The organism is Polymorphobacter sp. PAMC 29334 (assembly GCF_019431245.1).
Taxonomy (GTDB): Bacteria; Pseudomonadota; Alphaproteobacteria; order Sphingomonadales; family Sphingomonadaceae; genus Polymorphobacter_B; species Polymorphobacter_B megasporae.
This window is the reverse complement of the sequence record NZ_CP080243.1, coordinates 1,656,452-1,712,204: the sequence shown is the minus strand read 5'-3', so window position 1 is coordinate 1,712,204 and position 55,753 is coordinate 1,656,452. Positions and strand designations below refer to the sequence as shown.

Below are 55,753 nucleotides of genomic sequence, written 5' to 3'. Positions count from 1 at the left end.
ATCCCGCGACCGGCCACTTCACCACGCTCGCCGAGATGTTTGCGCGCGATGCCGGGACCGCCAAACCGCTCGAATATCGCTCGCCCGACGGCAGCCTCGCCCTCCCCGCTTTCCGCGTCTGGCAGCAAGGCTCCCCCGATCACGTCGGCTGGCGCTTCTCCGACACGCTCGACGCCTATGGCTTCGCGCGCGGACGCGTCGGTGACCGCGTCCTCGTCAGCAACGAATCCGAGGCGCGAACCTATTCCGCCGCGGTCGGCGCAGGCGGTGCGCTCAGCGACCTCAAGGTCTTCGCCGAACGCGGCGGCGAGAGCGTGACGACCGACGGCGCGGGCCGGGTGCTCATCGCGAACGGCCAGGTGTTCGCCTACGACGCCGTGGGCAAGCCGCTCGGCCGGATCGACGTGCCCGAACGCCCGCTCCAGCTTCTGCTCGGCGGCCCGGACAAGCGCACGCTGTTCATCCTGACGCATCACACACTCTACGCGGCACAACTGTAACAAAACAAACGGGGAGACTAAAATGGGCGGACTTCACACGGCACATCGGGCGCGGCTGCTGGCATCGGTCGGGGCGGCGTTCGCGGTCGGTCTCGCGCTTCCGGCGCAGGCGCAGCAGGCACCCGCGCCTGCCGCCGTCGCTCCGGCGACCCCCGATGACGCGACGACCAACGCCGGCGACATCGTCGTCACCGGCTCGCGCATCACCACCAGCGGCTTCACCGCACCGACCCCGACCACAGTCATCGGGGCGGCCGAAATCGCGCGCAATGCCGAGCCGAACATCTTCACGACGATCGCGCAATTGCCCTCGCTGCAGGGGTCGAGCGGCGTCACCACCGGGACCAACAGCACCTCGAGCGGCCAGCAGGGCCTCAGCTCGTTCTCGCTGCGCGGCCTTGGCACAATCCGCACGCTGACGCTGCTCGACGGCCAGCGCGTCGTCGGCGCGAACGTCACCGGAGTCCCCGACATCAGCCTGTTCCCGCAGCTTCTGATCAAGCGCGTCGACGTCGTCACCGGCGGTGCCTCGGCGTCGTACGGATCGGACGCGGTCGGCGGCGTCGTCAACTTCATCACCGACAAACATTTCGAAGGCTTCAAGGCCAACGTCCAGGGCGGCATCACGACCTATGGCGACAACAAGCAGGGGCTGATTCAGGCCGCCGCCGGGCGTTCGTTCTTCGACAATCGCCTCCATGTCGAGGTCAGCGGCGAGTACGACCATGAGGACGGCGTCGCGGCGGGGGGCTTTGGCGAACAGCTCGCGGCAGGCCGCACGTGGTATCGCACGACGACCTTCGTCAATCGCGGGATCACCAACGACGGCTCGCCGCAATATCTCGTCCGCGACCACGCGCAGGCGTATCAATACACCAAATTCGGCCTGATCAGTTCGGGGCCGCTGCAGGGCACCGCGTTCGACGTCAACGGAAAGCCTTTCACCTTCAACTACGGCTCGGGTGGCGTGCCGTCCCAGACCGGCCCCGTTTCGGGCTGCTACACCTCGGGCGGCTTCTGCGTCGGCGGCGACCTGTCGGGCAACGTCGGCATCGGTACGACGCTCCAGTCGCGGCTCGACCGCTACAATGGCTATGGCCGCGTCGGCTTCGACCTCGACCCCGACAACGAGGTCTATGCGACGGTCAACGTCGCGCAGGTCGACACGATGAACCAGCCCAACCCCGGCGCGACCAAGTCGGGGCTGACGCTGCAATGTTCGAACCCCTTCGTTCCCGCGTCGATCCTGGCGGCGTGCGCGACCGCAGGGATCACGCAGTTCCAGTTCGGCACCAGCAACGGTGAGCTGCCGAAGAACATCACCGTCTATCCGACCCGCAAGCAGTACCGCGGCGTGCTCGGTGCCGACGGCAAGGTGCAAGTCTTCGGCACGAGCTGGACCTACGACGCCTCGTTCGAGCACGGCGAGAATATCACCGACATCAACGTCAAGAACATCACGCTGACACCCCGCTACAACGCCGCGATCCAGGCGATCACGCTCAACGGCCAGATCGTCTGCGCCGACCCCGTCGCGCGGGCCAACGGCTGCGTCCCGATCGACATCATCGGCGGCACCGCCCCGAGCGCCGCAGCGCTCCAGTATATCGAGCCCGGCAACGGCCCGTTCCAGCACACCCGCCAGACGCAGGACGCGGCGAGCTTCAGCTTCAGCGGCTCTCCGCTCAGCCTCTGGGCGGGTCCGGTGTCGATTGCCGCCGGTGCCGAATACCGCAACGAATATTACAAGGTCATCGGCGATCCCTACGGCAACGGCGTCGCTCCGCAGAGCCAGTATAGCGCCAATTACCCCGCCGATCCGTTGCTCTCGACCAACGGTGCCAACTGGTATGCCGGCAATTACCACAACGGCACCGGCAGCTATCACGTCGCCGAGGGCTTCGTTGAGGTCAATTTGCCGTTCCTCAAGTCGGACAAGCTCGGCAGCGCCAACCTCGACGTCGCCGGTCGCGTGACGAACTACAGCACCTCCGGAACGGTCTATACGTGGAAGGTCGGCGGCACGTGGGACACGCCGATCGAGGGCATCCGCCTGCGCGCAGTCACCTCGCGCGACGTCCGCGCGCCGAACCTGTCGGAACTGTTCGCCGCCCCGATCACGACGACGCTGCCGAACTTCACCAACCCCGACCCCAACCGCCCCGCCGGCGTCCCCGCGACGCTAACGGTCCTGCAGAACGCGATCGGCAATACCGCGCTCAAGCCAGAAATCGCGCGTAACACGACCGCGGGCATCGTGCTGTCGCGGCCAAGCTGGCTGCCGGGGTTCAGCGCATCGTTCGATTACTACAGGATCAAGGTCAACGGCGTCATCTCGACCCTCGGCGCGCAGCAGGAGGTCAACCTCTGCTACAGCGGCATCACCTCGCTGTGCGGTGCCTTCAACCTCGCGCCGACGAGCGGCACGCCGTTCGTCAACCTCCAGGCGTTCAACCTCGCCTCGATCTTCACCGACGGCTTCGACATCGAGGCGAGCTACCAGTTCCACGCCGACAAAATCGGCGTACCGGGAGACTTCGTCCTGCGCGGGCTGGCGACCAACGTGAAGAACTTCATCACCGATCCGGGCGTGCCCGGGACGATCCCGATCCAGAGCGCCGGGGTCAACGCCGGCAACACGCCGTCGTGGAAGGTGCTGCTGACCGAAGGCTGGAGCACCGACCGCTTCAGCTTCAACCTCCAGCAGCGCTGGTTCAGCGACGGCGTCTATGCGCAGGAATATGTCGTGTGCAGCGCGGGCACCTGCCCGGTCGGCCGGACCGCGCTGCAGAACACGCAGCATCCGACGATCGACAACAACTTCATGCCCGGCGCTTTCTATCTCGACGTCGGCGGATCGTACAACCTGACCAAGAAGTTCACCGCCTACTTCAAGATCGACAACGTGCTCGACCGCGACCCGACGCCGTCGCCGCAGACCAACACCGGCATCGATATCAATCAGGCGCTCTACGACACGCTCGGGCGGCTGTTTCGCGTCGGGGTACGGTACAATTTCTAACGGCGTGCGCTTTGTGTGCGGGTACGCGTGCGGCGACTTTTTCCCTGAAGACTCCGTCCCGGCCGCAAGGCCGGGACGCCTTTTTTCCGGCCGTCGCCGCAAGGAACGCCCTGCATGATCAAGACCGCGCTTGTCCTCGCCCTCGCCGCCGCCCCGACAGCGGCGATCGCCGGGCCGTCGGTGTTCCAGACCGCCCCCGACGATGCGCGTGCGGTCACCGTCGCCGGTCGCGGGGACGGGCGTGCGGATGACGGCGCGGCGCTCCAGAGCGCGATCGACAGCGCCGCGGCGAAGGGCGGTGGCGGGATCGTCTTCGTGCCCTCGGGCCGGTATCGCATCACTCGCACGATCTTCCTGTGGCCCGGCGTTCGCGTGTTCGGCGTCGGCGCGACACGGCCGGTGATTGTCCTCGGAGACAAAACGCCGGGATTCCAGCGCGGTATCGCCAACATGCTATTCTTCGCCGGTGCGCGGCGCGGCGAGGTCAAGCGCGTCGCCTTCCCGCCCCCCGGCAGCGTCCCGTTCGATCCCGGCATCGCCGACGCGACCCCAAGCACCTTCTATTCGGCGCTGAGCAACGTCGATTTCGCGATCGGCAAGGGCAATACGGCGGCGACCGCGATCCGCTTCCACGCCGCACAGCACGCGTATCTCAGCCACATCGACTTCGATCTCGGCTCGGGCCTCGCCGGCATCTACCAGGTCGCCAACCTCGCCAGCGATCTCCATTTTCGCGGCGGGCGCTACGGCATCCTGACCGAGAACACCTCGCCCGCGTGGCAGTTCACCCTGCTCGACTCGACGTTCGATGGCCAGCGCGACGCGGCGATCCGCGAGCATCAGGCGGGGCTGACTTTGGTCAACGTCGCGATCCGCAACGTGCCGGTCGGGATCGACATCGACGCCGGCTACAACGACTGGCTGTGGGGCAAGAACGTCCGCTTCGACCGCATCGCCCGCGCCGGTGTCGTCATTTCGAACGAGGCGAGCGCGTACACCCAGATCGGCATCGAGAACGCCGTCGCCACCGCCACGCCGGTGTTCGCAAGCTTCCGCGACAGCGGCAAGACCGTGCCCGGGAAAGGCGCGAGCTACCGCGTCGCCGCGTTCAACCACGGTCTCGCGGTACCGAGCCTCGGGGAGATGGGCAAGATCGCGACGGTGATGACCGCCGACCCGCTGGCCTCAGCGCCGCCAGCGGTGCCCCCCGCCCTGCCCTCGCTACCGGCGACCGGCGAGTGGACCAACGTCCGCACGCTCGGGGCGAAGGGCGATAATGCGACCGACGACACCGCCGCGCTCCAGAAGGCGATCGACAGCCACCGCGTGCTGTATTTCCCGGCGGGCCGCTATGTCGTCAGCGAGACGCTGCGGCTCAAGCCCGACACCGTGCTGATCGGCCTTCATCCCAGCCTGACCCAGATCGTGCTGCCCGACCATACCCCGGCGTATCAGGGAGTCGGCGCGGCGAAAGCGGTGATCGCTTCGGCCGCTGGCGGCAACGCGATCGTCTCAGGGCTCGGCATCGCCACCGGGGGCATCAATGCGCGCGCGACCGGACTGCTCTGGACCGCAGGAGCGGGATCGCTGGTCGAGGACGTCAAGTTCCAGGGCGGCCACGGCACCGACCTGCCCGACGGCACCCGCGCCGATCCGTACAACGCCAACCACAGCGGCGACCCCGACCCCATGAAGCGCTGGGACGCGCAATATCCGAGCCTGTGGGTGACGCGCGGCGGCGGCGGGACCTTCTCGAACATCTGGTCGCCCAACACCTACGCGCAGTCGGGCATGTACGTGTCCGACACGACGACGCCGGGTCATGTCTACGAGCTGTCGAGCGAGCATCACGTCCGCACCGAGATCGTTCTCGACCGCGTCGCCAATTGGGAATTGCTCGCCCCGCAGACCGAGGAGGAGTCGGGCGAGGGGCAGGATACGGTATCGCTCGAGATCCAGGACTCGCACGATATCCTCGTCGCGAACTACCACGCCTATCGCGTCACGCGGACGGTCAAGCCCGCGGCGAGCGCGGTGAAGCTCTACAACTCCGCCGCCGTCCACTTCCGCAATGTCCATGTGAACGCCGAGAGCGGGATCGGCCTGTGCGACGACGAAGGCTGCGCGACCTATCTCCGCGCGAGCAAATTCCCGTACAGCGATGCGATTCAAGACGTGACCCACGGCCTTGGGGTGCGCGAGCGCGAGTTCGCCACTCTCGACGTCCCCGCCGCGCCAGCCGCGGTGACGCCGTCGATCTACCCGGCCGGCGCGAAGCTCGATAAGCTCGCCGATGGCTTCTACTCGATTTCGGGAGCCGCCGCCGCGCCCGACGGGACGCTCTACTTCGTCGATCACCGCCAGCAGCGCATCTACGGCTGGTCGGACGCGCGCAAGCTGACGATCGTCCAGCAGAGCCCGCTCGATCCGGTCAATCTTGCCGTCGCGCGCTCGGGCGACCTGCTGGTGCTGTCGTCGGACGGGCACGCGGGGAGCGTCTACAGCTTCAAGCCCGGCGGGCCGGACGGGGCGATCACGGTCATCGCAGCGAGCGACGCGACCGTTCCGGCGGGGGCGCGAACGCTGCTCCCGGTCAACACGTGGACCAACGGCGAGTTCAAGGACCAGATCGACCCGCAAACCCTGCGCTTCCCGACGCTCGCCGCGATGTTCACGCGCGACATGGCCGTGGCCAAGCTGCGCCACTACGTCTCGCCCGATGGCAGCCTGATGCTCCCGGCGTATCGCGCGATCCGTCAGGGACCCGACGATTTCCGCGGCTGGCGCTTCTCGGATTCGCTCGACACTTACGGCTTCGCCGCCGAGCCGGGGGCCCGTGTCTTCGTCACGAACGGATCGGAGGACCGGACCTATAGCGCCACGGTGGGGCAAAACGGGGTCGTGACCAACCTCCGCCCCTTCGCCGACCGGGGCGGCGAGAGCGTCGTCGCGGGCAAGGATGGGCGCGTCTACGTCGCCAACGGGCAGGTGTTCGTCTACGACAGCGACGGCCGCGAGATCGGGCGGATCGACGTCCCCGACCGCCCGCTCCAGCTCGTCTTCGGCGGCAAGGACAATGCGACGCTGTTCATCCTGACCCACCACGCGCTCTACGGCCTCCGCCCGGCAGCGCCGTGACCGGGGCGATTACCGAGCGGCCGTGCTCGCGGGCAGCGCGAAGCTCATCAGCGTGTTGCCCGCGGCGATCGCAACGAACTGCTCGCCACCGACCGCATAGCTGATCGGCGATGCGCTGATCGGGCCGCCGGTCTGCACCTTCCACAATGGCTTGCCAGTCGCGGCGTCGAGCGCGATGAACCAGTCCTCGGCGGTCGCCGCGAACACCAGGCCGCCGCGCGTGCCAAGAACCCCCGCCGACAGCGACGTGCGCGTCAGGGGAAAGGTCCAGCGCTTCTCACCGGTGACGGTATCGAGCGCCATGATGCCCTGCACCGGCTCGACGCGCGGTTCGGGCGAGGCGACCTTCCCGCCCGCCCGATACTGCTTGCCGGGCTCGTATTTCTCGTCGCCGTAGCTGGCGAAGCCCTCGGCATCCTGGAAGGCGAGGTAGAGCAGCCCGCTCGCGGCGTCGTACGACGGGGCCTGGAAATTGGTCCCGCCGACCGCCGGGAAAACGCGCTGGCCGCTCCGGGTGGCGACCGAGTCAGCGCGGACCTGCGGGCGGCCGTTGGCGTCGAAGCCGGCGTTCCACGTCTGCCTGACGAAATTCTTGCCCGAGACGAACGCGCCGTCGGTCCGGTCGAGGGTGTAGAAAAAGCCGTTGCGATCGGCGTGCAGCAGCAGCTTGCGCGGGCGGCCGTCGACGACACGGTCGGCGAGGACGAGGCCGGCGACAGCATCCCAGTCGTGACTATCGTTCGGCGTAAACTGGTAATGCCATTTGAGCCGCCCGGTCTTCGCGTCAAGCGCGATGACCGAGTCGGTGTATAAATTGTCGCCGCGGCGTACGACGGGGTTGAAGTCGGGCCCCGGGTTTCCGACCGTCCAGTAGACGAGGTCGAGGTCGGCGTCGTAGCTGCCGGTCAGCCACGTCGCGCCGCCGCCGGTCTTCCAGCTGTCGCCGGTCCAGGTTTCGTGACCGGGAACGCCCGGGCCGGGGATCGTGTCGAAGCGCCACAATTGCGCGCCGGTCGCCGGCTCGAACGCCGAGAGGAAGCCGCTGACCCCCTCCTCGCCCCCCGCCATGCCGACGACGATCCGGTCGCCGAGCGCGAGCGGTGCGCCGGTCATCGTGTAGCCGCGCATCGTGTCGGCGAGGCGATGCTCCCACAGTTCGCGCCCTGACCGCGCATCGAGCGCGATGAGGTTGTCGTCGAGCGTGTTGAAGAACACCCGCGATCCGAGCACGGCAACGCCGCGGTTCGACGGGTTGATCTGGTACGGATTGCGGACGTCCTGTGCCCGGCTGAACTTCCACAATTGCTGACCGGTCCGCGCATCGAGCGCATAGACATCGCCCGGAGGCCCGCTCGTATAGACGATGCCGTCGACGACCAGCGGAGTCGTTTGCAACGGGCTCTCACCGGGAAGCGATGCGGTCCAGCGCAGCTGCAGTGTCGCGACGTTGGCGGTCGAAACCTGCGTCAGCGGCGAGAAATGCTGGCCCCGGTAGTCCCCCCAATAGGTCAGCCAGTTGTGCGGTTCGTCCGCCGCGGCGATGCGCCTGGCGGGAAGGCCCGCGGGAAGCTTCGCCATGATCGTCTGCGTGAAATCGCGCCGCTTCTGCTGCGCCAGATACGCGACCAGCGCATCGACACCGCTGGCCCCGAGCCGTTCGCCGGTATCGCGCGGGCCGCCGGTCGCCGTCACCTTCACCGCGCGTACCCGCGCGTTGTCGAGCAGGATGAACGCGCCGTCGGACTGCTGCAGCTGCAGCGTGAAGGTGTCGCGGCGCTTGATCACGCCGTTCACGGTCGAGCCGTCCATCAGGGTCACGTCGGCGACGCTGAACGGATCGCGCGGCGGTCGTGACGGCGGCTCGTGCAGCACTTCGCTGCGGATCGCCGCAATCGGCTTGCGCCCGATGTCGGAGAGATCGCTGGCGACGACGGCGCCGCGGCCATTGATCTCGTGGCAGCCACCGCAGCCGCCCGCCGCGAAGAACAGCCGCGCACCGGCGGCGGCATCGCCCGCGGGTCGCGCCGCGACGGCGGCGGACGCGACGGGCTTCGACCCGAGGCTCTGGATGTAGGTGACGAGCTTCCAGATCTCGTTCGCCGGCAGCGCCGAAAAGCTTGGCATCGCCGCGCCGCGCACGCCGTCGTGGATCGTCCGGAAGATGTCGTACGCCTCGTCGCCGTGCGCGAGCGAGCCGTTCAGCGCCGGTGCCCGCGCACTCCGTGCCCCGCCTTCGCCATGACAGGCGGCACACGTTTGCGCGAACAGCGTGGCGCCGGCGGCGGCCATCGCGCGGTTGCCAGCGTAGGGGTTGGTCGGCGTATCGGCGCGTCCCTGCGCTCGTCCCGAATCCGGCACCACTGCGAGGCTCAACGCGACCAACCCGATCGCCGCCTTGCCGATGACCCGTCCGCGCAATCCCGAATCTGTCGCCTGCACTTCAGCCTCGCCGCACCGACCGACTGTATACAGATGCCCAAGACAGGCGATCGCATCAAGCCGTTTGCGCGACCATCGCGCGTCACACCCGCCCAAACCGGCAGGCGGTTATTGGTAATCCCCGACGCCCGGCCGTCTACCCCCGACCTTGCGCTGCCTTGACAAGCAAGAGGCGTCTCCTGAATACAGCGGTTCGACCAGACCGGGCTGCGAACCACCGCGGCGGGGACGGGGAGCAGTCGATGGTTCGGGTCCCAATTCTCGCAGCGGTCGTTGCCGTGCTTGCCGCCACGCCCGGATATGCCGTCTCGGCAAGCCGCGCGCCCTTCGGGACATCGGCGAACGGCGAGGCAGTCGAGGTCATCACGCTGCGCAACGATACCGGCACCACCGTCCGCGTCTCGACGCGCGGCGGCGCGATCCTGTCGATCGAAACACCCGACCGCACCGGCCGGATCGATAATGTCGTCCTTGGCCAACCCGACTTTGCCGCATGGGACGCGGCCGGGACGTTCAACAGCGTCGTCGGGCGTTACGCCAATCGCATCGCCCGCGGCGGCTTCACCCTCGACGGCAAATTCTACAAGATCGACGGCGCGGACGCGGTGACCAGGGTCGTGCTCCACAGCGGCCCTACTGGCTTCGCAAGCCGCCTGTGGCAGGCAACGACCTACGAACGCACAGGGGTTGCCGGGACCGAGCTGACCTATGTCGCCGCCGATGGCGAGGGCGGATTCCCCGGCGAGCTAACCGTCCACATAACCTACGCGCTCGACAACGACGGCGATTTGCGGATCGATTATCGCGCGACGACGACCAAGCCGACCGTCATCAACCTGACCAACCACAGCTATTTCAACATCGGTGGCGCGGCCTCCGGGCCGATCTACAACCAAATCCTGCAAGTTCACGCGAGCCGCTATACGCCGACCGATGCCACGCAGGTCCCGACCGGCGAACTTGCCCCGGTCGCGGGCACGCCGTTCGATTTCCGCAAGCCGGGGCGGATCGGCGAGCGAGTCTATTCGACGCATCCGCAGATGATGCTGGGGCGCGGCCTCGATCATAATTTCGTGCTCGATAGCGAGCCCGGTGCCGCGGTGCCGCTCGCTGTCAGGCTCTACGATCCGAAAAGCGGACGCCGCCTCGAGGTCCGCACCACCGAACCCGGCGTGCAAATCTACACCGCCAATCATTTCAGCGGCGGCACCCCCGGCGCGAATGGACGAACCCTGCGGCAGGGCGATGCGATCGCCTTTGAAACCCAGCACTTCCCCGACAGTCCGAACCGCCCCGAATTTCCGACGACCGTCCTCCGCCCCGGCGCAGTGTTCCATTCGGTCACCGACTATGTGTTCTCGACCGACAAGAAGGACCGATGATGAAGCATGCCATCCTGATCGGCGCGGCGGCATTGGCGCTCGGCGGCGCCGCGCCGCGCGACACGCTGCGGATGGTCCTCGTCGACGTCGAGGGCGGCTCGGCGACGCTTTATGTCACGCCCGAGGGACATTCTTTGCTCGTCGATACGGGTTGGCCGAAGGGCATGGGCGGCCCGGCGGTCGCTGCCGGTGCGATGCCGCCACCGGCGACGAGCAGCGCCGAGCGCATCGTCCGCGCGGCGAAGGCGCTCGGGCTCAGCCGGATCGATTATGTCCTCGTCACGCATTATCACGTCGACCATGTCGGCGGGGTGCAGGACCTTCTCGCGCTGATCCCAGTCGGGACATTCGTCGACCACGGTCCGAACCGCGAGGTGCCGCCATCGGGCGCGACGGCGGAGCAGCTGACGACGGCGACCGCGACCCTCTACCCAAAATATCTCGCCGCGATCGCTGGGCGGAAGCACATCGTCATGCAGCCGGGAGCAACGCTGAAAATCGACGGGCTTGTCCTGAATGCGGTCGATGCCGACGGGCAAGTAATCGCCCACCCGCTGGCGCAAGGCGGCAAGCCCGGCGTCGGCTGCGATCGGGCGACGGCCAAGGATGCCAACGGCGGCGAGGAGAACCCGCGCTCGATCGGCTTCCTCGCGACATGGGGCAAGGCGCGCATCCTGTCGCTCGGCGACACGACGTGGAATCTGGAAAACCGGCTCGTCTGCCCGGTCGACCTGATCGGGCCAATCGACCTGATGGTGGCAACCCACCACGGCAGCGATCTCAGCAACAGCCCGGCGCTGCTCGACACCGTCGCACCGCGCTTCATCGTCGTCGCCAACGGCCCGACCAAGGGTGGTGACGCCGCGACATTCGACACGGCGATGGCGTCGCCGCGTCTCAAGGAGCTTTGGCAACTCCATTATGCGACGCGGAGCGGGCCGGAGAAGAACGCGCCGCGCAACCGCATCGCCAACCTGCCCGGCGCACCGGATATGGCTAATGCGCTCGCCATAACGGTCGATCGGTCGGGTGCAGTCGCTGTTGCCGTTCAGCGAGGCGATATGCTGGCCGCTGGCGAGGCGCAGGCGCGGTAACGCCGCGCCGATTGCAGGCTGGGCGGAAGCCGCCGGGAACCTGCCATTTTCCCCTGTCCTACACCCCTCGAAGCGCGCTAGCGCTTCAGGTCGCCAACGGGGGGTGCGTGTTCTTTCTCATTGCTGGTTTTTCAGGCATTCTGTGGGGAAGGCGAAACGCAAAACACACGTTTAGTGTGAACTTATTTTGAACTTAGCCTGCGTGACGGTCGTCGGCACAGCGCGGAGACCAGGCATTGCGGATCGTCGAACTATTATTTTGTCTATTGCGATCAATTAGTTAGCGTCGGTTCTGCGTCATCGCGGGCACGGCAAACCGACAACCCACCGATGAAAGCGACCTCTCATGCCCCAGCCGCCGTATATCCTGGCGATCGACCAAGGCACGACGTCGACCCGCTGTATCCTGTTCGATTCGACCGCGACCCCGGTCGCGACCGCGCAACGCGAGTTCGCCCAGCATTACCCTCAAGGCGGCTGGGTCGAGCATGATCCGGAGGATATCTGGCACGATACGGTCTCGGTTCTGCGCCAAGCCGTCGCGAGCGCCGGGATCGACATCGCCGACATTGCCGCCATCGGCATCACCAACCAGCGCGAGACCGTCGTCGTCTGGGACCGCGCGACCGGGCGCCCGATCCACAATGCCATCGTCTGGCAGGATCGCCGGACCGCCGACGTCTGCGCGCAGCTCAAGGTCGACGGTGCAGAAGAACTGGTCTCGGCCAAGACCGGGCTCCTCCTGGACCCGTATTTCTCGGCGACCAAGCTGGCGTGGATCCTCGACAACGTATCGGGGGCGCGGGAGAGCGCGGCGCGGGGCGACATCGCCTTCGGCACGATCGACTGCTTCCTGCTGTCGCGGCTGACCCGCGGCAAGGTCCACGCGACCGATCCGACCAACGCCGGCCGCACCTTGTTGTTCGACATCGTCCGGCAGGAGTGGGACGACGAGCTCCTCCGTCTCTTCGACATTCCGGCGTCGATCCTGCCGAGCGTCGAGGATAACGCGCACATCTTCGGCCATAGCGACCCCGACATTCTCGGCCGCGCCATCCCGATCGCCGGGATGGCAGGCGACCAGCAGGCGGCGTTGTTCGGCCAGTGCTGCTTCCGCACCGGGATGACCAAGTCGACCTACGGCACCGGCTGCTTCCTGCTGATGAACGTCGGCGAAAAGCCGGTTCGATCCAACAATCGCATGCTCACCACCCCGGCCTACCGGCTGAAGGGCAAGACCACCTACGCGCTCGAGGGCTCGATCTTCGTCGCCGGTGCCGGGGTCAAGTGGTTGCGCGACGGGCTCAAGATCATCACCCGTGCCTCCGAAACGCACGATATGGCGACGCGCGTGCCGAACAGTCACGGCGTCTATATGGTACCCGCCTTCGTCGGTCTCGGCGCGCCGTACTGGAACCCTGGCGCGCGCGGATTGATCTGCGGCCTGACGCTCGATTCGACCGACGCGCACCTTGCCCGGGCAGCGCTCGAGTCGGTCGCATATCAGACGAAGGACTTGATCGACGCGATGGTGGCGGATGCCGGGCCGTCGGCCTCGGCGCTGCGCGTGGACGGCGGAATGGCGGTCAACGACTGGCTGTGCCAGTTCCTCGCAGACATTCTCGACGCGCCGGTCGAGCGGCCTTCGATCGTCGAGACGACGGCGATGGGTGCAGCCTTTCTGGCAGGGCTGGCGACCGGGGTATGGGAGGATCTCGCGTCGATCGAACGTATCTGGCACCGCGACCGGCGCTTCGATCCGGTGATGGAGCAGGACGAGCGCACGCGCCTGGTCGAAGGCTGGCGAAGCGCGGTTCGCCGGACCTTGCTCCCGGCTTGAGGAGCAGCGAACGCGAAACTAGTCGCCGATCAGCTTGAGCCAACGCAGCAACGGCGTCATCGTCAGCCCCTGGACGACGATCGAGAAGGCGACCACCGCGAACGCCACGGTGACGATCTGCCCGCGCCCCGGCAGATCGAGCGGCAGCCCGAAGACGAGCCCGAGGGCGAGGGCTCCGCGCAATCCGCCCCAGACGAGGACGTGCTGGTGACGAAGTTCGACGCGCTGGCGGCTCCACGCGAATAGCGCCGACAGGCCGTAAATCGCGACGGCGCGGCCGACGAGGACGACGACGATGGCGATCGCCGCCGGGCCGATGACGTCGGTGAACGGCTGGCGGGCTATTTGCGCGCCGATCAGCAGGAAGATCAGCGAGTTGGCGAGGAAGGCGACATACGCCCAGTAGTTGATCAACGAGGCGCGGCTGGTCGCCGAGATCGCGCCGAGAGTCCCCGAATTGCCGACGATGATCCCTGCGGACAGCGCCGCGAGCACACCCGACATGCCACCGGCGTCGGCGAGGAGAAACGAGCCGTACGCGATCAACGTCGTCAGCGTCAGTTCGACGAGGACGTCCTTGGTCCGCCCCGCGAGCAGCAGCAGGCCGAACGCGACCGCAACGCCGCACGCAATCCCGCCGGCGACCATCCGCAGCACGAGCCAGCCGATCGCATCCGGTTCAGCGTGCTGCCCGGCGACAACGGCGAGGACAACGGCGAAAGCGACCGCGGCGGTCCCGTCGTTGAGCAGGCTCTCGCCCTCGACGAGCAAATGGAGACGCGGATCGATCGTCACGTTCTTGAAGGTCGCGATCACCGACACCGGATCGGTCGCCGCGATCAACGCGCCGAACAACGCCGCCGCCGCCCAGCTCCAGTCGGCGAGGAAGTGCATCCCCGCCGCGACGACGATCGCCGCGACGATAACCCCGGCGCTCGCGAACACCGCGAGCAGCGGCGCGTTGCGACGAAGGTCGTGCCAGTGAAGGTTGAGCGCCGCCTCGAACACGATCGGCGGCAAGAAGATCGAGAAGATCAACTCCCGCGACAACTTGAGGTCGAGGCTGATCGGTGCCACCGCAAGCCCGATGCCCGCCGCGACGAGGCCGACACTGTACGGCAGGCGAAAGCGCTGGGTCGCGATCGCGACCACCGCCGCGACAAACAGCAACAGCCCGACTTGTTCGAGATCGTCGAGAACCATCATCGGCGACCTAAGCCCGGGCTATCTGGCGCAGGCAAGCACGATCGGCAATCTATACGCCGTTCTTATGCGCGGCCCGGCTTCCCGCATGGCAAACCAGTGCCCGACCGGCCCATATCGGTCTGGTCGCTGCGTGTTTGGCGACGGTCAACGGAGGCCTTCGCGTGGCCAAGCGGAAACCTACCCAACCTGTGGACGGCGCTCGCGACCGGCCATGCCTGATCGATCGATGCGCCGCCTCGGCGTCGCTGACGATCCTCGGCGCGGCGGCACTGATGGTCCCCGTTGTCGCCGTCATCGACGCGCTGCGCGGCTGACCCGAGCGCCCAAGGAGATTTGCCATGATCGATCCCGAACGCTCGTCGCCTTTCGCGATGCCGCGCGACGCGGTCTTCCGCAGCGACCTCGCCGATCGTGCCGGCTCGGCGGCGACGTTCATCAGCATCTATCTCGTCGTCATCGTCGGCTTCGGCACGGTCATGGCAGCGCTCATCCGCGCCGCCGGAGGCTGAGGGCTGGCGCGGCATCGCGCCCCGCAGCCTTAGGCAAAGCAGCGCGTTCTCCAGCCCGCACCATGCGACGGAGAGCGACATGATCTACATCGTCCAGAACGGCTGGCAGATTATCGTCGCGACGCTCATCGGCCTCGCGGTCGGCGCGGCGTATCACGCGGCGGCGGGGCGGCGCGGACGGATCGCACTCGGCCTGACGATTACCAACTTCATCGCCGAAGCTTGGCTGACCGCGATCTTCGCCGGGGCCCTGATCCTCGCGCCGCCCAAGGCCGGGGCGTGGGTCATGGCGATCGGCAGCGCGGTCGTCATCTGGATCGGCTTCGTCGTTCCCGCTGCCGTCGTCAGCCTCCACTCACGCGGCAGTGCGGCTGGGGCGGTCGCCGCGGAATGCGGCTATTGGCTGGCTGTGATGATCGCCGAAGCGGTCGTCCTCCACGCGGTCGGGCTGGTTGCGCCGTACTAGGCATCGAAGCCGCTGAGCTTGACGCGCAGCTTGTCGAGCGCTGCCTTCTTGATCTGGCAGACCCGCGCCGCGCCGACATCGAGCACCTGCCCGATCTCCTCGAGGTTCATTTCCTCGACGTAATAAAGCTGGAGAACCAGCGCCTCGCGCTCGGGGAGGTTGCCGACCGCGGTGCTGATCGCGCGCTTTAGATCGCCACGCGCCAACGCGTCGAACGCGCTCGGCGTATCGTCGGCGAACCACTCGCTGTGATCCGAATAGACGTCGTCGATCGATTCGTAGCGCACCGCATGCGTCGCGTTCGCCGCGGTCCGATACGCCTCGATCGTCATCTCGACGCGCTCGGCCATCTCCTCGTCGGTCGCGGGACGCCCGAGCAGCCCTTCGAGCGAGGCCCGCGCGATGCCGAACTCGCGCCGCCGCCGGATCGCCGAGCGGACCAAAGTCGCCGACTTGCGCAACTGGTCGATCATCGACCCGCGCACCCGGACGGTGGCGTAGGTGGCGAAGGCGGCGTGTCCCCGATCCTCGAACCCGCGCGCCGCTTCGATCAGCGCGATCATGCCGATCTGGATCAAGTCCTCGACCTCGATCGCGCTCGAAACCCGCGCATGCACGTGCCACGCGATCTTGCGGACGAGGCCGAGGTGGCTCTGCACCAGCCGTTCGGGGTCGGTGCGGACCAGCCGCGCGGGGCCGTAGACGCCAATTTCGAGCCCGAGGCGTGCGTCCATGTTCAGGCTCCTGTTGAGGGACCGCCAACGACGGCGGTGACGTCGACGGTCTTGGCGTCGGGGATTTCGTGGATCGACAGCACCGCGCAGCCTTCGGGGAGGTGCCCCTTGAGCAGGCCGTAGACCGGCCGACGGAGCAGTGGCGTGGTGACGACGGCGAAGCGCGCGGCGGTGGCGGCGAGCGGCGCGTCGGCATCGCGCACCGCCGCGACGACGCGCGCCGCAAGCGCCGGTTCGAACGGGTAGAGCGATCCCGGGCCGGCCCGCACCGCCGCCGCGAGCAGGTCCTCGAGCGCGGAATCGAAGGTGATCGCGAGCAACGGTTCGCGGAGACCGCAGAGGGTTTGGACAATCGCGCCGCCCAACCCGGTTCGAACAAGTTCAGCGAGTTCGCCGGGGTCGCTCGTCCGCGAAGCGACCGCGGCGAGGCTACCGATCGTCCGCCGCACATCGCGGATTGGGACCCCCTCCTCGAGCAACCGCTGCAACACCGCGGTCACCGTCGCGAGCGGCAGCAGCTTCGGCACCAGCCCGGCGACGAGCTGCGGGTGCGCCTCGCCGAGCGTGTCGAGCAGCTTCTGCGTCTCGTCCTGCCCGAGCAGCAGATGCGCCTGCACCGTCAGGATATGGTTGAGGTGCGTGCCGATGACGGTCGACGGATCGACGACGGTATAGCCCGCGCCGGTCGCGAGATCGCGCTCGGCGGGGTCGATCCAGCGCGCGTCGAGCCCGAAGCTCGGGTCCTTGCACACCCGCCCGGCGACGGGCACGTCGATCGGCCCGGCTTCGAGCGCGAGCAGGTCGTCGGGGAAGACCTCGTCCTCGGCCATGACGACGCCGTCGATCAGGATGCGGTAGGTGAACGGCCCGAGCGCGATGCTGTCGCGGACGCGGACCAGCGGCACGACGAAGCCGAGCGCCTTCGACAATTGGCGGCGGATGCCGGTGATCCGCGCCATCAGCGGCCCGGTCTTCTCGTCGACCATGCCGATCAGGCCGTAGCCGAGATCGAGCCCGATCGTCGCGGTGTCGGCGACGTCGCTCCAGTCGATCGCCGCGTCGGCGCTCCGCGGTGCCTCGACCGGCACGACGACCGGCTTTGGCCGCGACAATTTCCACGCCAGCGTCCCGGCGATCGCCGTCGCGGCGAGCAGGATCAGGTGCGGCATCCCCGGGAGCAGCGTCAGCAGCCCCATGATCCCCGCGATCGGGGTCCACGCGCGGGCGCTGGCGAACTGGCTAGTGACCTGACCGGCGAGATCGAGGCTCGACGAAACGCGCGTCACGATCATCGCCGCCGCGATCGATAGCAACAGCGCCGGGATTTGCGCGACCAGCCCGTCACCGATCGCGAGGAGCAGGTAGATCGATGCCGCATCGCCGATCGACAGACCGTGGCGGAACATGCCGAGGATCAGCCCGCCGGCGATGTTGATGCCGAGGATCAGCAACCCCGCGACGGCATCGCCCTTCACGAACTTCGACGCGCCGTCCATCGAGCCGTAGAAATCGGCCTCGGTCGCGACCTCGGCGCGGCGGGTGCGCGCCTCGTCGGCGGTGAGCAGCCCGGCGTTGAGGTCGGCGTCGATCGCCATCTGCTTGCCCGGCATCGCGTCGAGGGTGAAGCGCGCCGACACCTCCGACACCCGCCCCGCCCCCTTGGTGACGACGACGAGATTGATGATCAGCAGGATCGCGAAGACGAACAGCCCGACGACATAATCGCCGCCGATGAGGAACTTGCCGAACGCCTCGATGACCTGCCCTGCCGCCGCCGTACCCTTGTGGCCGTTGACGAGGACGACGCGGGTCGACGCGACGTTGAGCGCCAGCCGGAGCAAGGTCGCGAACAGCAACACACTGGGAAATGACGAGAAATCGAGCGGACGCTGGGCGTTGATCGCAACCATCAGCACCGCGAGCGCGACGATGAAGTTGGCGACGAAGAAGATGTCGAGCAGCACCGGCGGGATCGGCACGACCATCAGCATGACGAGCGACAGGATCGCGACCGGCAGCAGCGCGGCGCGGGGGTTGACGCTGCCGAGCGCTGGAAGAGCGAATGCCGCCATTATGCCGACAGCTCGGCGAGTTGAAGGTAGATCATGCGCGCGGCGTCGGGGGCGGCGGCAAACTGGACAGTGGGCTGGCGCGCGACCGGCAGAGCGGTGCCGGTCGGCGGCACCGGTCTGCCGAAGATCGCGGCGAAATGGTGGTAGACTTGGCTGACCGATCGCGCGCTGCCGTCGGCGGCGAAGAAGATGCGCGGATTGGTGCGGGCAGCGGCGGGGAGGATCGCCGACGCTGCTCCGGCGGGATCGGCCTTGAGGAAGCGCAGGGCTCCGGCGGCGCCGAGAAAATGGGCGAAGGAGAGGTCGGTGGCGGTCGCGGGTCGATCGAGCCCGGCGGATAGTTTTGTGGCGTTATCAGCAGCATAGGCTGCCGCCATGTCGGCTGACGCCAGCGGATCGCGGCGGAGATCGAGGATTGCAGTTCGCGTCGCCGGATCGATCGCGGCGCCGTCGTCGAGGACCGCCGCCGCCGCGCCGAGGCCGTGCTCGCGGCCGTGTTTGCGGATCGTTTCGAGCCACGTTCCGGCGGTGAACTGGAACAGGCCGCGGGCGCTGCTTGTCGGCGCGGCGGCATTGGGGTCGAGGCCGCTTTCGGTTTTCGCCTGAGTAAACAGGTAGTTGAAGTCGATCCCCTGCCGCGCGCTGGCAAGGCGGATGGCGGCGATGGCCGTGCTGGCGGAGGAGACGGCTTGCGGGGTCATGCTTTCGGTGGAGCAAGGACCGTGCCAGTCACCGCGCGGCGCTCGTTCGCCCGTCGCGGCCGTAGCAGATCGCGCCGCCGCGCCCGGCGGCGGCGGTCAGCGCGGCGAGGCGGCGATCGACCCCGGCGAGGAGCATGTTGTTCCGGGTGGCGGCCAAGGCATTGAGCGCGCGGGCTTCGTGGAGGCGGGCAACCGGGATCGCGCCTCCTGACCGGGCGGCGCTAAGGGCGTTAAGCTTGGCCGCGGTGGCGCTTTCGATCTCGCTCGCGTCGCCGGTGTCGAGGGCGGCGAGTTCGTCGCGCATTGCCGTGAGCAGGTCGCCGAACGCGTCAGGCACGGAGGTCGGTCGCGATCATCCGCTCGGCGATCGCTTCGGGGGCGACCTTGTAACTCCCTGCGGCGATTGCGTTTTTAACGCGGTCGACCTTGGCGGTATCGACCGGCGGCGCCGAGGCCATGTCGCGAACGGCGGAGGCGAGCGCCGAGATGTCGGGCGCTGCCGATGTTACTTTCGTCGTCGCAGCGACCGGGTTCGTCGTTGGCGCCGAGCGCGCTGCGATCGGCGGCAGGCGCCCGCCAAGTCCTTGAATCATCGTGTCTCTCCAACGCGTTACCCCCGCAAGCTGCGGGCCTTGGAGACAATAACGGCCGGGTTACGGAAGGTTATAGCCGGCTGCGGTGAGGCTGCCATCGGGGCGGACGACGGCGCTCAGGTGCCCGCCGCTGCGGTCCCTGACGCGGATCGAGGTGCCGGGGGCGGCGTCGGCTTCGGCGATGCCGTCGATGGTGACGTCGAAATGCGCACCGCTGGCGGTCACCGAGACGGGATCGCCGCGGTGGATGATCGGCGCAACCATTTGTAACGGCACGACTATCCGCCAGATGGGGAGCGAACAGGCGATGCCAAGGCCACCCCTCACCGGGGTCATCGCCGGAGGCGCGTTGCACTGCGCGAGGTGGATGCGCCGGTCGATCGCGACCGTGCCCCCCGCGACGGCGCTTGCCTCGACCTCAAGTGCTGCGAGGTCCTGCAGGGCAACGATCGCAACGGCATAGAGCAACATCTTCGGTCTCCCTCGGCGGAGGTCCAGCAAGGATCGCGCCAGTTCGCCGGGCCGAGGAACCCGCCTCGTCGACCGGCAATCCGGTGCCGGTCGACGGCGCGAAGCTGCCGGGCGCACCCGGTCCGCACATGCCCGCACACCGCCGGCACATGCGTGATCCCCGGTTGGCACAATCGTTGCACCGGCGAGACCGGTAGCAACACGGAACCCCGCGATGGACCTGATCGACCGAAGCTTCGGCATCCACGGCAAGGCGCTCGAAGTCCGTGGACAGCGGCTCGACCTGCTCGCGTCGAACATCGCCAACGCGGCGACCCCCGGCTACAAGGCGCGCGACCTCGACTTCCGCGCCGCGCTCGACGGGCAGGCCGCGGTCAAGTTCCGCGTGCCGCTGACGAGCAGCCTCGACGGCAACACCGTCGAACTCAGCGTCGAGCAGACCCAGTTCGCGCAGAACGCCGTCCAGTACCGGACGACGCTCGGCTTCCTCAACGGCCGCATCGCCGGCGTCATGCAGGCGCTCAAGGGCGAATGATCGGCACCGCCCAGCCGCTGTCGGTCTTCGACATCGCCGGCCGCGCGATGGCGGCGCAGCTCGTGCGGCTCAACACCACCGCGTCGAACCTCGCCAACGCCGGCAGCATCGCCGGGTCGGCGGCGGAGGCGTACCAGCCGCGCAAGCCGGTCTTCGCCACGACCTTCGACGGGGCCAGCCGCGCGACGGTCGACGTTGCCGAAATCGCCACCGGCACCGCGCAACCCGAACGCCGCCACGACCCCGGTCACCCGCTCGCCAACGCCGACGGCGATGTCTTCGTCGCCGCGGTCGACGTCAACCAGGAGCTGATCGAGATGATGGAGACGTCGCGCCAGTACCAGAACAACGTCGAGGTGCTGTCGACCGCGAAGACGCTCCTGCTCGACACGCTCAAGCTCGGCAAATGACCGCCCGCCGCCTCAGGAGACTGCCATGACCGATCCAATCGCCGGGGTCCGGAGCGCCGTGACCGGGACCGTCCCCGCCAACCGGACGACGCTCGGCCAGTCCGATTTCCTCGCGCTGATGACCGCGCAGCTGAAGAACCAGGACCCGACCAAGCCGGTCGACAATAGCGAATACGTGACGCAGCTCGCGCAGCTGTCGACGGTCACGGGGATCTCGGAGACGAATGTCGATCTGACGAGCATCGCGACGAAACTCGATACGCTGATCGCGGCGGGGATGGCGAAGGGCGCGACGGCGTGACGGCGCGGCGACGTAACGACGACGGCGTGACCGCGTGAGCCAAACAGCTTTGTCATCCCCGCGCAGGCGGGGACCCAAAGTCACCGCGCTCAGTGACCTTGGGTCCCCGCCTACGCGGGGATGACAGATAATTGAGCGTAATTCCCGCATTCGCGTGGATGACAGGAAGATCAAGCACAGCCGCAAGACGAGCACAGCCCGCAAGACAAGAGCAGCCGAAGGAGAAGACCATGTCGTTCTACACCGCCCTCACCGGCCTCAACGGCGCGCAGACCGAGCTGTCGACGATCGCCAACAACATCGCCAACGCCTCGACCAACGGCTTCAAGAAAAGCCGCGTCGAGTTCGGCGACATCATCGCCTCGACCCCGTTGCAGGACCCGGCGCGGATCATCGGGTCGGGCACGGCGGTCCGCGGCGTCACCCAGCAGATGAGCCAGGGAGCGATCGCGACGAGCGACTCCGCGCTCGACATGGCGATCAGCGGGCAGGGCTTCTTCACCGTCAAGAGCGCGAACGGCGGCGCGCAGACCTCGTTCACCCGCAACGGCGCGTTCGCGGTCGACGCCGACCGCTTCGTCGTCGACACCGACGGGCGGCGGCTCCAGGTCTTCCCGACGACCGCCGACGGCAGCGTCACCTCGACCGCGCTCGCGTCGACGACCAGCCTGCAACTGCCGCTGACCTCGGGATCGCCGAAGGCGACGACGGCGATCAAGCTTGCGGTCAACCTGCCGGCGAGCGCGGGGGTGACGACCGCGCCATTCGACCCGGCGAATTCGGCGACCTACGCCAGTTCGACGTCGCTGACGCTGTACGATTCGCTCGGCAACCCGCTCGCGGCGACGGTCTATTACACCAAGACCGCGACGCCGACGGTGGCCGACCCGCTCCACCATTGGACCGCGCACGTCGTCGTCGGCACGACCGAGCTGACCAGCGGCGGGACCGCGGGGGTGCCGATGAGCTTCGATTCGAGCGGCGTGCTGACGAGCCCGACAACCCCCGCCGCGTTCGACGCCTTCACCCCGGCAAGCGGCGGCACCGCGGTCAGCCTGTCGCTCGACGCCGGGGTGGCGACGACGCAGCAGTCGGGGCCGTTCACCGTCGTCGCCTCGTCACAGGACGGCTTCGCCACGGGCAAGCTCCAGTCGGTCGCGGTCGACGCGAGCGGGATGGTCAAAGCGAGCTTCACCAACGGTGAGGTGCAGGTGCTCGGCAAGGTCGCAGTGGCGATGTTCAGCGACCCCGAGGGCCTCAAGCAGACCGGCGACGCGAGCTATGTCACCAGCCCCGAATCCGGGTCGCCGATCTCGGGCGAGGCGGGACAGAACGGGCTCGGCACGATCCTGTCGGGGAGCCTCGAACGGTCGAACGTCGACCTGACCGACGAACTCGTCGGGCTGATCACCGCACAGCGCAGCTTCCAGGCGAACGCCAAGACGATCGAGACCGCGTCGTCGCTGCTGACGACGATCATCCAGATTCATTGATGATGGTGGGGATGATGACGACGATGGCCGCGATGACGCTGACGACAGACACGCTGTTGTTCCTGTCATCCCCGCGTAGGCGGGGACCCAAGGTCACCACCTTCGTGACCTTGGGTCCCCGCCTACGCGGGGATGACAAGCAATTGGGGGGTCCCCGCGTTCGCGGGGATAACAAGAGACTGCCGGGATTTCGTCAACGCGGCGATGACAGGAAAGCGGCGGCATCGTGGACCGCCTGATCTACACCGCCCTCACCGGCATGCGCGCGCGCCTCGCGGCGCAGGGCGTGACCGCGAACAACCTCGCCAATGCCGGCGTCACCGGCTTCCGCCGCGAGATGTCGTCGCTCGCGAGCCGCTACCTCGGCGGGCCCGAGGGGGCGACGCGGGTCCAGGCCGACGATGCGGTGACGAGCGCGAGCATCGACCCGGGGCACATCACCCCGACCGGCCAGCCGCTCGACGTCGCGGTGTCGGGGCCCGGGTGGATCGCGGTGCAAGCGAGCGGCGGGGCGGAGGCATACACGCGCCGCGGCGACCTGCGCATCGCGCCGACCGGCGTTCTCGAAACCGGCGACGGGCATCCGGTGATCGGCAACGCCGGGGTCATCACCCTCCCCGCGGGCGAGGCGTCGATCGCCGCCGATGGGTCGGTCAGCGTGCGGCTGGCGGGAGCGCTGGCCCCCGCGGTAGTCGATCGGATCAAGCTCGTCGATCCGCCGCCGGGCGACCTCCACAAGGATAGCGCCGGGCTGTTCCGCAGCGCCGATGCCGTCGACGCCGCGCCGGACGTCCGCCTCCAGACCGGCGCGCTCGAAGGGGCGAACGTCGACTCGGCGCGCGGGCTGGTCGAGCTGATCGAGCAATCGCGCGGCTTCGACGTCAGCACGAAATTGCTCAGCGCGACGCGCGAGATCGACGAGGCGGGGGCGAAGCTGATGCGGCTCGACCAATGACGGTCACCTCCCCGTCACCCCGGCGCAGGCCGGGGCCCAACTCACCCCGCAACGCGAACTTTGGTGCTTGCACGACTATGGGCCCCGGCCTTCGCCGGGGTGACGGAGGAATTGAACGATGACATCCGCCCTGCAGATCGCGCGATCGGGACTCGATGCGCTCGACCAGAAGATGAAGGCGATCTCGAACAACCTCGCCAACGTCAACACCACCGCGTTCAAGAAGGACCGCGCGAGCTTCGAGACGCTGATGTACCAGCAGGGCCGCTCGCCCGGCGACCCGGCGGGGGCGAATTCGGACTATGCCGTCGGGCTCGGTACCGGCACCGGGGTCCGCGTTGCCGGGACCGAGCGCATCCACACGCAGGGCGGGCTGACCCAGACCGACAACGCGCTCGACATGGCGATCGAAGGCAGCGGCTTCTTCGCGGTGACGCAGGCCGACGGCACCACCGCCTACACCCGCGACGGCTCGTTCAAGTTGAACGCCGAGGGGCAGCTGGTCATGGGCAATGGCGACAAATTGAACCCGCAGATCGCGATTCCCGACGGCGCGCAGCAGATCGTCATCGCCACCGACGGCACGGTCTCGGCGACGCTGCAGGGGGCGACGACGGCGACGCAGATCGGCCAGGTCCAGGTCGCGCGCTTCCTCAACCCCGCCGGGCTCCAGCCGGTCGGGGGCAACCTGTACACCGCGACGACCGCGAGCGGCGCGGCGCAGGTCGGGACGGCGGGAGCCGACGGCAGCGGGGTGATCCGCCAGGGTTCGCTCGAGGCGTCGAACGTCAGCACGGTGCAGGAGCTCGTCGACATGATCGAGACCCAGCGCGCGTACGAGGTCAACGCCAAGGTGATCAATTCGGCGGACGAAATGGCGAAATATGTCACGCAGAATATGTGAGGTGCGGGATGGCCTCCCCCTCCCTGTCCCCCTCCCTCGCCGTCATCCCCGCGTAGGCGGGGACCCATCACCCCAACCGTCCGTGGTGATGGGTTCCCGCCTTCGCGGGAATGACGTAGCTATTTTGGCCCTCCTCGCCCTCGCCCTCACCGGCTGCGCCGACACCGCCTTCCGCACCGTCGCGCCGATTGCGCCAGCGTACGCCGCCGCCCCCCTCCCCGCCCCCGAAGCCTCGGCCAGCCTGTACCGCGCCGACCGCTTCATCGCGCTCGCGAGCGACAACCGCGCGCGGCGGGTCGGCGACCTGCTGACGATCCGGCTGACCGAGCGGATGACTGCGCGCAAGTCTGCAACGGCGGACTCGAAACGCGATGGCTCGGCGGCGCTGACCCTGCCGACCGCCGCGCCGTTTTCCTTCATCCCGAAAGGTTTGCTGTCGGGGGGCAGCACGTCGACCTTCAAGGGGTCGGGAACCGCGACGCAGGACAACCTCCTGTCGGGCGAGATCAGCGTGACGATCGCGCGTATCCTGCCGAACGGGGTCTACCTCGTTGCGGGGGACAAGCGCGTCACGCTCAACCGCGGCGAGGAGCAGGTGCAGCTGACCGGCATGGTGAGGGCCGACGACATCGGCCCCGACAACGCCGTCGCCTCGACCCGGGTCGCCGATGCACGGATTCGCTATTCGGGGAGCGGGGAGCTGGCCGACGCGACGCGGCAGGGGTGGCTGGCGCGGTTCTTCGCCAAGGTGTCGCCGTTGTGAGGGGGATCGCACCACAGGCTGTCATCCCCGCGCACGCGGGGACCCAAGGTCACCGATTGCGACATTGGGTCCCCGCTTTCGCGGGGATGACAGCTATTTTTTTTGGCACCCCCGCGCACGCCGACCGCGTCAAGGACATCGCCCGCTTCGAAGGCCTGCGCGCTAATGCGATCACCGGCTACGGCCTCGTCGTCGGGCTGAGCGGGACCGGCGACGACAATCTCGATTACACCGTCCAGAGCATGAAGAGCACCGCCGCACGGCTCGGCGTCGCGCTCCCGGAAGGCGTCGCGCCGGGGCTCAAGAACGCCGCCGCCGTCATGCTCACCGCCGAGCTTCCCGCCTTCGCCAAGCCGGGGCAGCGGTTGGACGTCACCGTCTCGGCGCTCGGCAAGGCGAAGTCGTTGCGCGGGGGGACGCTGTTGATGGCGCCGATGCAGGGGGCCGACGGCGAGGTCTATGCGCTGGCGCAAGGCAGCCTCGCGGTCGGCGGCTTCGGCGTCGAGGGGCGCGACGGGTCGAAGCTGGTGGTCAACACGCCGTCGTCGGGGCGTATCCCGAGCGGGGCGACGGTCGAGCGCGCGGTCGCCAACCCGTTCGGCGGCGGCGCGGCGATGCTGCTCGACTTGAACGACGCCGACTTCAGCACCGCGAAGGCGCTCGCGGCGGCGATCGACACCGCGATCGGGCCGGGTACGGCGACCGCGGTCGACGCGGTGACGGTCGCGATCAAGGTCGGCGCGGGCATGGCCGAGCGGATCGACCTCGCCAGCCGGATCGAGAACCTCGACATCGCCGCCGCCGCCCCGCCCGCGCGCGTCGTCATCAACGCGCGCACCGGGACCGTCGTCATCGGCGCGAAAGTCCGCATCCTGCCGACCGCGATCGCGCACGGCAACCTGACGATCCGGGTGACCGAGGATGCGCAGGTCAGCGAGCCGGCGCCGCTGTCGAACGGCAAAACAACGGTCACGCCGCACAGCAGTGTTTCCGCCGACGTGCCGGTGGCGCGAGTCGCCTTGTTCGCTCCGGGGGCGTCGCTGGCGGAGCTGGTCAAGGCGATCAACGCGCTCGGGGTGGCTCCGGGGGATTTGGTGGCGATCCTCGAGGCGCTGAAGCAAGCGGGCGCGCTCCGGGCCGAGCTGGTGGTGATATGATTGTTGCAGCCGTCGCTAATCCAGCTGTCATTCCCGCGAAAGCGGGGACCCAAAGTCACGGCAGTGCGACCTTGGGTCCCCGCTTTCGCGGGGATGACAATAGGAGTGGGAGCGGCGGCAAACAGATCGACCCCGCAACCGCCAAGGTCGCGCGCCAGTTCGAATCCCTCTTCGTCGCGCAGATGCTCAAATCAGCGCGCGCGGCGTCGCTCGGCGACGACCTCACCGGCAAGGGCGGGGCGACGTTCAGCGATCTCGCCGACCAGCTTCGCGCCGAGGCGCTGGCCGCGCAGGCCCCGCTCGGCGTCGCCCGGATGCTGGCGAAATGAGCGACCTGCTCGGCATCGGCGCGTCGGGGATCGCGGCGTACCAGACCGCGCTGTCGGTCGTCGGCGATAATGTCGCCAACGCCGACACTCCCGGCTATGTCCGTCGCACCGTCGTGATGAAGACCGCCGCCGCCGGGGGAGCGGGGGCACCGGCGATGCGCGATGTCGGGAGCGGCAACGGCGTCACCGTCGGCGAGATCGGGCGCGCGTCGGATGCGCTCAAGGCGGGAGCGGCGCGCGACGCCGACAGCGATCTCAGCCGGATCACGACCCGCGCCGACTGGCTGACGCGGCTGCAATCGGCGCTCGGGACCGGCGACGCGAGCCTGACCAAGCGCATCGGCGGCTTCTTCGACGCGGCGCAGGACCTCAGCGTATCCCCCGCCTCGACCGCCGCGCGGACGATCTTCCTCGACCGCGCCGACCAGACCGCAGCGGCGTTCCGCTCGACCGCGAGCGCACTCGCCGGGATCGGCAGCGACATCGCCAGCGCGACCGCAACGCAGGTCGCGCAGGTCAACCAGCTGACCGCCAGCCTCGCCCAGATCAACGCCGCCGTCATCCGGAGCGGCGGGACCGGCGAGGCGGGGGCGGTGCTGCTCGACCAGCGCGACGCGGCGCTCGCGAGCCTTGCAACCTTCGTCCGGATCGGAGTCACCGATACCGGGCGCGGGACGGTCGAGGTCCGCCTCGGCGACGGTGCGAATGCCCCGCTGCTCGTCAGCGGGACGTCGACGACGCCGATCGGGGTCAGCGCCGCCGGCGACGTCGTCCTCCACCCGGCGCACGACCCGATCGTTGTCCGCCTCCCGGCGAGCGGCAGCCTCGCCGGGCTCGTCGAGGCGGCGCGCAAAGTCGGCGCGGCGGCAACCGCGATCGATGCGCTGGCGACGCGCTTCGCCACGGTGGCGAACGCCCAGAACATGGCGGGGGTCGACGCCGCAGGGACCGACGGCACCGCGCTGTTCGCGACGACGACGCTCGACGTCGTCCCCAGTAAGGCGAACGGCGGCGCGGCGGCGATCGACGTCGCGGTCGGCGATGCCGCGACGATTGCACCATCGGGCTATGTCCTCGGCTTCGACGGAACGGCATGGACCCTCGCGCGGGGCGACGGCAGCGGCGCGGTGAGCGGGACCGGCGCACTGCACCTCGACGGCGTTACGGTCACGCCAGGAGGCACGGCGAATGCGGGCGACAGCTTCGTCCTTGCCCCAACCGGCGGCGCAGCGGGTATCGCCCTACGACCGCTCGACCCGTCGCAGGTCGCCGCCGCCAGCCGCTGGCTCGCCGATGCCGCCGGCGCAAACAGCGGCAGCGGGACGCTGGCGGTGAACATCGACCCGGCGGCAGCGGGGCTCCCCGCCCTCCCCGCGTACCGGATCGTCGTCACCGGCGCCGCGACCGCCGACATCGTCGATCCCGCGACATCGGCGGTGATCAGGACCGCAGTGATCGACGGCTCGAGCATCGCCGGGGCAGGATTCCGCTTCACCATCGGCGGCCAGCCCGCGGTCGGCGACAGCTTCCGCATTACCCGCAACACCGACGGCGCGGGCGACAACGGCAACATCCGCGCGCTCGTCGCCCAGCGCACGGCGGGCGGCACCGGCAATACGATCGAGGCCAGCCTCGACGCCACTGTCACCGGGGTCGCGAGCACCCTGTCCGAAACCAAGGCGCTCGCCACCAGCGCGACCGCGGTCCGCGACGACGCCCAGCGCGCGAGCGACGCGGTCGGCGGCGTCGATATCGATACCGAGGCCGCCGAGCTGACCCGGCTGCAGGCGGCGTACAAGGCGAATGCGCAGGTCATCGCGACCGCGCGCGCATTGTTCGACACGCTGCTGCAGGCGGTTCAAGCGTGATTTCCGTCCGCTCTTCAGCTGTTATCCCCGCGCAAGCGGGGACCCAAGGTCGCAATGTTGTGACCTTGGGTCCCCGCTTACGCGGGGATGACAGGGATGAGTAATAATGCAGGTCAACACCCGCGTCACCCACGACGCCGCGACCGCGCGGATGACCGACCTGTCGGCGCAGGTCGATGCGATGGCGGCGGCGATCGCGACGGGCCAGCGGATCACGACCCCCGACGTCGATCCGGGCGGTGCGGCGCGGCTGCTGACGATCGCGCGCGGGCTCGCCATCAATGTCAGCCAGCAGACCGGGATCGACCGCGCGACGAGCCGCCTCAACGCGACCGACGCGACGCTCGGCGGGATCGCGACGGTCCTTCAGCGCGCCAAGGAGATCGCGCTCCAGGGCAACACCGCGACGCTCAACGCCGCCGACCGGGTCACGCTCGCCGCCGAGGTCGCCCAGCTCGGCGACCAGCTCGCGGGCTATGCCAACGCGCGCGACAGCGACGGCACCAGCCTGTTCGGCGGCGCGCGGACCGGCGCGGCCTACGCCCCCGACGCGACAGGCGCGATGGCGTGGCAGGGGGCGGGAAGCGCGGCGGTGCTGGTGCTCGATGATGCCGCGATCTCGACCGGCGTCGATGGGCCGCGGGTGTTCGCCGGGCTGCCGGGAGCGCCCGATGCGACCGGCGCGCCGACCTCGACCGACGCCTTCGCGATGCTCGCGGCGCTCGGCGCGGCGCTCGTCGAGCCCGATGCGACGAAGCGGCTGGCGGGGGTGGCGACGGCGCAGACCTCGCTCGACGCGGCGATCTCGCGCAATGCAGATACGCGCGCGACGGTCGGGACGCGGCTGGCGCGGCTCGATACCGAGGGCAAGCGGCTCGACGCCGCGACGGTCGCGCTGACGAGCGACAAGACGACGACCGGGAGCCTCGACATGGCCACCGCGATCGCCCGCCTCCAGCGGCTGACGACGGTGCTGCAGGCGGCGCAGTTGAGCTTCGTCAAGGTGTCGGCGCTAAGCCTGTGGGATTATATTCACTGAATGAGAATGGGGTTTCGCGATGAAAAGCTCCGTCATCCCCGCGAAGGCGGGGACCCATCATCCCAACCGTCCGTGGTGATGGGTCCCCGCCTTCGCGGGGATGACGGCTAGGGGAGTGATTGAACCAGTTAACGCATCTCAACCATAAGTCTCCGCCGATCCGCGCCGTAAAACCACCCGACGACGACACGGTGTATGCGTCTTTGGGAGCGGCCAATCATGGTCTCGGTCATCGGGCTGGTCGTGTTGTTCGTCATGGTGTTCGGTGGATTTGCGTTGACCGGCGGCAATATCATGGTGGTGCTCGAGGCCCTTCCGCACGAGATGCTCATCATCGGGGGTGCTGCCGCCGGTTCGACGCTGATCGCGACCGACATCGCGGGCATGAAGGCAATCGGCGGAGGCTTCGGTGCGATCTTTCGCGGCCCCCGCTACAAGCGTGCCGATTATTCGGCGGCGATCTTCCTGACGACGCGGTTGATGAAGATGCTAAAAACCGACGGCGCGATCGCGGTCGAGCCGCACATCGAGGACCCGAAATCGTCGTCGATCTTCGCCGACTATCCGCAGTTCCTCAAGGACCCGGTGTTCCTCCATCTGCTCACCGACAGCCTGCGGCTGCTCGTCGTCTCGACCGGCGGAATCAGCCCGATGGCGGTCGAGGACATCATCGATTCGGCGATCGAGACGCACCACAGCGCGGCCTCGAAGCCGGTCGTCTCGCTGACGACATTGTCGGAGGCGCTGCCCGCGCTCGGGATCGTCGCGGCGGTGCTCGGCGTGGTCAAGACGATGTCGTCGATCGACAAGCCGCCGGCGATCCTTGGCGCGATGATCGGCTCGGCTCTCGTTGGCACCTTCCTCGGCGTCCTGCTCAGCTATGGCATTGTCGGGCCGTGCGCGGCGCGGCTGCGGTCGGTGCTCGACGCCGATGCCGAGATCTACCTCGTCGTCCGCCGCGTGATCGTCGCCAGCCTCAAGGGCCAGCCGCAGCCGATGGTGATCGAGGCCGCGCGCACCGCGATCCAGCCGGTCAACCAGCCGAGCTTCTCCGAAGTATTCGACGGGATGCGGGCGAAGTGACGTGAAACCCGAACCGCACGGCCAGTTCACCGAGCCCGTCATCCGCTACCGCAAGGTCAAGGGCCATGCCGCGGCGCACGGCGGGGCGTGGAAGATCGCCTACGCCGACTTCGTCACCGCGATGATGGCATTCTTCATGCTGATGTGGATCCTCGGCGCGACCAACGAGGACCAGCGCAAGGGCATCGCCGATTACTTCACCCCGACCGTTATCCAGATGCAGAACTCGGGCGGGTCGAACGGCATCGGCGGCAAGCGCGCGCTCCGCACCGACGACGGCGTCGCGCCGCACGCGTCGGTGCGCGGCCAGCGCCCGACCCCGGTCCAGGGCGGCGGCGGTGGGGGTCCGCTCGAGGCGAAGGTCAACAGCCACGACAAGGCGACCAACCCGGGCAACAGCCGCGCCGCGGATGAGGAACGCTTCAAAATGGTCGAGCGGATCGTCAACGCGCGCATCGCCGGAGACCCGACGCTCAAGGGGTTGAAGGGGCAGATCCGCTTCGTCCGCACCCACGACGGCCTGCGGATCGACCTCGTCGAGCGCGCCGATTTCAGCATGTTCGCCAGCGGGACGAGCGTTTTGACCAGCGCGGCGGCGGCGCTGGTCCGGACGGTGGCGACGGCGCTCGCGGGGGTGCCGAACAGCCTGACGGTCCGCGGCCACACCGACGGCGTCGCTTATGCGCGCGGCGGGGTCAATAACTGGACGCTGTCGACCGCGCGTGCCGATGCGACCCGCCGCGCACTCGCCGGCGCGGGAACCGCCGACGGACGCTTCCGCCGGATCGAAGGCGTCGCCGACACCGATCCGTACAACCCGAAGGACGCGAACGATCCGCGCAACCGCCGGATCAGCGTGACGTTGATGTACAAAGACGGCGGCGCACCGATCTAGCTCGACACTTTCTGGCTCCCCTCCCCTTCAGGGGAGGGGCTGGGGGTGGGGCAGTCCTACGATCTGAAGACCGAGCGCGCGGCGCATTCCCCACCCCCGACCCCTCCCCTAAAGGGGAGGGGGGCACTATTCGCGCTGGAGATACCCGCTCGCGAACAACCCCTGCTGGCGCGCGAGTTCATCCGCCAGCGGCTTGAACACCTTGCGCGGCTCGCCGTTGCCGAACGCCTCGATCATGCCGTTGGGGCAGCGGCGGAAGTCGTCCCAGCCGAGGTGGCTGAGCACGGGGTACAGGCAGATGCCCTCGACCGGCACGCCGGCGGTCATCGCCGCGGCGACCTCGTCGGCGACATGGTGGAGCCACGGTGCGCGACCGGTGCCCTCGGTCCCGGTCTCGGCGATGAACACCTTGCGCTCGGTCCGGGCGTGGGCGAGCGCGATCAATTCGCGCAGCGGCTTGTTCGACGGATCGCCGAGGTAGACCGTCGGGCCGTGGTCGATCCACTGGTTGTTGAAATAGCAATTGAGCCCGACGAGATCGAGATATTGCGGGCCGCCGCCAAGTTCGGGCGAGCGCTTGCCGGCAAGGAAATCGACCGCCTCGAACTGCGCGTCCATGTAGTCGGCGGCGGCGCGGACATGCTCGGGCGACGGCGACTGCGGCAGGATGTTGATCAGCGGCTCCGCAACCGAGAAGCGCGCGCGGCTGTCGACGTCGCGGATCGCCTCGATCGCGGCGATCGTCGAGCGGACGAGGATCGCCTTCAACTCGCCGCCGCGCCCGCGCGCGAACGGATTGAGGTACGCGACGTCACCCGCGCCCCATGAGAAAAAGCTGATCTCGTTGATCGGGATGTAGAACGGAACGGTGTCGGTTTCGTCTTTGATGACCTGCGCGACCGCCTTGGCGAACGCGGCGAAGCGCTCGACGAAGCGTGGGGCCCAGACGTCGACGCCGTTCGGCATACCATAGTGGAACAGGTCCCAGATCACCTGGGTCCCGGCGTCGCGCGCGGCGCGGACCTGCGGCAGCAGCGATGAGAAGTCGTAATCCCCGCGCCGCCGCTCGATCAGGTGCCAGCGCGCGGCGTCACGGACTGTGCGGATGCCGTGCGCTGCCATCAGCGCGTAATCCTCGGCGGCGCGGATATCGTGCTCAGTCGAGGCGATCAGGTCGAGGCGGACCCCGTCACGACGGCGCTGCGTCGACGATTCGAAGCCGCCGAGGAAGAAGGATTGGAAGGTATCGGGCATTTGAACTCCTCCCCTCCCCTTCAGGGGAGGGGTCGGTGGGGCAGTCGTTCGGGACGGCCGTTGAGTGTTCGGCGTACTCCCCCACGCCCAGCCCCTCCCCTTAAGGGGAGGGGAGCAGAAGCGAGTTTACTCCGCCGCGACGAACCGCGGTTCGGTGATGACGTTGCTCTTGACCCCGTCGAGCGGCAGCGCCTCCTGGATCCGGCGGAAGGTCGCAAGCGCCTGCCCGGTGACCTGATCCATGTTGTAATAGCGATACGTCGCCAGCCGCCCGACGAACCACACGTTCGGCGTCGCCATCGCGAGCTTCTCGTACTTCTTGTACAGCTCGGCATTCTCCGGGCGCGGGATCGGGTAATACGGATCACCCTCGGCGCTCGGATATTCGTAGGTGATCGCGGTCTTCGGGTGCACCTGCCCGGTCATGTACTTATATTCGCTGACACGGGTGTATGCCTCGGTCTGCGGATAATTGACCGTGCCGGTCGGCAGCATGACCTCGATGTCGTGGGTCTCGTGCTGGAACTTGAGCGAGCGATACGGCAGCTTGCCGAAGCGGAAGTCGAAATACTCGTCGACCGGGCCGCTGTAGATCAGACGCTTGAACGACACTTCGTTCTGGATGTCGCGGAAATCGGTCTGCGTCATCACGCTGATGTTCGGATGATCGAGCATCTTCTCGAACATCCGCGTGTAGCCGTGCTTCGGCATCGCCTGGAATTCGTCGGTAAAGTAGCGGTCGTCCTGGTTGGTCCGTGTCGGGACGCGCGCGGTGACCGACTTGTCGAGCTCGGATGGGTCCATGCCCCACTGCTTGCGGGTATAGCCCTGGAAAAACTTCTCGTAGAGTTCACGCCCGACGACTGAGACAACAACGTCCTCCGACGTGCGGATCGGGTCGACCTTCTCGGCGCGCGCGGCGAACCACGCGGGCAGTTCCTCGCTCGTCAGGTTGAGGTTGTACAGCTTGTTGACGGTGTCGAGGTTGATCGGGATCGGCACGAGCTGGTTGTCGACCATGCCGAGGACGCGATGCTCGTATGGCCGCCACTCGGTGAACATCGACAGATGCTCGAAGATCGCTGCCGAATTGGTGTGGAAGATGTGCGGGCCGTATTCGTGGATCAGCAGGCCGTCGTCGTTGTAGCGGTCGTACGCGTTGCCGCCGATGTGCGGGCGGCGATCGACGACGAGCACCTTCTCGTTACGCTGCGTCGCGATACGTTCGGCAAGCGTTGCCCCGGCGAAGCCCGCGCCGACGATAAGCCAATCAAACACGGGCGGTCTCCTTGATGTTGGTGGTGGACGGGTTCGCGGCGAGCATCAATGCGTGCATGTCGGACCAGACCTGATCCCACGAGCCTTTGGCGAGCTGCGCGTCGACCTTGGCAAACCACGGGTTGCGATCGCGCGCCATGACGTGTTCGATCGCGGCGACGGTTTCGGGCGCGGTGGTCGCGATCTCGACGAGCCCGAGGTCGCCATAGGGCGCGATCACGTCGGCGATCGCGGTCGACACCACCGGCAGGCCGGCGGCGAGAAATTCAGGGGTCTTGGTCGGCGAGATGAACTTCGTCGCGTCGTTGATCGCGAACGGCATGAACCCGACATCCCAGTTGGCGAGATACGGCGGCAGGTCGGCGTAGCTTTTGCCCCCGAGCCAGTGAAGGTTGGCGGCTTGCGGCAGATGCGCCGGGTCGATCTTCGCGGTCGGGCCGATCATGACGATCTGCCAATCGGGACGCAGCGCAGCAACCTCGCCCACGAGTGCAACGTCCATCCGCTCGTCGATCACGCCAAAAAACCCGATGCGCGGGTGGGCGATCGCAGCCTGATCGGCCGGGTCGGGCAGGCCACCGCGCGCCGCACCGAAATGCGCGGTATCGATGCTCGACGGGAAACAATGGATATTGGCGTGGCGATGCGCCGAGGCCTTGTGCATTGCCGCGCCGCCAGTGAACACGACATCGGCGCGCTCGAGCAGCTCGGCTTCGAGCGCGAGGAGCAGCGGCGGCGGATTGGCGAATGCCGACAGCTCGTCCATCTTGTCGAAAACGGTGACATCGGCATCGATGTGGCGGCTGAACGGCAGCGCCATCGGCGTATAATACCAGAGCGTCAGCGACCCTTTGATATTTGCGACAAGGCCGTCGAGAACGCGGCGCTGATGATCAAGCGAGTCGGCGGGCGATGTGCCGTGCGGCAGGATCGGTTGAACGACGCGGATGCCATGCTCGCGGTCGAGAAATTCCACCCCGGGAGCGGCAGCGTCGGTCCAGATTGGTTCTTCGACGACGATGACGTCATAGTCGGTCGCGGCGCGGGTCAGAAGGTGCTGGGGACGTTGGAAAACAAAATCCCAGCGCAGATGCGATAATGCGATCAGCGTCGGACGCACAGCATTTGGCACTGCGAGGACCATTGGACTCCCGGTAACAAAAAATTAACGATTTGAATGGCCGAGCATGGGCCGATGCCGACGCTGGCACAACGACATAACGACGTCAAAACGACTTAGTTCCGGAAGCCGTCAGGCAGGGTTAATGCCGTCGCGGCGCGTCAGCCGCGCGCCGCGATTGCCTCGGCTGCACGCAAAACCCTCTGCGCGGCGGCGACATGGAGGCCCTCAACCAGCTTGCCCGCGTAGGTCGTGACCCCACGGTCGCCGGCGCGCGCGGCCTTATGTGCGGCAATAAGTCCATGAGCGTACACAAGTTCCTCGGCGCTTGGCGAGAAAACGCGATTGACCACGTCGATTTGGCCGGGATGGATCAGCGTCTTGCCGTCGAAGCCAAAGTCACGGCCTTGGGTCGCCTCCGCCGCGAGACCCGCTGCATCGCCGAGGTCGATGAACACCCCGTCAAACGCGGCGATCCGTGCTGCCCGCGCGGCGACGACGATCCGGCTGAGGCTGTACATCATCGGCGATCGGTCGGGGCGCGGACGCGCATGCAAGTCGGCGGCGAGGTCGGTCGTCCCGGCGACGAGCGCAGTGATCCCCGGCGTCGCGGCGATGTCGTCGGCCGCCTGAACCCCGGCCGGAGTCTCGACCATCGCCCAGATCGGCAACTCGCCGCCGCGCTCGACCGCGATGGCGGCGTCAGCGGCATCCGCGACCTTGGGCACCACGATCCCGGCCAGTCCCAGAAGTCCGGCGATCGCGGCGAAGTCGTCCGCCGACCATGTTGTGCCGAGTGCGTTGACGCGGATCAGCAACGCGCGATGTCCCCAGCCGCCTTCGCGGACCGCCGCCACCGCCGCGTCGCGTGCCGCCGGTTTCGCAGCAGGCGCGACCGCATCCTCGAGGTCAAGGACGACCGCGTCGCAGTCGAGAGTCCGCGCTTTGACGATCGCGCGCGGGTTGGCGGCGGGAAGGAACAGGACCGACCGGAGCAGCGTGATTTCGTCCATCGTCCACCTCGCAAAATAACCCCTTCGATGCCATCTATCGGGGGGCGAGGCAAAGCGTCTCGCGTTGCAGGAGTGCACCGATGACGGCGGGGATTTTCGTTCTTGTGCTGCTGGTCGTGGCGGTTTTCGCGCTCGCGCAGGCGGTCGTCGTCGTCAAGCAGGGGTTTGAATATACGCTCGAGCGCTTCGGCCGCTTTACCACGACATTGCGCCCCGGCTTCAGCCTGATCACCCCGTTCGTCGATCGGATCGGGCGCAAGATCAATATGATGGAGCAGGTCCTCGATATTCCGGGGCAGGAGATCATCACCAAGGACAACGCGATCGTCGCGGTCGACGGCGTCGTGTTCTACCAGGTGCTCGACGCGGCGAAGGCGGCGTACGAGGTCAGCGACCTGTATTCGGCGATCGTCAACCTGACGACGACCAACCTGCGTACCGTCATGGGGTCGATGGACCTCGACGAGACGCTGTCGAAGCGCGACGCGATCAACGCCAAGCTGCTCATCGTCGTCGACCAAGCGACCCACCCGTGGGGCATCAAGATCACCCGCGTCGAACTGAAGGACATCCGCCCGCCCGCCGACATCGTCAATGCGATGGGCCGCCAGATGAAGGCCGAGCGCGAAAAGCGCGCGAACATCCTCGAGGCCGAAGGCTCGCGGGCGAGCGCGATCCTCCGCGCCGAGGGCGCCAAGCAGGGCCAGATCCTCGAGGCCGAAGGGCGGCGCGAGGCGGCGTTCCGCGACGCCGAGGCGCGCGAGCGCGCGGCGCAGGCCGAGGCGACCGCGACCGAACTCGTCTCGGCGGCGATCGCCAACGGCAACCCGCAGGCGCTCAACTATTTCGTCGCGCAGAAGTACGTCGAGGCGATGACCGCGTTCGCGACCTCGCCGAACGCCAAGACGATCTTCATGCCGATCGAGGCGTCGGCGCTGGTCGGGTCGCTCGGGGGGATCGGCGAGCTGGTCAAGGCGGTCCGGCCGCAGGGCGATGCGCCTGCCGCGCCGGCACCGAAGGGGTCGGGCACGCCGCAGGTCGGCCAGCAGCGCCGCATCGGCCCGTTCGAGTGAAGGGGCGCGCTTCTTCCTCGTCCTTTCTGGCTCCCCTCCCCTTCAGGGGAGGGGCCGGGGGTGGGGCAGTCGCTGCGCGCCGCATCGCTCGTCGAAGTCCCCACCCCCGGGCCATCGCAAGGGCAATGTCTCTCGCCCCTCCCCTGAAGGGGAGGGGTAGGACATGAACCCTGCCTCCCTCCCCTGGTACTGGGCGACCGCCGCGCTCGTCCTTGCCGCGCTCGAACTCCATGCGCCCGGAGCGTATTTCATCTGGCTCGCCGGCGCAGCCGCGGTGACCGCCGGGCTGGCATTCGCGATCGATACCGGGTGGGAGTGGCAGATCGTCCACTTCGTCCTGCTCGGCATCATCGCGGTCCTGCTCGGACGGCAGGTCTTCGGGCACCGCATCGTCCGCCGCGCCCCCGGCAAGCTCAACCGCCGCGCCGAGGCGATGATCGGCACCACCGTCACCGTCGTCGACCCGATTGCCGGGGGCGTCGGGCGCGTCCAGGTCGGCGACTCGCCGTGGCCTGCTGCCGGACCCGACATGGCGGTCGGGACGCTGGCGCGGATCGTCCGCGTCGACGGCACGACGCTGGTGGTCGATCAGGCGTAGCGTCAGCGCTCCGCCGTGACCGTCTGCGTCGCCCCGTTCTTGTCGCGCGCGACGACCGCGTCGGGGGCCTTCCCCTCCTCGGCCCATTGTTCGAGCGTCGCGAACCAGTCGACCCGCGTCGGCGCATCGCCGCCCGCGCAGTGGAGCATGCCGGGGACCATGAACAGCCGGTAGAAATCGGTGCTCGGCCCCATCTTCGCCTGCACCTGCTTGTAATAGTCGAGGCTGTATCCCGGCGCGATCGCGGGGTCGTTCCAGCCGTGGTACTGGATTAGCTTGCCGCCGCGCGCCTTGAACGCGCTGAGGTCGGGCGAGGCCGCGTCGAGGATCGGGCCAAGCTCGCGGTCGCCCTGAACGATGTCGGCATCGGTCAGGTTCGCCAGTTTGAAGTTCGGGTCCTTTTTGACCAGAAAAGCGAAGTGGTTCCGCGGATAGTCGTGCGACGGGTCGACCCGTCCGGGGGTCGTCGAAATGCCCCAGTCCTTCCAGCTATGGTCGAGCGCCTCGGCCCCCGGCTTGAGGCCGGGCAGCAGCTTGCCGCCGTCGGGATCGCGCGTCCCGCCGTAGATCAGCTTGACCGTCTTGAGCTCTCCCGGGGTCAGGCACGAGTCGGTGTCGGCTCCCTTGCACGCGATCGTCGCCGGGTCGAAGCGGCAACTGCGCTGGTCGGCGATGTAGGTCTTGCCACCGCCGCATGCTTTCAACGCCGCCTCCTGGAGCGCGATCAGCTTGCCGGTCGGCAGCGCGCGTCCGGGCAGCGTGCTGTCGCGAAGCAGCGTTCCGGCGCTGCCCTGAAGCCGCGTCCACCACCACGCCGGGGCGCCCGCGATGATGCCGTCGAAGTCGGCCGGGTTGCGCTGCGCGGTCATCAGCGCCTCGCGCCCGCCGTCGGAGCAGCCGAAGAAATACGCCTTTTTCGGCACCGCGCCGTACGCCGCGAGGATCGCCTTCGCCGCGTCGGTCGTCGTCTTGACCGCGCGGCTGCCGAAATCGACTACCTTCTCAGGGTGGCCGAGCGCCCAGCTCGCGTCGGGGTTGACCGTCGTCTGGTGGCCGTCGTCGGTTCCGGCGACGGCATAGCCCTTGGCAAGGCCGAGGAGCATCGTCCCATACGGAATCTGCCCGGCAAAACCGCCGTTGCCGACCTGGAGGAAGCGCCCGTTCCAGCCCGCGCCCTCGGGGATCAGCACCTCGAAGCGGATGTCCGAATCGCTCGTCGGGTGCGCCGCGCCCTCGACGCGGCACAGTGCAAAGGGGAGCTTGGCACCCTGCGCGAACGGCAGCGCGGTCCCGGCGGCGATCGTCGTCGCGTGGATCTCGGTCTTGTCGGGGTGGTAGGCAGCGAGCCCGTCGCATCCGGCGGCGGCAGCGGGGACGGCGGCAAGCGCCAGCGGCACGGCGAGCAGGTATTTCGAGCGCATGGCGGTCCCCATCGAGTTTGGACCCGCATGGCGGAGAGATGCGGCGGGGGGAAGAAGTTTCGTTGAGGGATTTGTGACGCGGCGGCGCTGAGGGCGTCGCGGGAAAGCCGCGCCGTCAGACGGGTTCGGCGGATAAGCCCGCCGCCCCGCCGGCCGCGCTGGGGCGATTCGAGGCGCGGCGCGCGCTTTCGCCGCCCTGCGCGTGGCCAGAGGATCTGTAAGCCGGGTTCTGTCCGGGGTGTCGCCACCCGTGGACGGTCATTCCTCTAGGACCGCCATTACTGACGGCCTCAAGCAACCAACCCGGACGACTGGGCCGGTTCCTGCCCTGTGGCCGAAGCCACGCGCCGTCCCTATTCGGTCTTGCTCCCGGTGGGGTTTACCTTGCCGCTCACGTTGCCGCTCGCGCGGTGCGCTCTTACCGCACCCTTTCAGCCTTGCCGGACCGAAGCCCGGCGGTCTCCTCTCTGTGGCACTGTCCCTGGGGTCGCCCCCGCCGGGGGTTACCCGGCACCGTCGTTCCGTGGAGCCCGGACTTTCCTCCCCTCCCCTGCGGGAGCGGCGACCGTCCAATCCTCTGGCCTGTTCTGGGGCTTAGCGGTCAACCCCCGGCTTGCCAAGCCACGCCCCCCGGTTCAGAGGGACGCCATCGTTTGCGGAGGTCTAATGCGTCGCGCCGTCATCATCGTGCTGGTCGTAGCACTCGCGGGCTGCACCACCGTCCGCAAGGGCCTCGGCGCGTACCAGAAGGAAGCCGACAAGGGCGTCACGCTCGGGGACAGCGGCCGCCCGGGCGGAACCGCGCCGCCGAACTCGGCGGGCGAGAATACCGACACGAGCACCAAGCCCGCAGGCGGCAAGGACAAGAAGACCAAGGCGGCGGTCCTCCCCGGCGGTCTCGGCGGCGACAAGGAGCACCGGGCTTATACCGGCGACGCACCGCCGCTCATCCCCCCGCGTTAAAGGTAGGGGCGGAGCAGCCCGAACAGGATCGCGCGGCACTCGGCGTCGATCGCGCCGCCGATGTCGCCGGGGCGGAAGTGGCGCTGGAAGGCGACCACCGCCGGCTGCATCTCGGTGACGTCGTAACCGTACCGCCCTAGTGCCGTCATGAACCCAGCGTCGCTCCAGTTCGGGTCGGTCCGCGCCGCGGGGATGCGGTCGGCGAGGCCAGCGCGGGCGAGGCGCGGCCAGTCGAACAGCTCTCCCGGGTCGTCCTTGCGCGCCGGAGCGACGTCACTGTGGCCGACGGTCATCGCGGGGGCGACGCGCCAGCGCCCGGCGATGTCGCGGACCAATGCCTCGACCGCGTCCATCTGCGGCGCGGGGAACGGGCGATAGCCGAATTCGTGCCCGGGATTGACGATCTCGATGCCGACGCTCGCGCTGTTGACGTCGACGATCCCGCGCCACCAGCTCTTGCCCGCGTGCCACGCGCGGTTCGCCTCGTCGACCATGCGGACGACGACCCCGTCCTCGGCGACGACATAATGCGCCGAGACCTTGGCGACCGGGTCGGCGAGCCGGTCGAGCGCGGCGGCGGCGCTCTGCATGCCGGTATAGTGCAGCACGATCATCGAGATCGGCAGCGTCCGCGCGTCGAAATTCGGACTCGCCCGCTCGATCACGCCGCGCCCGGAGCCTCGGCGGGAGCCGCGCCGCGCCGGGCGACCTCGGCATATGCTGCGTTGATCGCCGCCATCCGTGCCTCGGCGACGCGGAGGAATTCGGGCGGGGTGCCCGCCGCCATGTGCCGGTCGGGGTGGTACGTCTTGACCAGCCCGCGATACGCCGCACGGATTTCGGCCAGCGAGGCCCCCGGTGCGATGCCGAGGACGACGAAAGGGTCGTCTTTCGCCGGGGCGATGTGGCGCGCGCGGATGCGGGCATAAGCGGCGGGGTCGAAGCCGAGCCGGTCGGCGACGACGCGAAGATATTCGAGCTCGTCGGGGTGGACCCCGTCGGTCACCGCGATCAGCAGCAGCGCCTCGAGCAAATCCTCGAGCACCGGCGTCCCGGGCCCGAGCAGCTTCGCGGCCTGTGACGCGTACGCCTCGAACCCCGCGGTCGACCCCTGCGCCATGCGGTAGAAGCGCGTCGCGTTGGCGCGCTCGCCGTCGGGAACGCGGAACAACCGTTCGAAGGTCGCGAATTCGGTCGCCGTCGCCTCACCGTCGGCGCGCGCCATCTTCGCTGCGAGCGCGATCGCAGCGATGGTGAAGGCGACCTGCCGCCGCTCGGCGGTCGGCGCGCGCAGGTTGGCGAGATTGGCGGTGGTGCCCGCAGCACCCCCGGCCAGCAACCCGAGCGGGCCACCGAGCAACAGCCCGACGCTCGTCCCAAGGAGCTTACGCCAGATCGTCATGCCGCTCCCTGCTTCACCGAGTCGCCGTCCATCGAGTTGACGTCACCTCCTGATAGGCGATTAATCGCGCCAGCGTGAGCGGGATATTGCCGCATTGCAGCAGGAGTTCGAGTCAATGCCGAGCGTCGTCATCGTCGGAGCCAGCCGCGGCATCGGCCGCGAGTTCGTCCGCCAGTATCTCAGCGACGGCTGGACCGTCGTCGCCACCGCGCGGTCGCCCGAGCAGGTCGCCGAACTCGCCGCCGCCGGGGCGAGCGCATTCCACGCCGACACCACCGACGAGGCGTCGCTGACCGCGCTCGCCGCCGCTGCGCCGGGTCCGCACGACCTGCTCATCCTTAACGCCGGGATCGGTGCGCGCGACGGCGCGCTCGCCAACATCGACGCGACGAAATGGGCCGAGGTGATGGCGGTCAACGCGCTCGGCCCGTTGGTCGCGGCGCGCGCGCTGGCACCGACTGTCCGCGACGGCGGGACGATCGCGGCGCTGTCGTCGACGCTCGGCTCGATCGGCGCGAACACCGGCGGCGGGCTGTACACCTACCGGATGTCGAAGGCGGCGCTCAATGCCGGGCTCAAGACGATGGCGATCGAGCTTAAGCCCCGCGCGATCGCGGTCGCCGCTCTCCATCCCGGCTGGGTCAAGACCGACATGGGTGGTGCCGGGGCCGAGGTCGCGGTCGATGCGTCGGTTACCGGGCTGCGGCAGGTCATCGCCGGACTGACCCCCGACAAGTCCGGCGTGTTCCTCGATTACCGCGGCAACGCGCTACCGTGGTAGGCTGAAGCGAAGGCCATCGGCAGTCTGAACGAGTTCGACCGGCCCCGCGACGGCGACGATCACCCCGGCGAGCGCGCCGCGCGAGGCGGTCACCGCATCTCCCGCGAACGCAGCCGCGACCGCGTCGTCGAGCCGGACCTTCGCCCCGCTCAGCGTGACGCCGCCGTCGTCGACCGCGATCCGCCCGCCGGCGGGTGCAGCTTCGGCAGCGCACATCGCGAGACCGAGGAGCTGCGCGGCGTGCGCGGCGTCGCGCGGATCGGCGGCCCAGTCGAGCGTCGTCGCGTCGCGGGTCTTGAGCCACGCCGCGAGCAACCCCTGTGCCGGCGTCGCATCCTCCGGCGGCGCAAGGACGAAGCGGTGGAGGCGGAGCGATGCAACCGCCGACGCGGCCCCATCGGCGATCAGCGCGCGCAGTTCGGGGTCGCCGTCGTCGAGCAAATCGATCCCGGTCGAGATCGCGCCGATCGGTCCGGCAAGATCGTGCGTCAGGCGCATCGCCACGAGGGCGGCAAGTGTCGTCATCGCTGAATTACTCCGGTTACGACTGCCGCGACGGCAAACGCCCCGAGCGCGATCGCGGTGCCCTTGTTGAGCTTCTTGAGGTGGCCGTCATTGATCCGCCCGCGCAACCGCCGCGCGACGCTCGTCACCGCGAGCCACCACAGCATCGACCCGGTGAAGGTCCCCGCGACGACCATCGCCGCGTTGATCAGATGCTCGGGCGAATCGTGGCCGATATCGGTGAAGCCGACCGCGCCGAATGCGCCGATGAAGAACAGGATCGTCGCCGGGTTGGTCAGCGTCAGGGTCAACGTCGCCAGCGCCATCCGCACCGCCGAAACCTGGTCCTCGTCGCCGCGCAGCTTCGGCGCCGACCGCCAGATGAAGACCGCGAAGACGAGCATGATCAGCCCGCCGCCGAGCCGGATCGCAAGCGCGTGTTCAGCGAGCAGTTGGGTCACTGCGCTGACGCCGAACGCGGCGGCCGCCGCGAACAGCGAATCGCCGACCGCCCCGCCCGCACCGAGCAGCAGTGCGCCCGCGGTATGCGCGGTCAACGTCCGCTGGATGACGAGCAGATTGACCGGGCCGACCGGCGCGGCGGACGCGATGCCGATCAGCGCGCCCATCGGGAAATACAGTGTCGACAGGATACTCATCGCAACTCACTCATCGCGTTAGCTCACTGGGTTTCGATCGCGCGGAGCCCGAGCGCAATCAGCCGCCCGTCGGTCGTCTGGGTGAGTTCGAACTCGAGGCGCTGCCCCGCCTCGATCATGCCGAACGGCGAGCGCGCGACCGCCGACAGATGGACGAAGACATCGCGCGGCCCGGCATCGGGGCGGATGAAGCCGAACCCCTTGCGTGGGTCGAACCACTTGACCTCGCCGGTCGCCATTCAGGCGGCGACCAGGTCGATCGGGGCGAAGCGGCCGTGCACCGGGCCATCGGCGACGACGCGCCACGCGGCGACGGTGCCGCCCGCCGCGATCAGCCACAGCCTGCCATCCTCGACCGCGCGCGCGGCGTCGGTCCGCGACGGCTCGGTCGAGCCGTTCGGATGCGAATGATACCAGCCGAGCACCTTGCGCCCCGCCGCTCGGGCACTGCGATGCGCGCGGAGCAATGCCGCCGGGTCGATCTCGAAGGCGCGTTCGGGATGCGCCGCCACGTTGGTCGCGGCCTCGGCAGCGTCGATCGCGGCGTCGCCGAAGACGATGCCGCACGCTTCGGCAGGTGTGGCGCGGCGAGCATGGTCGAGGATCGAAACCAGCGCGGTGCTTGCAATCGCCATCTTCATCCCGACATCGGCTAAGCGATGGGGGAAGAAATGTCGACAGCAGTGGCGGTTACCGTCACGCCCGAAATGGCGGGGTGGCGGATCGACCGCGCGCTTGCCGTGCTGATCCCGACGATGTCGCGTGAGCGGTTGAAGGCGCTGATCGGCGCGGGGCAGGTGACCGGCGCGAACGGTGCGCACCAGCGCGATCCGGCGCGCAAGGTCGCTCCGGGCGATGCGCTGACCGTCGTCGTGCCGCCCGCGACCACGCCCGACGCGGTGGCGCAGGACATCCCGCTGACGATCGTCTTCGAGGACGATCACCTGCTCGTCGTCGACAAGCCCGCCGGTCTCGTCGTCCACCCGGCGGCGGGCAATCTCGACGGGACGATGGTCAACGCGCTCCTCCACCACTGCGCCGGGCGGCTGTCGGGGATCGGTGGGGTCGCGCGCCCCGGCATCGTCCACCGCATCGACAAGGACACGTCGGGACTGCTCGTCGTCGCCAAGACCGACCCGGCGCACGAAGCGCTGTCGCGTCAGTTCGCCGCGCATACCATCGAGCGGGTCTATGTCGCGATCGTCGGCGGCCAGCCTGTCCCCGCCGCCGGGACAGTGACCGGTTCGCTCGCGCGGTCGTCGGCCAATCGCCAGAAAATGGCGATCGTCGCTGAAGGTCGGGGCAAGCATGCCGTGACACACTATCGCACTGTAACGCCGCTGGCCGACGCAGCGAAGATCGAGTGCCGGCTGGAAACCGGCAGGACGCATCAGATCAGGGTTCACATGGCATCGATCGGTCATCCGCTCATCGGCGACCCGGCTTACGGACGGACCCTGAAGCCGCATCGGGCCGTTCTGTCGGAGCTTGGTTTCGCCCGCCAGGCGCTCCACGCGGCGACGCTAGGGTTCGTTCATCCTGTCACCCAAGAAAAACTTTCGTTCCATTCCGACCTGCCGCGCGATATAGTGGACTTAATCGGTCGTCTTTCATTGTGAACGACCGGCAAGGGAGCCTTATGGCCACGACGAAGAATCTTCCCGCCAAGACCTCGATCCCGACGATGGGGGGCGAGGCCGGACTCAATCGCTATCTGTCCGAAATCCGTAAGTTTCCGCTGCTCGCCCCCGAGCAGGAATATATGCTCGCCAAGCGCTGGGCCGAGCATCAGGACCCCGACGCCGCCGCCAAGCTGGTGACGAGCCACCTGCGCCTCGTCGCCAAGATCGCGATGGGCTACCGCGGCTATGGCCTGCCGGTCGCCGAGCTGATCTCCGAAGGCAACATCGGGCTGATGCAGGGCGTCAAGAAGTTCGACGCCGAACGCGGCTTCCGCCTTGCGACCTATGCGATGTGGTGGATCCGCGCCTCGATCCAGGAATTCATCCTGCGGTCGTGGAGCCTCGTCAAGATCGGCACCACCGCCAACCAGAAGAAGCTGTTCTTCAACCTCCGCCGGATGAAGGGCAAGATTAACGCGATGGAGGACGGCGACATGAAGCCGGCCGACGTCACCAAGATCGCGACGACGTTGGGTGTCACCGAGACCGAAGTCATCTCGATGAACCGCCGTATGGCGATGGGCGGCGACACCAGTCTCAACGCGCCGCTGCGCGAGGAGGGCGAGGGCGAGTGGCAGGACTGGCTGACCGACACCGGCCCGATCCAGGACGAGATCGTCGCCAACGAGCAGGAAAAGACCCAGCGGCATGAGCTGTTGGTCGACGCGATGAGCGACTTGAATGACCGCGAGAAGCACATCCTGACGCAGCGCCGCCTGATCGACGACCCCGAGACGCTCGAGGAACTGTCGCAGCAATACGGCATCAGCCGCGAGCGCGTCCGCCAGATCGAGGTCCGTGCCTTCGACAAGCTCCAGCGCGCGATGCGGACGCTGGCGGGCGAGCGGCGGCTGCTGCCCGAGCCGGCGTAACATCGCCTTCGACGCGGTCATCGTCGGCGCAGGCGCCGCCGGCCTCGCCGCCGCCCGGCGGCTGGCCGACGGCGGCGCGAGCGTCGTCGTCCTTGAAGCCGGCGATCGGGTCGGCGGGCGCGCGCATACCGTCATCCGTGAGGGCTACGCGCTCGATCTCGGCTGCGGCTGGCTGCATTCCGGCGAGCGCAATCCATGGACTGCGGTGGCCGAGGCGGCAGGGCTGACCGTCGACCGCTCGCCCGCGCGCTGGGACACGCAATGGCGCGATCTCGGCTTTCCGCCTGCCGACCAGGCGGCGTTCGGCGCGGCGTTTGCTGCGTTCGACGAGCAGGTCGAGCGGCGGGCCACCTTGCCCGACGTGCCGCTCGCCGATGCCCTTCCCGCTGCTGGCGACTGGGCGGGTGCAGTCGACGCCGTCGTCGGCTACCTCGACGGCGTCGCGGCGAGGGCGGTTTCGCTCCACGACCATGCCGCCTTCGATGCCGCCGCCTCGGACAATAATTGGCGCGTCCGCGAGGGGCTTGGAACCGCCGTCGCGACATTGGCCGTCGGGCTCGATATCCGGCGGAACACGGCAGTGACAGCGATCGCGGTCGGCAGCGATGCGGTCCGCGTGACGACGTCCGCCGGGGTCGTCGAGGCAGCGACGGCGATCGTCACCGTCTCAACCGCCGTCCTCACCCGGATCGCTTTCACCCCCGAACTGCCCGGCCACCTCGCCGCCGCCGGCGACCTGCCGCTCGGCGACGTCGGCAAGGTCTTCCTCCACATCGACGGGCCGACCGACTTCCCTGTCGACGGCCACCTTCGCGGGCATCCGCGCGCATTATGCTCGGCCAGCCACCGGCTTCGCCCGTTCGGCTGGCCCGTGATCGAAAGCTATTTCGGCGGTCCCTACGCCGCCGACCTCGCCGCCGCTGGCCCGGCGGCGGCGATCGACGCGATGATCACCGAGTTGTGCGGGTTGCTCGGGTCGGACTGGCGCCCACGCCTGCGCCCGCTCGCCGTCAGCGGCTGGCGCGCCGAACCGTTCGTCGCCGGCGCATGGAGCCACGCCCGCCCCGGCCGTCGTGACGCGCGCCGCGCCATTGTCGAGCCGGTCGCGGGCCGTTTGTTCTTTGCCGGAGAAGCGGGCGAACACGACGACGTCGGCACCGCGCACGGCGCGCACGCCACCGGAATTGCTGCAGCAACCGCCGCGCTCGCCGTCTTGGCGCAACCCGCCTTGACGCCACCCGAGGCTGTCGCCCAATAGCCCCGCGTAGTTAGGGGAGCCGAGTTGTGCGAACGGTCGGCTGGCTCCTCGGCAAGCTCGTCACCGTGGCTATCGTCGCCGTGCTGTTCGCGGTCGCGTGGGCGCTCGCCTACCGCTGGATCGACCCGCCGTTCACCGTGCCGATGATCCGCGACGCGCTCGCCGGGCAGCATGTCGAGCGCCGCTGGGCGCGGCTCGACCAGATCGCGCCCGCGATGCCGCGCGCGGTGATCGGGGCCGAGGATTCGACCTTCTGCTCGCACCACGGCTTCGATTTCGGCGCGATCGAGCACGCCGCCGAAAAGAATGCGACGTCGCGCAAGGTCATCGGCGGGTCGACGATCTCGCAGCAGACCGCGAAGAACGCCTTCCTCTGGCCGGGCCGCTCGTACCTCCGCAAGGGGCTCGAGGCATATTTCACCGTCCTGATCGAGGCGATGTGGGGCAAGCCGCGGATCATGGAGGTCTATCTCAACATCGCCGAACTCGGCCCCGGCATCTACGGCGTCGAGGCCGCGGCACAGCATTATTTCGGGGTCAGCGCCGCCCGGCTGAGCCCGGCGCAAGCCTCGCGCATCGCCGCGATCCTGCCGCAGCCGATCAAGCGCGACGCCGCCGCCCTCCACGGCGCGGTCAAGCGCCACGCCCGCGCGATCGAGCGGCGGATCGGGGTCGTGCGGCGCGACGCGATCGACGGGTGCCTGGCGGGTTAGCGAACAGTCCCAGCAAGTGCAAGTAAGTCGACGCCTGAATAACGCAAAACTACTACGAGACCGATAAGGATCAGCGTGTAGAGAAACGCTGAAAAGATGTTAATTCCAATCGTCCGCCCTAAAGATCCTCTTAACGCCGTCTCTACGATCGTGGGCCGCGCTGCGTCGACCAGCGAGCGGCCGTAGTCATCGAGAATAGCATCGGCCTGCGTCTGCTTTCCCGCAATCATTGCGGGTGTCCAAGTCGAAGTGTAGGCGACGACATCCGAACGTTCGGGCGCAACCCCTTTGTTCTCGTAAAACGTCTCGGTCCACTCGCGCTTGGCAATCTTGTACAGCCCGTAAGCAACGAGTCCGCGAACCTCGTCAGGTTCACCATCATAGAATTGCTTGAAGACAACGCCGAAACGCGGATCAGCCATGGCTAGCTGTCAAGCCTTGGTTTTTATGAACGTAGCAAGGCGCGCATTTGCGGCAGCTTTGCCGCGTGCGAATGCCTCGTCCGATATGCCTTCCTTCTTTGGGGAAACCACAACGAACTTGCCGGTCTTACCATCGCGTACCACTGATGGTCCCGAATCCCGCATCCGTTCTGAGATATTGTAACGCATGAAAGCAATGTGCGGCTGTGATGCGCTTTCCGCAACTCAAATCGGCAGCTTGAACCCCGGCGGCAGCGGCAGGCCGGCGGTCATCTTCTGCATCTCGGCGTGTCCGACGGCATCGGCCTTGCCCTTGGCGTCGTTGAACGCAGCGACGATCAGGTCTTCGAGCATGTCCTTGTCGGCGGTGTTGAGCAGCGACGGGTCGATGTCGACGCCGATGATGCGGCCTTTCGCGGTCGCGCGGACCTTGACCAGACCGCCGCCCGCCGCGCCCTCGACCTCGATCCCGTCGAGGCTCGCCTGCGCCTTGGCCATGTCGGCCTGCAGGCCCTGCGCCATCTTCATGATGTCGTCCATGTTAGGCATCGGCTGAATTCCTGTGCGGTAAATCGTCGGGGTCGGCGGCATCGATACCAAGCAAAGTCGCATCGGGGAATGCCGCGAGGATCTGCCGCACGAGCGGGTCGGCCATCGCCGCGTCGCGCGTCGCCTGGATCCGCGCCTCGGCCTGTTCGTGGAGCGTCGGCGCGCCGCCGTCGCGCGCCAGTGTCACCGTCCAGCGCGTGCCTCCCGTCGCCTTGCCGAGCGCGAGCATGAGTTGCTGCGCGAAGCCGGGGCCGAGGTCGGACGGCGCGACGATCGTCAGGGTCGGCGGAGCGTAATCGACCAGCCGGACGACGTCGTGGAGGACGTGCGCGAGGCGCGGTTCGCGCGACTCCTCCATCAACGCGACGAGACCGGGATAGTCGGTGGGGAGCGTGGGGAATGGCGCAGGCGGTGCACTTGCCGCTGGCGGCGCAATTGGCGATCGAGCGGACGATCCCTCCCCCCTTTCGTCATCCCGGCGCAGGCCGGGACCCATATCTCCGCGAGCCGTGCCGGTGGCGAGATGGGTCCCGGCCTGCGCCGGGATGACGGCTGAAAGTGCGGAAATACCCTGAGCAGCGGGCGCGGCGTGTGGAAGGGCGGGCGCGGCATGCCCATCCTCCCCACGCTCGGTCAGCTTGCGGACGAGCTCCCCCGGATCGGGCAGCGAGCTCGCATGAATGATCCGAAGCAGCGCCATCTCGGCCGCCTGCACCGGCACCGGCGCGGCGTGAACCTCGGCCAGCCCCTTGAGCAGCAGCTGCCACAAGCGGTGGAGGTTGGGGAACGACAGCCGCGTCGCCCAGTCACGGACGACCGCGCGCTCCTCGGCGCTCATCGCCGCGTCGTCGGCGTCGGCGACCTTGAAGCGGGTGATCGTGTGGACGAGTTCGAGCAGCTCCTGGACGACCTGCGCCGGGTCGGTGCCGAGGTCGTAGCTGTCCTTGAACGCCGACAGCGCCGACGCCGCCTCGCCCGCGAGCAGCAGCGCCATCAGCGAGCGAACCGCCCCCCGGTCGGACAGGCCGAGCATGTCGCGGACCGCGACCGCGGTGATCGCTCCGGCACCATGCGCGATCGCCTGGTCGAGGATTGACAGCCCGTCGCGGACCGACCCCTCCGCCGCGCGCGCGATCAGCGCCAGCGCCTCGGGCTCGGCGGTCGCATCCTCAAGCGCGACGATCCGCGCGAAATGGTCGGCGAGCATCTCGCTCGGGATGCGGCGCAGGTCGAAGCGCTGGCAGCGCGACAGGACGGTGACCGGCAGCTTGCCGACCTCGGTCGTCGCGAAGATGAACTTGACGTGCGGCGGCGGCTCCTCGAGCGTCTTCAACAGCGCGTTGAACGCGTTCTTCGACAGCATATGGACTTCGTCGACGATGTAGATCTTGTAGCGCGCCGAGACGCTGGCATAGCGCACCGCCTCGATGATCTCGCGGACGTCGTCGACCCCGGTGTTCGACGCGGCGTCCATCTCGATGACGTCGATGTGGCGCCCGGCGGCGATCGCGACGCACGGCTCGCACACACCACACGGCGCGATCGTCGGCCCGCCGGTGCCGTCGGGGCCGATGCAGTTCAAGGCCTTGGCGATGATCCGCGCGGTCGAGGTCTTGCCGACCCCGCGGACGCCGGTCAGCAGCCACGCCTGCGCCAGCTGCCCGCGCGCGATGGCATTGCCGAGCGTCCGCACCATCGCCTCCTGCCCAAGCAGCGATGCGAAGTCACCGGGGCGGTACTTGCGGGCAAGGACGCGATATTCGACCGCCGGGGGAGCGGCGGGGGCTTCGGCGGCGGCGGCGAACAGCTCACTCATGGCGCAGTGGTGAAGCCTTCGGCAGTCGGTTGCAACGGCGTTGGGTGGGAGCCGGGAACGACCCAGAGCGGATTCGTTACGGCTGCTTCCTTCCGGACCTGACCGGGTTGGCGATAACTCTGCCCGCCCGACTCCCGCGACCGATATGGGCGAGGCGGCGGCGCGACGCAAGCTTCGGCTGCACCCGGCCGGGGACCAGCGGTGCCTAGCGCCCGGTCATGTCGTGGCTCGCGGCGGGCATCTTGACCTCGAGCGTGGCGAGGTCGTCGGTCAGCCAGATCTGGCACGCCAGCCGCGAGGTTCGCGACGCCCCGTAAGCGAAGTCGAGCATGTCCTCCTCCTCGGCAGTCGCTTTCGGCAGCCGGTCGAAATCTTCCGGTTTGATCAGCACGTGGCACGTCGAGCACGCCATCGCCCCCTCGCACGCGCCCTCGAGCGGCTGATCGTTGTTCTGCGCGAGGTCGAGCAGGCGGGTGCCTGCCGGAGCCTCGGCCTCGACGACACGCTTGCCGTCGGCGGAGACGAAGCGGACGAGCGTCATTGCGCGAGGTCTTTGGTGGGTCTCATGCGGCGCGGCTATGGAGGCGGCGCGCGGCGGCGGTCAAGACGGTAGCGGCAGTGTCGATCTCGGCGTCGGTGGTGAAGCGCCCCCAGCCGATCCGCAGCCCGGGGACCGAGCCGACCATCGCCGCGAGGACATGGCTCGGGCGGCCGTTCGCGCTCGCGCACGCCGACCCGGTCGAGACGGCGAGGTCGCGGACGGCGGCGAAACGCCGTGCCGGGTCGACTCCGGGGAACCCGAGGTTGAGCGTGCCGAACCAGCGGTCGGTGAGCGAGCCGTTGACGCGGTACGCGACGTCGAGACCGCCGAGCAGCCGGTCCCACAAAGCGCGGGCATGCGCGGCGTCGATGGCGATGCGCTCGCCCGCGATGGCCGCCGCGGTGCCGAGCCCGACGCACAGCGCAGGCGACAAGGTGCCCGACCGCCCATCCTCCTGCCCGCCGCCGTGGAGCAGCGGGGTCAGCGCGACGCCCGCCCGCCGGTATAGCGCGCCCACGCCCTTCGGGCCGTAGATCTTATGCGCGGTCAGGCTGAGCAGGTCGACGCCGATCGCGGTGCAGTCGACCTTGCCGAACCCCTGCGCCGCGTCGCAGTGCATCAGCGCACCAGCAGAGTGGGCAATGTCGGCAATTGCCGCAACCGGCTGGATCACCCCTGTCTCGTTGTTGACCAGCATCGCCGAGACCAGCGCAACGTCGTCGCCCATCGCCGCGTCGAGTGCCGCCAAATCGACGATCCCGTCGGGCCGCACCCCGACGATCGTCAGCGCGCAGCCGATGCTTTCGAGCCAGCGCGCGGTCTCCAGTACGCAGCTATGTTCGGTCGCGAGCGTCACCAGCCGCCGCCGCGCCTGACCCGGCGCGGTCATCATCCCCTTGAGCGCCCAGTTGACCGATTCGGTCGCCCCGCCGGTGAACGACACCGTCTCCACCGCAGCGCCGAGCAGCGCCGCGACCTGCCCGCGCGCCACCTCGATCGCCGCGTCGGCCTCATAGCCCCACAGATGCGGCGAATGCGGATTGCCGAACCTGTCCGCAAGCCACGGCTGCATCGCCGCGAGCACCGCCGGATCGAGCGGCGTCGTCGCGGCATAATCGAGGTAGATCGGGCGGGTCATGCCGCGCGCCGCCCCAGCCGGTCGGCCATCGCGCGCCACGCCGCGGCGAAGGCGTCGACGTCCGCCGCGGTCGTCGTCCAGCCGAGACTGACGCGGATCGCCTCCCCCGCCGCGCTCGCGCCAACGCCCATCGCGCCGAGAACGTGGCTCGTCTTGACCTTGCCCGACGAGCACGCTGCCCCGGCGCTGACCGCGAAGCCGGCGAGGTCGAGCGCCATCAGCTGCGTCATCGCCGCGACCCCGGGGAGGCCGATGCACGCGATCGTCCCAAGGCGCGCTGTTCCCGCGCCGTGGATCACCGCCCCCGGCAGTTGCGCTTCGAGGCGGTCGCGGAGTTCGGTGGCCCGGTCGACCCACATGGGATCGGTCGCGCGAGCGGTGAGCGCGGCGGCGAACCCGGCGATCCCCGGCAGGTTCTCGGTTCCCGCACGCTGCCCCCGCTCCTGGCCGCCGCCTTTTGCGATCGCCGCCACATGATCGCGGACGATCAGCGCGCCGACTCCCGGCGGCCCGCCGAGCTTGTGCGCCGACACCGCGACGTAATCGGCTTGCGGCAACGGCAGCTTCCCCGCCGACTGGACCGCGTCGACGAGCAGCGTGCCGCCGCGCGCTGCGACCATCTCGGCGACCTCGGCGACCGGCTGGATCACACCGGTCTCGTTATTGACGTGCATCACCGCGACAAGCGGGCGATCGACGGTCGCCAGCATCGCATCGAGCGCGGCAAGGTCGACCACCCCGTTTGCATCGACCGGGATCACCCCAGCGCCCGGAGCCTGCGCCCGCACCGCATCGTGCTCGACCGCCGAAATCAGCCGCTGCGGCGACTGCGCCAGCGCCAGCCCGAGCGCCTCGGTCCCGCCGCCGGTAAACACGATCGACCGTGCCGGGCACCCCAGCGCCGCCGCAACATCCCCCCTCGCCGCTTCGAGCAGACCATGCGCCCGCCGGCCCGCGCGATGGACCGACGACGGGTTCGCCCAAACGCGCGCGGCATCGGCCATCGCGTCGATCGCGGCGGGGTCGATCGGCGCGGTTGCGGCCCAGTCGAGATAGATTGGCGTCAAGCGGGCTCCGGAACGGGTTTACGTTTGCGACTTTACGGCGCGTCCATATATAGGAAATGTCCGCGCCTACGCGCACCCATTTCAAATTCCGCAGGTTCCGCCAGTGCCCGAAGTCATTTTCCCCGGTCCCGAGGGCCGTCTCGAAGGCCGTTACCAGCCCGCCAGCCGCGCCCGCGCGCCGGTTGCAATCATCCTCCAGCCGCATCCGCAGCAGGGGACGATGAACCATCCGATCGCGATGGCGCTGTACAACACCTTCGTCCGCCGCGGTTTCGCGACGCTGCGCTTCAACTTCCGCGGCGTCGGCCGCAGCCAGGGCGTGTTCGACAATGGCATCGGTGAGCTGAGCGACGCCGCATCCGCGCTCGACTGGATGCAGCAGTTCAACCCCGAGGCGTCGACGACATGGGTTGGAGGCTTCAGCTTCGGCGCGTGGATCGGCATGCAGCTGTTGATGCGCCGCCCCGAGATCAAGGGCTTCATCTCGATCGCCCCGCCGGCGAACATGTACGACTTTACCTTCCTCGCGCCGTGCCCGTCGTCGGGGATCATCGTCGACGGCGAGGCCGACGAGGTCGTCACCGGCGCCAGCGTCCAGAAGCTCGTCGACAAGCTCAAGACCCAGCGCCACATCACGATCGACCACGAGACGATCCCCAAGGCGAACCATTTCTTCGAACACGAGATGCCAGATTTGATGGGGGTCGTGGACGCGTATCTCGACAAAAGGCTGAGCGCGGACCGCTAGCTCCTTCCCCTCCCCTTCAGGGGAGGGGCGAGAGACGGCGCGCTTGCGCCGGCCCGGGGGTGGGGCAGTTCCGCGCCTGGGGTTTAGATTAGCGGTGTCTCCAACACTAAGTCCGGTGCGACACCCCCACCCCCGGCCCCTCCCCTAAAGGGGAGGGGGAGGAGAGTTGGCCGCCCCCCGTCGCCACCGGCACCCCCGTCGTCTCGGGCCAGCTCGTCGGCAGACCCTGCAACACCCGCACCGCGAGATAGGCGAACGCCTCCGCCTCGAGCGCGTCGCCGTCCCACCCAACCGCTTCGACCGGCGCGACCGGCAGCCCGGTCCGCTCCGCCAGCATCGCCATCAACGCCGGATTATGCCGCCCGCCCCCCGTCACCAGCAGCCGCGCCGGGCGGTCGGCGACGTGGCGGAGCGCCTGCGCTACCGTCGCCGCGGTGAAGGCGGTCAGCGTCGCGGCGCCGTCGGCGAGGCTCAGTCCGCGCACCGCGCCGAGGCCGAAGTCGGCGCGGTCGAGCGACTTCGGCCCCGGCAGGTCGAACCAGTCGAGGTCGAGCATCGCATCGACGACCTGCTCGTGGACTTGGCCGCTGCTGGCGAGCGCGCCTCCCGCATCGTGACTCGAGCCGTTGCCCGCGCGGACCCAGTCGTCGATCAGCGCATTGCCCGGCCCGGTGTCGAAGCTGCCCCACGCCTTCGCGGCGTCACCCCTGCCCGCTCCGAACCACGTGATATTCCCGACCCCGCCGAGATTGAGCACCGCGACCGGCTCCGACCCCAGCCCGGCGACGAGCGCGCGGTGATACGCGGGAGCGAGCGGCGCGCCGTGCCCGCCCGCGGCAACGTCGGCCGAGCGGAAGTCGCTGACGACCTTGATCCCGGTCAGCCGGGCGAGGAGCGCGCCGTCGCCGATCTGCCACGTCCAGCGGCGGTCGGGGCGGTGCGCGATCGTCTGGCCGTGAAAGCCGACGACGTCGACGGTGCC

General features: G+C 68.4%; 57 protein-coding genes and 2 other RNA genes (2 of these 59 cut by a window edge). 31 read left to right on the top strand and 28 right to left on the bottom strand.

The genetic code is table 11. The features are described 5' to 3' along the window. From KZX46_RS12015 to KZX46_RS12005, 3 genes are all read left to right on the top strand, one after another. Positions 1-500 carry the 3' end of a glycosyl hydrolase family 28-related protein gene (locus tag KZX46_RS12015; RefSeq protein WP_219776765.1) on the top strand. 2,527 nt of this gene lie to the left of the window's left edge, so only the last 500 of its 3,027 coding nucleotides appear in the window; its start codon lies off the left edge, out of view; the stop codon is at positions 498-500. 22 nt (positions 501-522) lie between these two features. Then, positions 523-3,522, top strand: coding sequence for a TonB-dependent siderophore receptor (locus KZX46_RS12010; RefSeq protein WP_219776764.1), 3,000 nt, complete (start codon positions 523-525; stop codon positions 3,520-3,522). 114 nt (positions 3,523-3,636) lie between these two features. After that, positions 3,637-6,660: a glycosyl hydrolase family 28-related protein gene (locus KZX46_RS12005; protein WP_219776763.1), complete on the top strand. Its 3,024-nt coding sequence runs from the start codon at positions 3,637-3,639 to the stop codon at positions 6,658-6,660. Positions 6,661-6,669: 9 nt separating this feature from the next. Here the strand turns inward: KZX46_RS12005 and KZX46_RS12000 are convergent, their stop codons facing one another. Then, positions 6,670-9,099: a PQQ-dependent dehydrogenase, methanol/ethanol family gene (locus tag KZX46_RS12000; RefSeq protein ID WP_219776762.1), complete on the bottom strand. Its 2,430-nt coding sequence runs from the start codon at positions 9,097-9,099 to the stop codon at positions 6,670-6,672. Positions 9,100-9,341: 242 nt separating this feature from the next. Between KZX46_RS12000 and KZX46_RS11995 the strand changes: the two genes are divergently transcribed. The 3 genes from KZX46_RS11995 (at position 9,342) to glpK (ending at position 13,415) form a co-directional block, all read left to right on the top strand. Continuing rightward, on the top strand, positions 9,342-10,481 hold the full coding sequence (locus KZX46_RS11995) for an aldose epimerase family protein (protein WP_219776761.1): 1,140 nt from the start codon (positions 9,342-9,344) through the stop codon (positions 10,479-10,481). Then, positions 10,478-11,575, top strand: a complete 1,098-nt coding sequence (locus KZX46_RS11990) for a ComEC/Rec2 family competence protein (protein ID WP_219776760.1) — start codon at positions 10,478-10,480, stop codon at positions 11,573-11,575. The genes KZX46_RS11995 and KZX46_RS11990 overlap by 4 nt, the downstream gene beginning before the upstream one ends. 346 nt (positions 11,576-11,921) lie before the next feature. Then, on the top strand, positions 11,922-13,415 hold the full coding sequence (gene glpK, locus KZX46_RS11985) for a glycerol kinase GlpK (RefSeq protein WP_219776759.1): 1,494 nt from the start codon (positions 11,922-11,924) through the stop codon (positions 13,413-13,415). An 18-nt stretch (positions 13,416-13,433) separates the two neighbouring features. Here the strand turns inward: glpK and KZX46_RS11980 are convergent, their stop codons facing one another. Beyond that, complete coding sequence (locus KZX46_RS11980; RefSeq protein ID WP_226896247.1) at positions 13,434-14,621, bottom strand: sodium:proton antiporter; 1,188 nt, start codon at positions 14,619-14,621, stop codon at positions 13,434-13,436. A 161-nt stretch (positions 14,622-14,782) separates the two neighbouring features. On the opposite strand from KZX46_RS11980, the gene KZX46_RS11975 reads away from it, so the two are divergent. The 3 genes from KZX46_RS11975 (at position 14,783) to KZX46_RS11965 (ending at position 15,596) form a co-directional block, all read left to right on the top strand. Further along, positions 14,783-14,935, top strand: coding sequence for a hypothetical protein (locus KZX46_RS11975; RefSeq protein WP_216708734.1), 153 nt, complete (start codon positions 14,783-14,785; stop codon positions 14,933-14,935). Between the two features lie 24 nt (positions 14,936-14,959). Further along, the gene (locus KZX46_RS11970) at positions 14,960-15,130 is read left to right on the top strand and encodes a hypothetical protein (RefSeq protein ID WP_219776758.1); all 171 of its coding nucleotides are present in this window, start codon (positions 14,960-14,962) and stop codon (positions 15,128-15,130) included. A 79-nt stretch (positions 15,131-15,209) separates the two neighbouring features. Then, positions 15,210-15,596, top strand: a complete 387-nt coding sequence (locus KZX46_RS11965) for a hypothetical protein (protein ID WP_219776757.1) — start codon at positions 15,210-15,212, stop codon at positions 15,594-15,596. Here the strand turns inward: KZX46_RS11965 and fliA are convergent. Genes fliA through KZX46_RS11935 form a run of 6 tightly spaced genes read right to left on the bottom strand, consistent with a single transcriptional unit; the run spans position 15,593 to position 20,167 of the window. After that, positions 15,593-16,330, bottom strand: coding sequence for an RNA polymerase sigma factor FliA (fliA, locus tag KZX46_RS11960; RefSeq protein WP_219776756.1), 738 nt, complete (start codon positions 16,328-16,330; stop codon positions 15,593-15,595). The two genes, KZX46_RS11965 and fliA, sit on opposite strands and share 4 nt — an antisense overlap. Before the next feature lie 2 nt (positions 16,331-16,332). Further along, positions 16,333-18,402 carry a flagellar biosynthesis protein FlhA gene (gene flhA, locus KZX46_RS11955; protein ID WP_219776755.1) on the bottom strand — a complete coding sequence of 690 codons (2,070 nt, stop codon included), beginning with the start codon at positions 18,400-18,402 and terminating at the stop codon, positions 16,333-16,335. Beyond that, positions 18,402-19,103 (bottom strand): transglycosylase SLT domain-containing protein, encoded by a 702-nt coding sequence (locus tag KZX46_RS11950; RefSeq protein ID WP_219776754.1) that lies wholly within the window; start codon positions 19,101-19,103, stop codon positions 18,402-18,404. The genes flhA and KZX46_RS11950 overlap by 1 nt, the downstream gene beginning before the upstream one ends. 28 nt (positions 19,104-19,131) lie before the next feature. After that, positions 19,132-19,440 carry a hypothetical protein gene (locus KZX46_RS11945; protein WP_219776753.1) on the bottom strand — a complete coding sequence of 103 codons (309 nt, stop codon included), beginning with the start codon at positions 19,438-19,440 and terminating at the stop codon, positions 19,132-19,134. Continuing rightward, a complete protein-coding gene (gene flgM / locus KZX46_RS11940; protein ID WP_219776752.1) occupies positions 19,433-19,696 on the bottom strand; it encodes a flagellar biosynthesis anti-sigma factor FlgM in 264 nt (87 codons plus the stop codon). The genes KZX46_RS11945 and flgM overlap by 8 nt, the downstream gene beginning before the upstream one ends. A 60-nt stretch (positions 19,697-19,756) precedes the next feature. After that, on the bottom strand, positions 19,757-20,167 hold the full coding sequence (locus tag KZX46_RS11935) for a flagella basal body P-ring formation protein FlgA (RefSeq protein WP_219776751.1): 411 nt from the start codon (positions 20,165-20,167) through the stop codon (positions 19,757-19,759). Positions 20,168-20,381: 214 nt separating this feature from the next. Here KZX46_RS11935 and KZX46_RS11930 point away from each other — a divergent pair, with 214 nt between their 5' ends. The 13 genes from KZX46_RS11930 to KZX46_RS11870 all read left to right on the top strand — a co-directional run bounded on the left by KZX46_RS11930 (position 20,382) and on the right by KZX46_RS11870 (position 31,899). Continuing rightward, positions 20,382-20,702 (top strand): flagellar basal body protein, encoded by a 321-nt coding sequence (locus KZX46_RS11930; RefSeq protein WP_219776750.1) that lies wholly within the window; start codon positions 20,382-20,384, stop codon positions 20,700-20,702. Then, entirely contained in the window at positions 20,699-21,112 is a 414-nt protein-coding gene (gene flgC, locus KZX46_RS11925) for a flagellar basal body rod protein FlgC (RefSeq protein WP_219776749.1), read from the top strand. Before KZX46_RS11930 ends, flgC begins: the two co-directional genes overlap by 4 nt. Positions 21,113-21,137: 25 nt before the next feature. Then, positions 21,138-21,413, top strand: coding sequence for a flagellar hook assembly protein FlgD (locus KZX46_RS11920; protein WP_219776748.1), 276 nt, complete (start codon positions 21,138-21,140; stop codon positions 21,411-21,413). A gap of 230 nt (positions 21,414-21,643) precedes the next feature. Beyond that, positions 21,644-22,906, top strand: a complete 1,263-nt coding sequence (locus KZX46_RS11915; RefSeq protein WP_219776747.1) for a flagellar hook protein FlgE — start codon at positions 21,644-21,646, stop codon at positions 22,904-22,906. Between the two features lie 226 nt (positions 22,907-23,132). Then, positions 23,133-23,861, top strand: coding sequence for a flagellar basal body rod protein FlgF (locus KZX46_RS11910; RefSeq protein WP_219776746.1), 729 nt, complete (start codon positions 23,133-23,135; stop codon positions 23,859-23,861). Positions 23,862-23,979: 118 nt separating this feature from the next. Continuing rightward, on the top strand, positions 23,980-24,765 hold the full coding sequence (gene flgG / locus KZX46_RS11905; RefSeq protein WP_219776745.1) for a flagellar basal-body rod protein FlgG: 786 nt from the start codon (positions 23,980-23,982) through the stop codon (positions 24,763-24,765). A gap of 124 nt (positions 24,766-24,889) precedes the next feature. Next, entirely contained in the window at positions 24,890-25,528 is a 639-nt protein-coding gene (locus KZX46_RS11900; RefSeq protein WP_226896246.1) for a flagellar basal body L-ring protein FlgH, read from the top strand. Between the two features lie 86 nt (positions 25,529-25,614). Next, positions 25,615-26,685 carry a flagellar basal body P-ring protein FlgI gene (locus tag KZX46_RS11895; protein ID WP_219776743.1) on the top strand — a complete coding sequence of 357 codons (1,071 nt, stop codon included), beginning with the start codon at positions 25,615-25,617 and terminating at the stop codon, positions 26,683-26,685. 71 nt (positions 26,686-26,756) lie between these two features. Next, entirely contained in the window at positions 26,757-27,014 is a 258-nt protein-coding gene (locus tag KZX46_RS11890; protein WP_219776742.1) for a rod-binding protein, read from the top strand. Beyond that, positions 27,011-28,882, top strand: a complete 1,872-nt coding sequence (gene flgK, locus KZX46_RS11885) for a flagellar hook-associated protein FlgK (RefSeq protein WP_219776741.1) — start codon at positions 27,011-27,013, stop codon at positions 28,880-28,882. Before KZX46_RS11890 ends, flgK begins: the two co-directional genes overlap by 4 nt. Positions 28,883-28,988: 106 nt before the next feature. Further along, complete coding sequence (locus KZX46_RS11880; RefSeq protein WP_219776740.1) at positions 28,989-29,921, top strand: flagellin; 933 nt, start codon at positions 28,989-28,991, stop codon at positions 29,919-29,921. A gap of 219 nt (positions 29,922-30,140) precedes the next feature. Next, complete coding sequence (gene motA / locus KZX46_RS11875) at positions 30,141-31,004, top strand: flagellar motor stator protein MotA (RefSeq protein WP_216708715.1); 864 nt, start codon at positions 30,141-30,143, stop codon at positions 31,002-31,004. A 1-nt stretch (position 31,005) separates the two neighbouring features. Continuing rightward, positions 31,006-31,899: a flagellar motor protein MotB gene (locus KZX46_RS11870; RefSeq protein WP_219776739.1), complete on the top strand. Its 894-nt coding sequence runs from the start codon at positions 31,006-31,008 to the stop codon at positions 31,897-31,899. Positions 31,900-32,025: 126 nt separating this feature from the next. On the opposite strand, the gene KZX46_RS11865 is transcribed toward KZX46_RS11870, so the two are convergent. From KZX46_RS11865 to KZX46_RS11855, 4 genes are all read right to left on the bottom strand, one after another. Next, entirely contained in the window at positions 32,026-33,153 is a 1,128-nt protein-coding gene (locus tag KZX46_RS11865; protein ID WP_219776738.1) for a hypothetical protein, read from the bottom strand. 126 nt (positions 33,154-33,279) lie between these two features. After that, positions 33,280-34,431, bottom strand: a complete 1,152-nt coding sequence (gene glf, locus KZX46_RS22890; protein ID WP_226896245.1) for a UDP-galactopyranose mutase — start codon at positions 34,429-34,431, stop codon at positions 33,280-33,282. Then, on the bottom strand, positions 34,424-35,575 hold the full coding sequence (locus KZX46_RS22885; protein WP_226896244.1) for a glycosyltransferase: 1,152 nt from the start codon (positions 35,573-35,575) through the stop codon (positions 34,424-34,426). The genes glf and KZX46_RS22885 overlap by 8 nt, the downstream gene beginning before the upstream one ends. Before the next feature lie 137 nt (positions 35,576-35,712). Next, a complete protein-coding gene (locus tag KZX46_RS11855; protein ID WP_219776737.1) occupies positions 35,713-36,564 on the bottom strand; it encodes a CoA ester lyase in 852 nt (283 codons plus the stop codon). Between the two features lie 80 nt (positions 36,565-36,644). Here KZX46_RS11855 and KZX46_RS11850 point away from each other — a divergent pair, with 80 nt between their 5' ends. After that, complete coding sequence (locus KZX46_RS11850; protein WP_219776736.1) at positions 36,645-37,637, top strand: SPFH domain-containing protein; 993 nt, start codon at positions 36,645-36,647, stop codon at positions 37,635-37,637. Positions 37,638-37,800: 163 nt separating this feature from the next. Further along, positions 37,801-38,235: an NfeD family protein gene (locus tag KZX46_RS11845; RefSeq protein WP_219776735.1), complete on the top strand. Its 435-nt coding sequence runs from the start codon at positions 37,801-37,803 to the stop codon at positions 38,233-38,235. A 2-nt stretch (positions 38,236-38,237) separates the two neighbouring features. On the opposite strand, the gene KZX46_RS11840 is transcribed toward KZX46_RS11845, so the two are convergent. Then, a complete protein-coding gene (locus KZX46_RS11840; RefSeq protein WP_219776734.1) occupies positions 38,238-39,656 on the bottom strand; it encodes a tannase/feruloyl esterase family alpha/beta hydrolase in 1,419 nt (472 codons plus the stop codon). 202 nt (positions 39,657-39,858) lie between these two features. Beyond that, positions 39,859-40,237, bottom strand: an RNA gene (gene rnpB, locus KZX46_RS11835) — RNase P RNA component class A. An 85-nt stretch (positions 40,238-40,322) separates the two neighbouring features. Between rnpB and KZX46_RS11830 the strand changes: the two genes are divergently transcribed. Continuing rightward, the gene (locus tag KZX46_RS11830; RefSeq protein WP_216708708.1) at positions 40,323-40,619 is read left to right on the top strand and encodes a hypothetical protein; all 297 of its coding nucleotides are present in this window, start codon (positions 40,323-40,325) and stop codon (positions 40,617-40,619) included. Here KZX46_RS11830 and KZX46_RS11825 read toward each other — a convergent pair. Then, positions 40,616-41,233: an N-acetylmuramoyl-L-alanine amidase gene (locus KZX46_RS11825; RefSeq protein WP_219776972.1), complete on the bottom strand. Its 618-nt coding sequence runs from the start codon at positions 41,231-41,233 to the stop codon at positions 40,616-40,618. The genes KZX46_RS11830 and KZX46_RS11825 overlap by 4 nt on opposite strands. Positions 41,234-41,280: 47 nt before the next feature. Further along, on the bottom strand, positions 41,281-42,021 hold the full coding sequence (locus KZX46_RS11820; protein WP_219776733.1) for a DnaJ family molecular chaperone: 741 nt from the start codon (positions 42,019-42,021) through the stop codon (positions 41,281-41,283). A gap of 115 nt (positions 42,022-42,136) precedes the next feature. Between KZX46_RS11820 and KZX46_RS11815 the strand changes: the two genes are divergently transcribed. After that, on the top strand, positions 42,137-42,802 hold the full coding sequence (locus KZX46_RS11815) for an SDR family oxidoreductase (protein ID WP_219776732.1): 666 nt from the start codon (positions 42,137-42,139) through the stop codon (positions 42,800-42,802). On the opposite strand, the gene KZX46_RS11810 is transcribed toward KZX46_RS11815, so the two are convergent. From KZX46_RS11810 to KZX46_RS11795, 4 genes are read right to left on the bottom strand one after another with little or no spacing between them, the layout of a single operon-like run. Continuing rightward, entirely contained in the window at positions 42,791-43,327 is a 537-nt protein-coding gene (locus tag KZX46_RS11810) for a histidine phosphotransferase family protein (protein ID WP_219776731.1), read from the bottom strand. The genes KZX46_RS11815 and KZX46_RS11810 overlap by 12 nt on opposite strands. Further along, on the bottom strand, positions 43,324-43,965 hold the full coding sequence (locus tag KZX46_RS11805; protein ID WP_216708704.1) for a LysE family translocator: 642 nt from the start codon (positions 43,963-43,965) through the stop codon (positions 43,324-43,326). The genes KZX46_RS11810 and KZX46_RS11805 overlap by 4 nt, the downstream gene beginning before the upstream one ends. 23 nt (positions 43,966-43,988) lie before the next feature. After that, positions 43,989-44,204 carry a cold-shock protein gene (locus KZX46_RS11800; RefSeq protein ID WP_219776730.1) on the bottom strand — a complete coding sequence of 72 codons (216 nt, stop codon included), beginning with the start codon at positions 44,202-44,204 and terminating at the stop codon, positions 43,989-43,991. Continuing rightward, positions 44,205-44,606, bottom strand: coding sequence for a Mov34/MPN/PAD-1 family protein (locus KZX46_RS11795; protein WP_226896242.1), 402 nt, complete (start codon positions 44,604-44,606; stop codon positions 44,205-44,207). Between the two features lie 30 nt (positions 44,607-44,636). Between KZX46_RS11795 and KZX46_RS11790 the strand changes: the two genes are divergently transcribed. The 4 genes from KZX46_RS11790 to mtgA are packed head-to-tail and all read left to right on the top strand — an operon-like array spanning position 44,637 to position 48,490. After that, the gene (locus tag KZX46_RS11790) at positions 44,637-45,584 is read left to right on the top strand and encodes an RluA family pseudouridine synthase (protein ID WP_219776729.1); all 948 of its coding nucleotides are present in this window, start codon (positions 44,637-44,639) and stop codon (positions 45,582-45,584) included. A gap of 20 nt (positions 45,585-45,604) precedes the next feature. Further along, a complete protein-coding gene (rpoH, locus tag KZX46_RS11785; protein ID WP_219776728.1) occupies positions 45,605-46,519 on the top strand; it encodes an RNA polymerase sigma factor RpoH in 915 nt (304 codons plus the stop codon). Beyond that, complete coding sequence (locus KZX46_RS11780) at positions 46,446-47,777, top strand: FAD-dependent oxidoreductase (RefSeq protein WP_226896241.1); 1,332 nt, start codon at positions 46,446-46,448, stop codon at positions 47,775-47,777. The genes rpoH and KZX46_RS11780 overlap by 74 nt, the downstream gene beginning before the upstream one ends. A gap of 26 nt (positions 47,778-47,803) precedes the next feature. Then, the gene (gene mtgA, locus KZX46_RS11775) at positions 47,804-48,490 is read left to right on the top strand and encodes a monofunctional biosynthetic peptidoglycan transglycosylase (protein ID WP_219776727.1); all 687 of its coding nucleotides are present in this window, start codon (positions 47,804-47,806) and stop codon (positions 48,488-48,490) included. Here the strand turns inward: mtgA and KZX46_RS11770 are convergent. From KZX46_RS11770 to KZX46_RS11740, 7 genes are all read right to left on the bottom strand, one after another. Next, positions 48,487-48,912, bottom strand: coding sequence for a hypothetical protein (locus KZX46_RS11770; protein WP_219776726.1), 426 nt, complete (start codon positions 48,910-48,912; stop codon positions 48,487-48,489). The genes mtgA and KZX46_RS11770 overlap by 4 nt on opposite strands. Before the next feature lie 225 nt (positions 48,913-49,137). Next, entirely contained in the window at positions 49,138-49,461 is a 324-nt protein-coding gene (locus KZX46_RS11765; RefSeq protein ID WP_219776725.1) for a YbaB/EbfC family nucleoid-associated protein, read from the bottom strand. Then, a complete protein-coding gene (locus tag KZX46_RS11760; RefSeq protein ID WP_219776724.1) occupies positions 49,454-51,277 on the bottom strand; it encodes a DNA polymerase III subunit gamma/tau in 1,824 nt (607 codons plus the stop codon). The genes KZX46_RS11765 and KZX46_RS11760 overlap by 8 nt, the downstream gene beginning before the upstream one ends. Before the next feature lie 42 nt (positions 51,278-51,319). Further along, positions 51,320-51,414, bottom strand: an RNA gene (ffs, locus tag KZX46_RS11755) — signal recognition particle sRNA small type. A gap of 68 nt (positions 51,415-51,482) precedes the next feature. After that, positions 51,483-51,818 carry a 2Fe-2S iron-sulfur cluster-binding protein gene (locus KZX46_RS11750; RefSeq protein ID WP_219776723.1) on the bottom strand — a complete coding sequence of 112 codons (336 nt, stop codon included), beginning with the start codon at positions 51,816-51,818 and terminating at the stop codon, positions 51,483-51,485. A gap of 22 nt (positions 51,819-51,840) precedes the next feature. Beyond that, the gene (locus tag KZX46_RS11745) at positions 51,841-52,956 is read right to left on the bottom strand and encodes a cysteine desulfurase family protein (RefSeq protein ID WP_219776722.1); all 1,116 of its coding nucleotides are present in this window, start codon (positions 52,954-52,956) and stop codon (positions 51,841-51,843) included. Continuing rightward, complete coding sequence (locus KZX46_RS11740; protein WP_219776721.1) at positions 52,953-54,023, bottom strand: cysteine desulfurase family protein; 1,071 nt, start codon at positions 54,021-54,023, stop codon at positions 52,953-52,955. Before KZX46_RS11740 ends, KZX46_RS11745 begins: the two co-directional genes overlap by 4 nt. Positions 54,024-54,126: 103 nt before the next feature. On the opposite strand from KZX46_RS11740, the gene KZX46_RS11735 reads away from it, so the two are divergent. Continuing rightward, entirely contained in the window at positions 54,127-54,771 is a 645-nt protein-coding gene (locus KZX46_RS11735) for an alpha/beta hydrolase (protein ID WP_219776720.1), read from the top strand. A gap of 106 nt (positions 54,772-54,877) precedes the next feature. On the opposite strand, the gene KZX46_RS11730 is transcribed toward KZX46_RS11735, so the two are convergent. Further along, positions 54,878-55,753 carry the 3' portion of an anhydro-N-acetylmuramic acid kinase gene (locus tag KZX46_RS11730; protein ID WP_219776719.1) on the bottom strand. The gene runs 273 nt beyond the window's last position, so the window shows 876 of its 1,149 coding nt (coding positions 274-1,149); the start codon falls outside the window, past its right edge — the gene reads right to left on this strand; the stop codon is at positions 54,878-54,880.

What these genes read in the sequence shown, in the direction of transcription:
- KZX46_RS11930 (WP_219776750.1), top strand. Translation starts at nt 20,382, where the DNA reads ATGGACCTGATCGACCGAAGCTTCGGCATCCACGGCAAGGCGCTCGAA.
- KZX46_RS11850 (WP_219776736.1), top strand. Translation starts at nt 36,645, where the DNA reads ATGACGGCGGGGATTTTCGTTCTTGTGCTGCTGGTCGTGGCGGTTTTC.
- KZX46_RS22885 (WP_226896244.1), bottom strand. Translation starts at nt 35,575, where the DNA reads ATGGTCCTCGCAGTGCCAAATGCTGTGCGTCCGACGCTGATCGCATTA.
- flgC (WP_219776749.1), top strand. Translation starts at nt 20,699, where the DNA reads ATGATCGGCACCGCCCAGCCGCTGTCGGTCTTCGACATCGCCGGCCGC.
- flhA (WP_219776755.1), bottom strand. Translation starts at nt 18,402, where the DNA reads ATGGCGGCATTCGCTCTTCCAGCGCTCGGCAGCGTCAACCCCCGCGCC.
- flgG (WP_219776745.1), top strand. Translation starts at nt 23,980, where the DNA reads ATGACATCCGCCCTGCAGATCGCGCGATCGGGACTCGATGCGCTCGAC.
- KZX46_RS11970 (WP_219776758.1), top strand. Translation starts at nt 14,960, where the DNA reads ATGATCGATCCCGAACGCTCGTCGCCTTTCGCGATGCCGCGCGACGCG.
- KZX46_RS11760 (WP_219776724.1), bottom strand. Translation starts at nt 51,277, where the DNA reads ATGAGTGAGCTGTTCGCCGCCGCCGCCGAAGCCCCCGCCGCTCCCCCG.
- KZX46_RS12005 (WP_219776763.1), top strand. Translation starts at nt 3,637, where the DNA reads ATGATCAAGACCGCGCTTGTCCTCGCCCTCGCCGCCGCCCCGACAGCG.
- fliA (WP_219776756.1), bottom strand. Translation starts at nt 16,330, where the DNA reads ATGGACGCACGCCTCGGGCTCGAAATTGGCGTCTACGGCCCCGCGCGG.
- KZX46_RS11750 (WP_219776723.1), bottom strand. Translation starts at nt 51,818, where the DNA reads ATGACGCTCGTCCGCTTCGTCTCCGCCGACGGCAAGCGTGTCGTCGAG.
- KZX46_RS11980 (WP_226896247.1), bottom strand. Translation starts at nt 14,621, where the DNA reads ATGATGGTTCTCGACGATCTCGAACAAGTCGGGCTGTTGCTGTTTGTC.
- KZX46_RS11800 (WP_219776730.1), bottom strand. Translation starts at nt 44,204, where the DNA reads ATGGCGACCGGCGAGGTCAAGTGGTTCGACCCACGCAAGGGGTTCGGC.
- KZX46_RS11915 (WP_219776747.1), top strand. Translation starts at nt 21,644, where the DNA reads ATGTCGTTCTACACCGCCCTCACCGGCCTCAACGGCGCGCAGACCGAG.
- glpK (WP_219776759.1), top strand. Translation starts at nt 11,922, where the DNA reads ATGCCCCAGCCGCCGTATATCCTGGCGATCGACCAAGGCACGACGTCG.
- KZX46_RS11820 (WP_219776733.1), bottom strand. Translation starts at nt 42,021, where the DNA reads ATGACGATCTGGCGTAAGCTCCTTGGGACGAGCGTCGGGCTGTTGCTC.
- KZX46_RS11855 (WP_219776737.1), bottom strand. Translation starts at nt 36,564, where the DNA reads ATGGACGAAATCACGCTGCTCCGGTCGGTCCTGTTCCTTCCCGCCGCC.
- KZX46_RS11840 (WP_219776734.1), bottom strand. Translation starts at nt 39,656, where the DNA reads ATGCGCTCGAAATACCTGCTCGCCGTGCCGCTGGCGCTTGCCGCCGTC.
- KZX46_RS11790 (WP_219776729.1), top strand. Translation starts at nt 44,637, where the DNA reads ATGTCGACAGCAGTGGCGGTTACCGTCACGCCCGAAATGGCGGGGTGG.
- KZX46_RS11765 (WP_219776725.1), bottom strand. Translation starts at nt 49,461, where the DNA reads ATGCCTAACATGGACGACATCATGAAGATGGCGCAGGGCCTGCAGGCC.
- KZX46_RS11770 (WP_219776726.1), bottom strand. Translation starts at nt 48,912, where the DNA reads ATGGCTGATCCGCGTTTCGGCGTTGTCTTCAAGCAATTCTATGATGGT.
- KZX46_RS11935 (WP_219776751.1), bottom strand. Translation starts at nt 20,167, where the DNA reads ATGTTGCTCTATGCCGTTGCGATCGTTGCCCTGCAGGACCTCGCAGCA.
- KZX46_RS11815 (WP_219776732.1), top strand. Translation starts at nt 42,137, where the DNA reads ATGCCGAGCGTCGTCATCGTCGGAGCCAGCCGCGGCATCGGCCGCGAG.
- KZX46_RS11745 (WP_219776722.1), bottom strand. Translation starts at nt 52,956, where the DNA reads ATGACCCGCCCGATCTACCTCGATTATGCCGCGACGACGCCGCTCGAT.
- KZX46_RS12010 (WP_219776764.1), top strand. Translation starts at nt 523, where the DNA reads ATGGGCGGACTTCACACGGCACATCGGGCGCGGCTGCTGGCATCGGTC.
- KZX46_RS11865 (WP_219776738.1), bottom strand. Translation starts at nt 33,153, where the DNA reads ATGCCCGATACCTTCCAATCCTTCTTCCTCGGCGGCTTCGAATCGTCG.
- rpoH (WP_219776728.1), top strand. Translation starts at nt 45,605, where the DNA reads ATGGCCACGACGAAGAATCTTCCCGCCAAGACCTCGATCCCGACGATG.
- motA (WP_216708715.1), top strand. Translation starts at nt 30,141, where the DNA reads ATGGTCTCGGTCATCGGGCTGGTCGTGTTGTTCGTCATGGTGTTCGGT.
- KZX46_RS11920 (WP_219776748.1), top strand. Translation starts at nt 21,138, where the DNA reads ATGACCGATCCAATCGCCGGGGTCCGGAGCGCCGTGACCGGGACCGTC.
- KZX46_RS11795 (WP_226896242.1), bottom strand. Translation starts at nt 44,606, where the DNA reads ATGAAGATGGCGATTGCAAGCACCGCGCTGGTTTCGATCCTCGACCAT.
- flgK (WP_219776741.1), top strand. Translation starts at nt 27,011, where the DNA reads ATGAGCGACCTGCTCGGCATCGGCGCGTCGGGGATCGCGGCGTACCAG.
- KZX46_RS11950 (WP_219776754.1), bottom strand. Translation starts at nt 19,103, where the DNA reads ATGACCCCGCAAGCCGTCTCCTCCGCCAGCACGGCCATCGCCGCCATC.
- KZX46_RS11810 (WP_219776731.1), bottom strand. Translation starts at nt 43,327, where the DNA reads ATGACGACACTTGCCGCCCTCGTGGCGATGCGCCTGACGCACGATCTT.
- KZX46_RS11880 (WP_219776740.1), top strand. Translation starts at nt 28,989, where the DNA reads ATGCAGGTCAACACCCGCGTCACCCACGACGCCGCGACCGCGCGGATG.
- KZX46_RS11995 (WP_219776761.1), top strand. Translation starts at nt 9,342, where the DNA reads ATGGTTCGGGTCCCAATTCTCGCAGCGGTCGTTGCCGTGCTTGCCGCC.
- KZX46_RS11965 (WP_219776757.1), top strand. Translation starts at nt 15,210, where the DNA reads ATGATCTACATCGTCCAGAACGGCTGGCAGATTATCGTCGCGACGCTC.
- KZX46_RS11895 (WP_219776743.1), top strand. Translation starts at nt 25,615, where the DNA reads ATGACAGCTATTTTTTTTGGCACCCCCGCGCACGCCGACCGCGTCAAG.
- KZX46_RS11990 (WP_219776760.1), top strand. Translation starts at nt 10,478, where the DNA reads ATGATGAAGCATGCCATCCTGATCGGCGCGGCGGCATTGGCGCTCGGC.
- KZX46_RS11805 (WP_216708704.1), bottom strand. Translation starts at nt 43,965, where the DNA reads ATGAGTATCCTGTCGACACTGTATTTCCCGATGGGCGCGCTGATCGGC.
- KZX46_RS11825 (WP_219776972.1), bottom strand. Translation starts at nt 41,233, where the DNA reads ATGATCGTGCTGCACTATACCGGCATGCAGAGCGCCGCCGCCGCGCTC.
- KZX46_RS11830 (WP_216708708.1), top strand. Translation starts at nt 40,323, where the DNA reads ATGCGTCGCGCCGTCATCATCGTGCTGGTCGTAGCACTCGCGGGCTGC.
- KZX46_RS11845 (WP_219776735.1), top strand. Translation starts at nt 37,801, where the DNA reads ATGAACCCTGCCTCCCTCCCCTGGTACTGGGCGACCGCCGCGCTCGTC.
- flgM (WP_219776752.1), bottom strand. Translation starts at nt 19,696, where the DNA reads ATGATTCAAGGACTTGGCGGGCGCCTGCCGCCGATCGCAGCGCGCTCG.